We start from the raw sequence: 57,671 nt of genomic DNA on the forward strand, positions 1-57,671 counted from the left end.
GCTGGTGTTCCGCCACGCAGGCCTTGCGGTCGCGGCCGGCGTGATGAACGCGGTGATCCTGACGGCCGTGCTGTCGGCCGGCAACTCGGGCATGTACGCGTCGACGCGAATGCTCTACAACCTCGCGGTCGAAGGCCGCGCGCCGAGGCTGTTCGCGAAGCTGTCGCCGGGCGGCGTGCCGCGCAATGCGCTGTACGCGACCACTGCAGTCGGCGCGCTCTGCTTCCTCACGTCGCTGTATGGTGACAAGACGGTGTACCTGTGGTTGCTGAACACATCGGGCATGGCCGGCTTCATCACGTGGCTCGGCATCGCGATCAGCCACTACCGCTTCCGCAAGGGTCTGCTGAAGCAGGGCTACCGCCTCGACCAGCTGCCGTATCGCGCGAAGTGGTTCCCGTTCGGCCCGATCTTCGCGTTCGTGCTGTGCGCGGTCGTCGCGCTGGGGCAGGACTACCAGGCGTTCATGGGCAGCAAGATCGACTGGGCGAGCGTGGCCGCGACCTATATCGGCGTGCCGTTCTTCCTCGCGATCTGGCTCGGCTATGCGCTGGTGCGCAAATGCCGCCTGGTGCGCTACGAGGACATGGAGATCGCGCCGTGGATCGAGCGCAACGCGACGCCCGACACCCCGGAGAAGGTCGACGCCGGCTATCCGGCCTTTGTCGCCAGCCCGGCCAACCCGACGCCGGGCGCCTGACGTCCGGTAAGCCCGGCGAGCCCGGTCATTCCGGTAACGCAGCGGCCGCCGCCCGCGCGCGACGGCCGCTGCGCTGAAAACCCCATTCGACGCGGCGCGCGCGTTCAGGCAAGATCGACGCGCGCCGCCTGTTTTTCCGCCGTTACGAGTCACCGAAACCGCATGCAGAATTTCTACGAAGCCACCGTTACCCGCCAGCCCTACCCGCAACTGACCGGCCCGATCGATACGCAGGTCTGCATCGTCGGCGGCGGCCTCGCCGGCCTGTGCACCGCGCTCGGTCTCGTCGAGCGCGGCGTGCAGGATGTCGTCGTGCTCGACGGCGAACGGGTCGGCTTCGGCGCGTCGGGCCGCAACGGCGGCTTCGTGTTCGGCGGCTACAGCCTCGACAACGCGGACCTGCTGCGCGCGCTCGGCCGCGACGAAGGCCGTCGCCTGTACCGGCTCACCGTCGATGCGGTCGAGCTGATCCGCGCGCGGATCGCCCGCTACGGCATCGACTGCGACATCGTCGACGAGGGCGTGATGCTCGCGAACTGGTTCGACGATCCGTCGCGGCTCGACAGCGTGCGCACGCTGATGAAGCAGGAATTCAACGTCGACTGGGAACCCGTCGCGACGGACGCGCTGCGCGCGCGGCTGAAGACGCAGCGCTATCACGGCGGCCTGTTCGAGCCGAACGCGTTCCACTTCCATCCGCTCAAGTACGTGCTCGGCGTCGCGGCGGCCGCGTCGCGCGGCGGCGCGCGCGTGTACGAACGCTCGGCTGCGCTCGGCATCGCGCGCGAAGGCGCCGGCTACGTCGTGCGCACGGCGCAGGGCACGGTGCGTGCGAAGGACGTCGTGTTCGCCGGCGGCGGTTATGCGCGCGGCGTGTCGCCGCGCATCGAGCGCGCGGTGCTGCCGATCGCGACCTACGTGATCGCGACCGAGCCGCTCGGCACGCGGCTGCCGGACGCGATCGATGCGCCGTACGCGATCTACGACACGCGTTTCGCGTTCGACTACTACCGTCCGCTGAAGGACACGCGGATTCTGTGGGGCGGCCGCATCTCGGTGCTCGACCGCGGCCCCGACGCGATCGCGCGGCTGCTGCGGCGCGACCTGCTGCGCGTGTATCCGCAACTCGACGGCGTGAAGGTCGAATACGCGTGGGGCGGGCTGATGAGCTACGCGCGGCACAAGATGCCGCAGATCGGGCGCGACGCGGACGGCGTGTGGCACGCGATCGCGTTCGGCGGCCACGGGATGGCGCCGACCACCGTCGCCGGAGAAGCGCTCGCCGCCGCGCTGGCCGGCGAGCGGCCGGTGCCGGAAGGCTTCGCCGCGTTCGGCCTCACGCGCACGTTCGGGCTCGCGGGCCTCGCCGCCGCGCAGCTCACGTACACCGCGTATCAGGCCCGCGACGCACTCGCGTCGTGCCGGCGCTGAACCGCCGCGGCGGCGGCCGAAACCGCGCCGTCGATTAGAGCGGCGAGTCGGCAGGATGGCGATTTCCTGCATGCTAGAATGATTTTTTCATGCCGCCGCGAACGCACAACAAAGTCACATGAAAGCTGCAAGCAAGGCCGTCACGTCCGAAAGCCGCGCGCTTGCGACCGATGCGCGGCGCAAATACGATCCCGAGCAAACCAAGCGCAACATCCTGGACGTCGCCACGCAGGAGTTCTCCGCGATGGGCCTCGCCGGTGCGCGCGTCGACGCGATCGCCGAGCGTACGAACACGACGAAGCGCATGCTCTACTACTACTTCGAAAGCAAGGAAGGCCTGTACGAGGCCGTGCTGGAGAAGGTGTACGGCGACATCCGCGCGCTCGAGCAGGAACTGCACGTCGGCGACATGGAGCCGCGCGAAGGCATGCGCCGGCTCGTCGAATTCACGTTCGACTATCACGACAAGCATCGCGATTTCGTGCGCCTCGTGTCGATCGAGAACATCCACGGCGCGAAGTATCTCGAACAGCTGAAGTCGTTCAAGAACCGCAACGTCAGCATCATCAAGACGCTCGAGGAACTGCTCGAGCGCGGCGCCGCGAGCGGCGCGTTCCGCAAGGACATCGACGCGTTCGACCTGCACCTGCTGATCAGCTCGTTCTGCTTCCACCGCGTGTCGAACCGCTACACGTTCGGCGCCGCGTTCGGCCGCGATCCGTCGGCGCCGCGGTTGCGCGCGCGGCATCGCGAGACTATCGCCGACTCGGTGCTGCGCTACGTCGCCGCGTAGTCGCGCCGCGCGCATCTGCGCGATTCCACCCGAAAGCCGAACGACATCACGACGCGTGCAACCGGCATGAGCCGGAAGCACGTCGCGCTTCCGGCCGAGCGCATGCGTCATGCCCCACGCATCGCGCGTCAGTCCGTCGGCGCAGTCGACGCCAGCGCGATCCGCGCCTTCTCTTCCGGGCTCCCCGCCACGTAATACTTCTTCGCCCAGCTCGAATCCGGCGCGAGCGCGAGTTGCCGATGCGAACCGGCGCCGTGCCGTTTCGTCTCGATCGCCAGCGCCCGCGCGCGATAGTGCTCGTAGAGCCGCAGGAATTCCGCGAGATAGATCGCGGCGATCCGCGTGTCGCGAATCTCGAGCAGGTTCTCGTCGTTGTACTGCTCGGAATTGCGGCTCATGTTCGCCGAGCCCGTATAGACGATCGGGTTCGCGCCTTCCGCATCGATCACGATGAATTTGTGGTGGATCACGACCGGCGGATAGGCGGGCGCCGGTTCGCCCGGAAAGAGGCGCAGCTCCGGCTCGAAACCCTGCGGCACCGTTGCCGGTGAGAAATATGCGGCATCGATCACGTCGCGACGATCGCGCTGGCGATGGTAAAGCTCGAGGTTCGCGAGCGTCGCCGCATCGAGCGACTGGCCGTCGTGCTGCGCGGCATCGGCCTTCGTCGCGCTGCCGGCGCTGATGCGGTTCACCAGGCCGAACATCATCAGGCCGCGGTCGCCGGCCGCGAAGCATGCGTCGCGCAGCGCCGCGTCGGTCGGCATGAACAGGCAGAACGACACCGAATGCTTCGCGGCCGCGATCGCGGCGACGATCGTATCGATCTCGGTGCGCTCCCCCGCCGGCTCCGGCGAAAACGCGACGCGCACCTGCGCGCTGCCCACCGTCAACGGCGCCGACCAGCCCGACGACAGCCGCGCCGTCTCCGCGATCGACGGATTCGCGGCCAGCGCATGCGCGCGCTCGTTGTACAGCGCGGCGAGCGCCGGCGAATCGAATGCGTGCAGCACGTTGGCCTGTTCCGTCAGCCCTTCGGTCGTGAAGTTCGCGGAGCCGGTCAGCACGCGCGCGGGCATCGCATTCCCCGGCGCGTCGGTCACGATGAACTTGTCGTGCATGATGCGCGTGCGGTCGCGCGGCGCCAGCGTCGCGAGGCCCTGCAGCGCGTCGACGGCCGGCTGGTTCGGCGACGGCAGCGCCGGCTTGCCCTTGCGCGCGGTCGTGTGCGCGTCGTAGACGATCGCGAGCGACGCTTCGCCGTGCCGGCGTCCGAACGCCTCGAATGCCGGCAGCGCCCACCGCGGGTCCGTCAGGTGATAGACGGCCGACACCGCGCGCGACGCGGGGTCGAGCATCTCCGCGAACACCTGCTCCATGTCGTTCGCGAGCCACGTGCGCAACTTCAGCGCCTGCGCGTCACTCGGCGCGGCGCCCGGCGCGAGACCCAGCGCCGCGACCTGCTTCGCGAACGCCTGCGAGCTCACCACCGCGCGGTTGAACCAGGTGCCGATCCCGTCGACGCTATGCGCGGGCAGCACGACATCGCACACGCCGGCCTCCGCATCGAGCACCTGCAGGTTCGCCGGCGTGCCGACGACGGGAAAGACGTCATAGCGGAACGACGCATCGCGATCCGGCGGATCGATGCGCGCATCCCACCACATGAATTTCTGGATCGGCGCCTGGTCGGTCGGCGCGTCGCCCTGCGTGTCGGCGGCCGGGCCGTCGAACGTCAGCCGGTTCGGCAGCCAGCTGTTCGGCGCCCGCATCTTGCCGTCGGCCGACCAGAAGCCCGGCGTACGCCGGATTGCGAAGCCGAGGAAATCGGCGCGCGACGCCGCCTCCGGCCAGTCGAAGGCCAGCAGGACCAGGGTGGGGGAAAGATAGCTGCGTACGCTGACGGTCATTCGTGCTCCTGGCGTTTCGGCCGAAAGAGAGGAATGGGTCAGTGTTGACGGCGGTTCTTCCCGGGCGATGACCGTTCGATGAACCTTGTATGTCGGGCCCGCGTCAGTCGGTCAGTCGCACACGAGCAGCTCGATGCCGCGTGCGGCCAGCGCGCGGCGCACGGCCTTGTCGGGCATGCGCTCGGTGACGAGGTAGCGCGCGGCCGCCGTGCCGTTGATCCGCACCGGCGTCACGCGGCCGAACTTCGAATGATCGGCGACGATGATCGCCGTGCCGGCCGCCGCGATCATCCGGCTGCGCACTTCGGCGGCGAGCCGCGAGTAGTCGGTGCAGTCGCCGTCGGCCGTGATGCCGCCCGCACCGACGAACGCGAAATCGACGTGGTATTGCGCGAGCTGCTGGATCGTATCGAGCCCGAACGTCGCGTCCTCGTCGTCGGACAGTTCGCCGCCGAGCAGCGTCACGCGATTGCCGTTGCGGCGCGCGAGCACGAACGCGGTGCGCCAGTCGTTCGTATAGATCGACAGCCGGTGCCGGTCGGCCAGCGCGAGCGCCACCGCATGCGGCGTGCTGCCCGAGTCGATCAGCACCGAGGCATCGTCGGGCACGAATTCGGCCGCGCGTCGGCCGATCGTGCGCTTCGCTTCGGCGTTCGCCGCTTCACGCTCGGACAAGCTCGGCTCGCGGCGGTCCGCCGCCAGCGCGCCGCCGTGCGTCATCACGAGCAGGCCGCGCGCCGCGAGTGCGTTCAGGTCGCGCCGCACGGTCTCGCGCGACACGTCGAGCGAGCGCACGAGTTCGGCAACCGACAGCGCGCCCGAGCGGCCGAGCTCCGACAGAATGTATTGATGACGTTGTTCCGCCAGCATCGCAATGCGCCCGAGGCGACTCGTAATGGGTAAGCCAGCCATTGTATTACGGCCGTTTGACTGTCATTTGACGGCGCCGCGTCCGGCAGCGGCCGCGTTTCACGCCAGCGAAATTCTGTATTGCCGGATGCGCGCGAATCGGCGCGGCAAGCGGTTGCTACACTTTGCGCTTCGCCTAACGACAGACCATCAAGGGGCTTGCGCAATGTATCGCAAAGGCAGTGTGCTCGAAATCCAGTTTTCGCCGGAACGACTCAACGACGGGGCCGGCGATCCGTACTGGATCGACCTGACGCTCGACGAAGCGCGCCGGCTGTACGAACAACTCGCCGCGCGCTTCGCGACCGACGCGCGCGCCAACCAGCCGCTCGACACGTTCTCGCTCGATTGACCTCCGTTTCTTTGCCCGCGCCACGGTTCGCTTTCATGCGGCGGCCCTTTCGCCCGGCCGGGTAATAACCGGACGGCTGGCTCGACGAATCTCCGTTCCTTTGCCCGCGCCACGGCGCGCTTTCATGCGGCGGCCCTTTCAGCCGGCCCGCCGCTGATCGAACGGCCGGCACGCTAGCGCGCGCTTGCGACGCATCGCGTCCGCGGCCGCAGCTTGCACCGCAGCAGCGGCGCGGCCCATGGCCGCTGCATGCATCCCGCACGCGCGACGCCCGAGTGCAGAATCCGACAAGACGGCGGCACCGCTTCATCCGATACTGACCGACTTCACGATTCGTCCGGCCGTATCGCGGCCCGCCACGCATGTTTACCTCGCTCGTCGCCGCGGCTTTCGTCGCGCTGTGGTCCACCGGCTTCATCGTCGCCCGGGCAATCAAGCCCTACGCCGATCCGAACCTGTTCCTGCTTGCGCGTTTCGCCGGCACGGCCGCGCTGTTCGGCGCGGTCGCCCTCGTCGCGCGCGCGCCGTGGCCGGCCCGCCGCGAATGGCCGCGCCACCTGATCGCCGGCGCGCTGCTGCAGGGCGTCTATCTCGGCGCCAGCTACTGGGCCGTCGCGCAAGGGCTGAATGCGGGCGTGATGGCGCTGCTCGGCGCGCTGCAGCCGCTCGCCACCGCCGTGCTCGCCGTGCCGCTGTTCAACGAGCGACTGCCCGCGCGCGGCTGGCTCGGGATGGCGCTCGGGCTTGCCGGCGTGGCGCTTGTGCTCGCGCCGAAGGTCGCGGGCGGCGTCGCGCCGCCGCCGGGCGCCGCGCCCGCGTGGTTCGTCGTGACCGTATCGATCCTGGCGGTCGGCTCGATCACCGCCGGCTCGCTGTACCAGAAGGGCAAGCTCGCGCAGAACGACCTGCGCACGGCCGTCGCCGTGCAGAACCTCGGCGCGGCGATCGTCGCGGCCGTCTTCGTCGTGCTGCTGCATGAAACGCGCTGGATCGGCGCGCCGGCGCTGTGGATCTCGCTCGTGTGGGGCGTCGTGTTCCTGTCCGGCGGCGCGGTCACGATGCTGATGTGGATGCTGCGGCGGGGCAACGCGGCGCGCGCAACGTCGCTGCTGTTCCTCGCGCCGCCGCTCGCCGCGCTGCAGGGCTACCTGCTGTTCGGCGAAACGCTCGCGACCGTCCAACTCGGCGGCTTCGCACTTGCGCTGGTCGGTGTCGTGCTCGCGCGGCGCTAACGCAGGCGGTCAGGCGACAGGAAACGCCGTCCCACCCCGCATCGAAACGAAGCATCCGCCGGCACGCCAGCGTGCACCGCCGCGCACGCTGCACCATGACGATGCACCGCGTCTCGCCGATGCAACGCGAAGCCGCCGGATCGCATGCCCGGCGCGGCGCCGCGCCGCGATTGCGCTTATGATGGGCGCCTCGCATTTCGTTCCGGAACCACCCCTCATGACATCCGCCGATTACGCCAGCCGCCAACGCGCGATCATTGCCGAACTGAACGTCGCCCCGCACTTCGACGTCGACGCCGAGATCGCCCGGCGCGTCGATTTCCTTGCGCAGTACCTTCGTTCCAGCGGCCTGCGGACCTACGTGCTCGGCATCAGCGGCGGCGTCGATTCGTCGACGGCCGGGCGGCTCGCGCAGCTGGCGGTCGAACAGTTGCGCGCCGGCGGCTACGATGCCCGCTTCATCGCGATGCGCTTGCCGAACGGCGTGCAGAACGACGAAGCCGATGCGCAGCGCGCGCTCGCGTTCGTGCGCGCGGACGAGACGTTCACGGTCGACGTGAAGCCCGCCGCCGACGCGATGCTCGCGTCGCTCGTCGCGTCCGGCCATGCGTTCGAAACCCCGGCGCAGCAGGACTTCGTGCACGGCAACATCAAGGCGCGCGAGCGCATGATCGCGCAGTACGCGGTCGCCGGCGCGCGGCGCGGCATCGTGATCGGCACCGACCATGCGGCCGAATCGCTGATGGGCTTCTTCACGAAATTCGGCGACGGCGGCGCGGACGTGCTTCCGCTTGCCGGCCTGAGCAAGCGCCGCGTGCGTGCGGTCGCCCGCGCGCTCGGCGGCGACGAACTGATCGTGATGAAGGTGCCCACCGCCGACCTCGAGGAACTGCGTCCGCTGCGCCCCGACGAGCACGCATACGGCGTCACCTACGACGAGATCGACGATTTCCTCGAAGGCAAGACCGTCGCCGACTCGGTGTACGAAACGGTGCTGCGCTTCTACGACGGTTCGCGCCACAAGCGCGCGCTGCCGTATACGCCGTTCGACTGGCCGACCGCGTAAGTCGACCACGTAAGTCAAACCGCGCCGCGCGAACCATAGCGGTCACGCGCGGCACGTGCACGACGGGCGACGCTACGCGTGCCCGCCCGTCTTCTTCGCCTGCAGCGCGCGAATCCGCAGTCGCGCGCCCGTGTCGCTCACCGTCGCGTCGTACATCGTCGCGAGATCGCGCTTGAGCGCGGTGCGCGACCCGCCATCGAGATACACCATGTGCCCCGACGGATAGAAGCGTGCAGACAAGTTCTGCCGCACCTTCTGATCCTCGAGCGGCATCTGCTGCAGATCGATCACGGTCTGGTAGAACGGCGTGACGAAATCGTACAAGCCGTTCGCCGACAGCACCTTCAGGTCGACGTTCAGCGCCATCACCGCGGCGAGGTCGCCCGCCGTGTAGAGGATCACGTTCCCCTTCGCGTCGATGCCCTGCTGCTCGCCGGTCGGGTCGATATGGCTGAAGTCCCAGTTCTGGAACGCCTGGTCGTTCAGGTCCGTGAACGCGGAGTTCGACGTGAACTTCAGCTGCTCGTTCAGGTAGCTGTTCCACATCGCCGTGTAGACGCCCGTCACGGCCGTCATCGTCGGATCGTTGCCGCCCGAGTTCGGATCGATCTTGCCCGCGATACCGGTCGAGATCGCCGTCACGCGGCCGTCGTACGAACCGAGCGCGAGCCCCTGCGCGTGCAGCAGCGTCGTCAGGAACAGCGAATTGCCGCGCGCGTTGTAACCGGCGATGTCGAGCCCCCACGTCTGCAGCGTCGCCGTGTCGATGCCCGTGTAGTCCGACAGCTTCCGCACGGCGGCCGGGTCGGCATGCGGGACGTTGCGCAACGCCTTCAGGTAATCGGTGCGCGCGAACTGCGCGACTTCCTCGATGAACGCGCCAAGATCGGCCGGCGCCGGCTTGATGCCGAGTTTCTTGTGATACCACGCGTCGGCCGCCGCGGTCGGCAGCGTGCCGACCGGGTTGCCGGCCTGCCGGTAGTCGAGGATCGACGACTGCAGGGTGACGCCGTTCAGGTCGACGCCGTCCTCGTGCAGCTTGTACGCGAGCACGCAGCTGCGCGCGGTGCCATACGACTCGCCGAACAGGTATTTCGGCGAATTCCAGCGATTGTTCTTCGTCAGGTAGCGCTTGATGAACTGCTTCAGCGAATCCGCATCCTGGTCGACGCCCCAGAAATTGCGGTTCTTGTTCGGCGCGACGGCCGCCGAATAGCCGGTGCCGACCGGATTGATGAACACCAGGTCGCTGTGGTCGATCATGCTGTCCGGGTTGTCTTCGATCTGGTACGGCGCCGGCGGCGTGAACCCCGGCATCGACGTCTTGATGCGCTTCGGCGCGAACGAGCCGAGCAGCACGAACACCGACGACGAACCGGGCCCGCCGTTGTAGAAGAACGTGACGGGCCGCGTTTCCTCCTTCGCGCCGTCGGCCGTGAAGGCGACGTAGAAGATCTTCGCGGCCGGCTGCGAACTGCTCGGATCGACCGTCACGAGATGGCCGACCGTCGCCGTGTACGCGATCCGCTTGCCGCCGATCAGGATCGTGTGATGCGTGATCGCGGCCGCTTCGGTCGTGTCGGTCACCGAGTCGTCGGGGCCGTTGCCGTACGCGACCGGATCGAAGAACGGCTGGTCGCGGCCGTGGCTCAGCGCGACGGGATTGATGGTCGGCGGCACGCTATGCGAATTGTGGTCGCCGTGATGCAGCGGATACACGCCGCCGGAAGATGCGGAATCGATGCCCATCGTGCTGCTCCTGGAGGTGAAAAAAGACGCGGGCAGGGAACCCGCGTCACATGGAAACGCCTGTGCCGGCGCGTCAGCGCGATGGCTTGCGCGCGAGGATCGCCGCGAGTTTCGCGCCGTCGGGGCTGCCGAGGCCCGTGCACGCGTCCCAGCCGGACGCGGCCGCATACGTGCCGTTCGAGCCTTTCGTGATGTCGCGCAGCGCGCCCGGATGCTTGTACAGCACGGGATTGATCCAACCGGCCGATGCGCCGGCCGCCGCGTTGATCCGGGCGATCAGCGCGGCCCACAGCGGCGCGACCGCGCTCGTGCCGCCCATCACCGCGGGCGTTCCGGCGATCGACACTTCGTAGCCCGTTTGCGGCGACGCATCGCCGGCGACGTCCGGCACGCCGCGCTTCGCGAGCGGCCTGCTGCTGCCGTCGGCGAGCGCGACGGTCAGCCCCTTCTGCCAGGCCGGCACGTCGAACATCGTGCTGACGCCGCCGCCGCCCGCGCCGCCACCGGCCGCGTCGTCGTTCCACGTGATCTCGCTGCGAATGCCCTGCCCCGGCAGCGCATCGAGCTGCGTGCCGCCGCAGCCGAGCACGTACGGGCTCGACGCCGGGAAGTCGACGTGATCGGCGCCGTCCTGCAGCCCGTCGCCCGAGCCGCTGTCGCCCGACGCCGCGCACACCGTGATCCCCTGCGCGGCCGCCGCCTGCAGCACGCGGTTGAACGCATGGGCCGACTGCGCCTGCCAGATCGCTTCCGGGCCGCCCCAGCTGATCGAGATCACGGACGGCCGGTTGGTCTTGTCGGTGACCGCCGCGTTGACGGCCTGAATGAAGCCCGCGTCGCTGTTCGGCGCGAAGTAGACGGCGATCTTCGCGGCGGGCGCGATCGCACCGGCGATCTCGATGTCGAGCGCGACTTCGCCGTCCGGGCCGTTCGCGTCGCCGTTGGGCGTGTTGCGGCCGGTGCCGACGTTCACGTCGACGACCGTCGGCGGCTTGTCGATCCCGAGCCCGCGGAAATATTGCTGAATATCGGTCGCGCGATAGCCGCCGCCGAGTTCGACGATCGCGATGCATTGCCCGGCGCCGTCGCCGGCCGGAAAGCCGTACAGCGACGCGAGCTGGGGCGGCGTGAACGTGACCGAGGTGGCGCCGCGCGCGGGCTTGAACGGCGGACGCAGCCGGAAGTGCGGCCGCGCCTGCGGCCGGCTGTCGAGGCCGAGCACGGCCGTGACGACGTCGCCGAGCTCGTCCGGCAGCGCGATCGGGCCCGAGCGGCCGCGGTACTGGCCGATCGAGCGATGCTCGAAACGCTCGAGCTTCACACTGAATGCCGCCTCGAACTGCTGGATCGTGCCGGACAGCACGACGACGCTTTCGACCGGATCGACGCGATCGACCGTCAGCTGGTGACGGTGCGCGAAGTCCTCGGTCTTGCGAATGTCGTCGGGATTGGCGGAGAAACGCTGCGCGAAGGCGTCGCGCGACAGCGGTTTTGCGTCGGTATCGCCAGCGGCGAGCTGATTGACCAATGCGTCGAGTTGCCCTTCTTCCTGCCGCCGCAACATCATCGTGACGTGGATGCGTTCTGCCGGATCGCACTGACCGAGGCACTTGGACTCGGCGACGATACGGGGTTCACGGTCGGCTTGAAGATGCCTTGCCATGTTCAGACCCTCCTTGGTACCGCGTTGCATGGGCGTTGCACTCGCGTTGCACACGCGTTGCACGGAACAGCCAGGAAATCGGACAGGGCCGGCGGCGGACGGTTCCGTCCGCTCGTCGGTTCGCGGCAGCGCGAAGTCAAAGGAAGTTTAGAACAGTCAGATGATTTCCGCGCGCCCCTGGGCGTGTCGGCACGTGCGCGAAGGCCGGCATTGCGCGCGGCGTTCGTTGCTGCACTGCACCGCGTGGCTGTCGACCCGCGCGGTGCAGTGCGATGTTGCAGATCAGTCCATCGACAAGCGCAGCGCGAAGCCGATCAGCGCCGCCGAGAAGGTCCAGCGCTGCACCGTCTGCGCGAGCGGATGCGCGCGCATCCACGCCGCGATGCGCGACGCGCCGAACACGCATGCGAGGTCGAAACACACGCCGGCCGCGACGAGCATCGCGCCGAGTTCGAACATCTGCAACACGACAGGCCCGGCCTCGGGCCGCACGAATTGTGGCAGCAGCACCGAGCAGAACAGCAGCGCCTTCGGGTTCAGCAGGTTTGTCAGCAACCCCTTGAAGAACGACTGACGCAGTTCGCCCGCGGCGGCGGCGTCGCCGTCGCCGAGTGCAAACACCGGCGAGCGGAACACCTGGATCGCGACGTACGCGAGATACAGCGCGCCGCCGTAGCGGATCGCTTCATACAGCCACGGCGCGCTGCGGATCAGCGCCGCGACGCCGCACGCGGACAGCGTTACATGCACGGTGCGCGACAGCGACAGGCCGGCCGCCGCCGCCATGCCCGGCCGCACGCCGCGACCGATGCTGGTCTGCAGCACGAGCGCCATGTCGGGGCCGGGCACCGCGTAGATGGCCGCCAGCGCGGCGAGATAAATCAACAGCAAATGCGTGGAAATCATGGTCTGCCCCCGTCCTTCAATGACGATATGTTGCCGCTGAAGGTGGAGGGATTATTGGCCTTCTGTGTCCGAGAATTGGCGATCCATAGCGGAATCCGCCACAATCCTGAAACTACAACACGGATTCCGCCAACATGACCGAACTCGACAAAACCGATCGCGCGATTCTCGCCGCAGTGCAGCGCGACGGCCGCCTGCCGATCGCGCGCCTCGCCGATTCCGTCGGCCTGTCCGAGACGCCGTGCGCACGGCGCCTCAAACGTCTCGAAAACGACGGCTACATCGAGCGCTACCGCGCGCAGCTGTCGCGCCAGGCGCTCGGCTACGGCGTCGTCGCGTTCGTGCTCGTGCGGTTCGCGACGCACGACCGCAAGGTCGCCGACCGGTTCGAACGGGAAGTGCTCGCCATCGAGCGGATCCTCGCGTGCCACAACGTCGCGGGCACGGCCGACTACCTGCTGCAGGTAGTTGCGCGCGATCTCGACGACTACGGCACGTTCATCCGTGATTCGCTGCGGATGCTGCCCGGCGTGACGTCGATCGAATCCGCGCTGTCGCTGCGGGAGGTGAAGCACGACGCGGGGTTGCCGGTGCCGTGATGCGGCGGCCCAGCGGCGGAAAGCGGCACGTTACCGCACGCGCCCCGTCACTTCGACGCCCATCGATGTGGGCGGTTGGCCGCCCGCTTCGTAACACTTGTTCACCTGTTTGACGCCATCGGCCCTCACACGGCGTCAGGCGCCTGGTGCGCGTGCTCGAGATCCTCGAGAAACGCCTCCACGAGCGGATTGCCGCGCCCGTCGCGTGCGACGACCATGTGGAACGTGACGTCGTAGCGCAGTTGTTCCGGATTGAGCGGCGCGAGCAGCCCCTGCGCGACGTACGGCGCCGCGAAGTGCTGCGGCAGGTAACCGAGGTGATGGCCCGACAGGATCAGCAGCGCGACGGCCTCCATGTTGTCGGCGGTCGCGGTCACGCGGTCGGGCGTCGTCGACATCTGCGCCTCCGGCAGCGGATACGAGCGCCACGCCCACTCGAATTCCGCGACATCGGCCGGCGTCAGCGCGCCGGCCGCGTCGAACAGCGGATGGCCGCGCCCGCAATACGCGATCTGCCGCTCGATGAACAGCGGCGTGTAATGCAGCGACGGCACGCGATGCCAGAAATAGCCGACGGCAATCTGGATCTCGTCGCTCAGCAGCTTCTCCTCGAGATCGCCCGGCGCGCGCACCGAGATCGAGAAGCGCACGGCCTGGTCGCGCGTGCGGAACGCGGCGATCGCCTCGGCGATCCGCGCGTTCTGGCTGATCGGCGTATGGCCGATCAGGCCGATGTTCAGCGTGCCGACCAGCTGGCGGTCCATGTGCCGCGCCGCCATCCCGAATTCGTCGAGCGCCGCGAGCAGCTTGCGGCTCATCGCATGGAACCGCTCGCCCTTCGGCGTGAGCCGGAAGCCGCTGCGGCCGCGCTCGCAGAGCCGGTAGCCGAGCCGCGTCTCGAGCGACGACAGCTGCGCACTGATCGTCGACTGGCCGACGTTCAGCATCGCCTGCGCGGCCGACACGCCGCCCGCGTCCGTGACCGCGAGAAACACGCGGATCAACCGCAGATCGAGGGTCGACAGATTCCCCAGCACGCTATTCCCCTTCCATACATCGATGAAGATCGATGTTTACGTCGATATCTTCGCATTCTTCTTTGCGGTCGGACGCGTAAGACTATGCGCCAGACCGCGTCGCATGATACGGCAACCCCACATCGGAAGAGACACCATGAACGACCACACCCATTTCCAGCCGCTCGGCGGCAATGAAATGCCGCGCTGCGGCGGCATCGCGACGATGATGCGCCTGCCGCACGTGGCGAGCGCCGCGGGCCTCGACGCCTGCTTCGTCGGCGTGCCGTTCGATCTCGGCACCTCCAACCGCACCGGCGCACGCTTCGGCCCGCGCCAGATCCGCACCGAATCCGTGCTGCTGCGCCCGTACAACATGGCCACGCGCGCCGCGCCGTTCGATTCGCTGCAGATCGCCGATATCGGCGACGTCGCGATCAACCCGTACAACCTGCACGATTCCATCGCGCGCATCGAGGCTGCATACGACGCGATCCTCGAGCACGACTGCAAGCCGATCACGCTCGGCGGCGACCATACGATCGCGCTGCCGATCCTGCGCGCGATCCACCGCAAGCATGGCAAGGTTGCATTGATCCACGTCGATGCGCACGCCGACGTGAACGATACGATGATGGGCGAAAAGATCGCGCACGGCACGCCGTTCCGCCGCGCGGTCGAGGAAGGCCTGCTGCACGGCGACAAGGTCACGCAGATCGGCCTGCGCGGCACCGGCTACGCGGCGGAGGATTTCGACTGGTGCCGCGAGCAGGGCTTCCGCGTGGTCCAGGCCGAGGAATGCTGGAACAAGTCGCTCGCGCAGCTGATGGGAGAAGTGCGCGCGCGCGTCGGCGACACGCCCGTCTACATCAGCTTCGACATCGACGGCATCGATCCGGCCTACGCGCCCGGCACCGGCACGCCGGAAATCGCCGGCCTCACGGTGCCGCAGGCGCTCGAGATCATCCGCGGCGCGAAGGGGCTGAACATCGTCGGCTGCGATCTCGTCGAAGTCGCGCCGCCGTACGACCCGTTCGGCACCACGGCGCTGCTCGGCGCGAACCTCGCCTACGAGCTGCTGTGCGTGCTGCCCGGCGTCGCATACCGCGACTGATCCGGCCGCACGACCTATTCCAAATCAGAAGATTCCAGAGGAGCACACAACAGATGGGGACTTCCGTCAAACAACCGAAGCGGGCGGCGCTCGCGTCGTTCGTCGGCACCACGATCGAGTGGTACGACTTCTACAGCTACGCGACCGCCGCCGCCATCGTGTTCGGGCCGCTGTTCTTTCCCGGTGAAAACCGCTTCGTCAGCCTGCTCGCGTCATTCGGCTCGTTCGCGGTCGGCTTCTTCGCGCGGCCGCTCGGCGGCGTGATGTTCGGCTATCTCGGCGACCGCTTCGGCCGCAAGCGTTCGCTGCTCGCGACGTTGATGCTGATGGCCGTGTCGACGGTCGCGATCGGCCTGCTGCCGACCCACGCGCAGGCCGGCGTGATCGCACCGATCCTGCTCGTGCTGATGCGCGTGCTGCAAGGCATCGCGGTCGGCGGCGAATGGGGCGGCGCGGTGCTGCTCGCCGGCGAGCATGCGCCCGAAGGCAAGCGCACGTTCTTCGCGTCGTTCGCGCAGCTCGGCAGCGCGAGCGGGCTGATCCTGTCGATGCTCGCGTTCGGCGCGATCAGCACGCTGTCCAAAGAAGACATGATGAGCTGGGGCTGGCGCGTGCCGTTCCTCGCGAGTTCCGTGCTGCTGGTGGTCGGCTTCGTGATCCGCGCGAGCGTGTCGGAATCGCCCGAGTTCGAGGAAGTCAGGAAGAGCGGCAACACCGCGCAGAACCCGGTGCGCGAAGCGCTCACGTACTGGCCGCTGCTGCTGCTCGCGATCGGCGCGAACGTGTACGGGATCGCCGGCGTGTATTTCAGCAACATCTTCATGATCAGCTATGCGACGCAGTTCCTGGCGCTCGACCGGTCGATGGTGCTGCATTGCATGACCATCGTCGCCGTGCTGCAGTTCGTCGTGCAACTCGCCGCCGCGTTCCTCGCGCAGCGCTTCGGCACGACGCGTGTGCTGCTGATCACCGGCGCCTGGGCCGCGATCGTGCCGTTCGTGATGCTGCCGCTCGTGCACATGGGCACGCCGCTGTCGATCACGGTCGGCGTCGGCCTCGCGACGCTCGCGGAATCGGGCTACTACTCGGTGGTCGCCGGTTTCGTCAGCGGCATCTTCATCGCGCGCATCCGCTACACGGCGATCTCGATCGCGTACCAGGTGTGCGGCGCGCTCGCCGGCGGCCTGACGCCGCTCGTCGCCACGCTGATCGCGCAGAACGTCGCGCCGCAATGGTGGCCGCTCGCGATCCAGTACACGAGTGCCGCCGTGCTGTCGTCGCTGTGCGTGTGGCTGATCTCGCGCCGTGTCAGCATCGACGATGCGGGCGCGCCCGGAAAGCAAGGCCAGGCGCTGCCGCGCGGCGCACGCGCCGTGTAACGCACACTGGCAAGCAGGCGTGACGAACGGCGGCCCGCTCTTGCGGGCCGCCTTTTTTTCGCCTGCTGCCCGATCATCGATCGTGACGGCGCGCGCGCAGCGCCCTGCGCGTCACTGCACCTGATTGCGTAGCGTCTTCGCGGCGGCGACCATGTTCGTCAGCGCCGGAATCACTTCCGCCCACTGACGCGTCTTCAGCCCACAGTCCGGGTTCACCCACAGGCGTTCCGCCGGAATCCGCTCGGCCGCCTTCTTCATCAGGCCGACGATGTGATCCTGCGTCGGGATGTTCGGCGAATGGATGTCGTACACGCCCGGGCCGATCTCGTTCGGATACCTGAAGCTGTCGAATGCGTCGAGCAGTTCCATGTCCGAGCGCGACGTCTCGATCGTGATCACGTCCGCGTCCATGTCGGCGATCGACGCGATGATGTCGTTGAACTCCGAATAGCACATGTGCGTGTGGATCTGCGTGTCGTCCTGCACGCCGTTCGCGGTGATGCGGAACGCCTCGACCGCCCACTTCAGGTACTCGCCCCATTGCGCGCGGCGCAGCGGCAGGCCTTCACGCAGCGCGGCCTCGTCGATCTGGATCACGCGCACGCCGGCCTTCTCGAGATCGAGCACTTCGTCGCGAATCGCGAGCGCGAGCTGGTAGCACGACACCGAGCGCGGCTGGTCGTCGCGCACGAACGACCAGTTCAGGATCGTCACCGGGCCGGTCAGCATGCCCTTCATCGGCTTGTTCGTCAGCGACTGCGCGTACGTGATCCATTCGACCGTCATCGCCTTCGGGCGGCTGATGTCGCCGAACAGGATCGGCGGCTTCACGCAGCGCGAACCGTACGACTGCACCCAGCCGAACTGGCTGAATGCATAGCCGTCGAGCTGCTCGCCGAAGTATTCGACCATGTCGTTGCGCTCGGCTTCGCCATGCACGAGCACGTCGAGTCCGAGCGATTCCTGTTCGCGCACGCTGCGCTCGATCTCGGCCTGCATCGCCGCGCGGTAGCCGGCTTCATCCAGCGCGCCGGCCTTGAACTGGCTGCGCGCGTGGCGGATGTCGGCGGTCTGCGGGAACGAGCCGATCGTCGTCGTCGGGAAGGCCGGCAGGTTCAGGCGTGCCGACTGCTTCGGCGCGCGCTGCGTATAGGGGCTCGCGCGGTTGCCGAGCTGCGCGTCGATGCGCGCGAGCGCGGCCTTCACCGCCGGGTTGTTCACGCGCGGCGAACGGCGGCGCGAGTCGATCGCGGCGGCGTTGGCGGCAAGCGCGTCGGCCACCTTGTCGCGGCCTTGATTCAACGCCGTCGCGAGCACCTTTAGTTCGTCGAGCTTCTGCAGCGCGAACGCGAGCCACGAACGGATCTCCGCGTCGAGCTTCTCTTCGCTCGCGAGATCGACCGGCACGTGCAGCAGCGAGCACGAGGGCGCGATCCACAGGCGATCGCCCAGTTGCTTCGCGAGCGGCTCGAGCCAGTCGAGCGTCGCGTTCAGGTCCGTCTTCCAGATGTTGCGGCCGTTGATCGCGCCCACCGACAGCACGCGGTCGGCCGGCAGTTCGCGCACGAGTGCGTCGACTTCGTCGCGGGCGTTGATCGCGTCGACATGCAGGCCGTCGACCGGCAGCGACGCCGCGAGCGTCAGGTTGTCCCCAAGCGTGCCGAAGTACGTGGCGAGCAGCAGCTTGATACGGCGCGTTTCCAGCGCCGCATACGCGGTGCGCAATGCCTGACGCCATTCGGCGTCGAGCTCGGTGACGAGGATCGGCTCGTCGATCTGCACCCATTCGACGCCCTGCGCGGTCAGCGTGTCGAGCAGCGCGCCGTACACCGGCAGCAGCTTTGGCAGCAACGCGAGGCGATCCGAATCGTCCTTCTCCTTGCCGAGCCACAGGTACGTGACGGGGCCGAGGATCACCGGCTTCCCGGCGACGCCCAGTGCCCGAGCTTCGGCCAGTTGCTGGAGCAGGCACGACGGATCGAGCGAGAAGTTCGTGTCCGCGTGAAATTCGGGGACGATGTAGTGATAGTTCGTGTCGAACCACTTCGTCATTTCGCCGGCGGAAACGCCGCCGCAGCACGCTCCATGCTCGTCCACCACTTGCGCCGAACGGCCGCGCGCGACGCGGAAATAGTTGTCGAGCACGTCGCCGTGGAAGCCCTGCACGCGCTTCGGCAGGTTGCCGAGCGTAAAGCTCATGTCGAGCACCTGGTCGTAGAACGAGAAATCGCCGATCGGCGCGAGATCGAGGTCGCGCTGGGCGTTCCAGTGACGCGCGCGCAGCTCGGCGCCGAGTGCCTTCAGCGCGTCGCGCGACGATTCGCCCTTCCAGTAGCGTTCGAGGCCGAACTTGAGTTCGCGCTGCGCGCCGATGCGCGGAAAACCGAGGTTGTGTGTCGTAACCATGAAGCTGCCGTCCAGAGAGAAATTGAAGATCCGGCAGCCATCATAGGGATTTCATCCCATGAAATAAAATGGCATTATTTCATTCATCCATTAAATTTGTTCATGTGTTTGCGGAGTGAGCGATATCCATGCTGGAACGATTCCATCTCGTCGTGATCCGTGAAGTCGAGCGCCAGGGCTCGTTGACCGCGGCCGCCAATGCGCTGCACCTCACGCAATCGGCGCTCAGCCATACCGTCCGGAAAATCGAGCAGCAGCTCGGCACGCCGATCTGGGATCGGGAGGGCCGCGGCCTGCGGCTGACGCAGGGCGGGCAATATCTGCTGAAGCTGGCGAACCGCCTGCTGCCGCAGTTCGAGCTCGCCGAGGAGCGGATGAAGCAGTATGCAAAGGGCGAGCGCGGCACGCTGCGCATCGGGATGGAATGCCATCCGTGCTACCAGTGGCTGCTGAAGGTCGTGTCGCCGTACCTGTCGCGCTGGCCGGACGTCGACGTGGACGTGAAGCAGCGCTTCCAGTTCGGCGGCATCGGCGCGCTGTTCGGCCACGACATCGATGTGCTCGTGACGCCCGACCCGCTGAACAAGCCGGGGCTGCGCTTCGATCCCGTGTTCGATTACGAGCAGGTGCTGGTGGTCGCGGATGCGCACCGGTTCGCGAACGCCGACTACGTGACGCCCGAGCAGCTGACCGACGAGGTCCTGATCACCTACCCGGTCGAGACCGACCGGCTCGACATCTACAACCAGTTCCTGACGCCGGCCGGCATCGTGCCGCGGCGCCACAAGTCGATCGAGACGACCGACATCATGCTGCAGATGGTGGCGAGCGGGCGCGGCGTGGCCGCGCTGCCGAGATGGCTTGCCGATGAATACGCGGACCGGATGCCGGTCGTGCCGGTCAAACTCGGCAAGAAGGGCATCGCGAAACAGATCTTCCTCGGCATCCGCGACGCGGACGCATCGATCGACTATCTCGCCGCATTCGTCGCGCTCGCGCGCGAATCGACGTGGAGCGCGCCGCGCATGCTGCGCTAGGCGCGCCCCGATGCGATGCGCGTCAGGCGGCGCGCATGGTGCGTTCGCCGCGTTCGACCCATGCGCCGAACAGCAGGCCGATCGTCGTCCACATGATCGCCTGCATGCCGATCGCGGCGACGCGGAACTTCCACAGCACCGCGGCCGGGAATTCGGCCGGCACTTCATCGATCGACGGCAGCCCGATCTGCACGGCCGCGATGATCGCGACGAACGCGAGGCCCGCGACGATCGATGCGTTCCACGGGCCGAGCTTCGCCAGCAGATGACGACGCACGCTGACCGAGAACGCCATCGTCGCGACCGAGATCGCGATCATCAGGAAGAACAGGCCCGTGCGATAGCCGATCGTGTCGTGGTCACCCACTGCCGGCGGATTGGCCGGGTATTTGATGCTCGGCACGATCACGAGCGCGACGAACGTCGCCGCCGCGAGCCATGCGGCGAGCGGCCGTGCCGGGAGGCGGCTGCCTCGCCCGTATGCAAACGCGAAGACCAGCGAGAACAGCCCGCCGAATGCCGCGCCGTAGGTCACGACACCCGTCAGCAGGCCGACGCCGGCCTGCGTGCGGCGGCTGACGAGTTCGGGCTCCGGGGCTTCGCCGTTGGCGGCGTCGACTTTTTCTCCGAAGGAGATTGCCTGATCGACTTGCGGTTCGCCGACGATTCTGGCGAAACCGAACGTGAGGAGGCCCGCGACGATGCCTGCGAGCATCCCACGCATGAGCAGCTTTCCGATCATCGTGTGCTCCGCGTCAGTGGCAGGGAAAGCCGAGCAGATGGCGGCCGTCGTGGACGAACTCGTGCACGTACATGCCCGGCACGAGCGACGTCGCTCCCTGTTCCGCACCGACGAAATAGAGCGCGAGCAACAGGATCAGGCCGACGAAGATGGCCCACGGCAACAGCTCGCGGACGGGAATGGGCGCCGGCACGACGACCGGCTTCAGCACTGCTTCGCTCATGGATGCACCTCAGGGGAATCGCGCCCCGACAAATGTTGGATGGAATACGAAGGCAGGTCTGGCTTCCGGGATTGAAGATCCGCGGTTACAGTGGCGCGACCGCGCCGGGCTTGCACCGGCTTCCGCACCTCGTATCGGGCGAATTGTACGCGCGAACGTTCGCGTGTTGAAGGCCCGCGCATCACGGGCGCGGCCGTTCCGAACTTTCCGGCCATCGACATGACCCAACCTGCCTCGCTGCGCCTGATCGCGCATGCGCCGACCCGCGCGATGCGCATCGGCGCGTTTCCCGCCGACGATCCGCTCGATGCACGCGGGCTCGCCGCGGCTGCCGCGCTGCGCGAGCGGTTCGCAGGCGCACCCGGCGCGATCGTGCTGTGCAGCCCCGCACCGTGCGCGCGGCAGACCGCCGACGCGCTCGGGCTGCACGCGGCCATCGACGATGCGCTACGCGATGTCGACTACGGCCACTGGCACGGCAAGCGGCTGCATGACCTCGCGCGCGACCTGCCGGACGAACTCGGCGCGTGGCTCGACGATCCGTCCGCGTCGCCGCACGGCGGTGAATCGTTCGAAGACGTCGCGCGCCGCGTCGGCGCATGGTTGAGCGCGCTGCCATGTAACCGCGACATCGTCGCGATCACGCATGCGGCGATCGTGCGTGCGGCCATCGCGCACGTGCGCCGGATGGACGCGAAGGCGGCGACCCGCATCGACGTCGCGCCGCTGTCGTGCACGATATTCGCCGCGTCGGGCGATGGCTGGACGTCGATCACGGACGACGTTCGACGCGATGCCGATGCGTAAGCCCGCCTGCTCACTATATGGAGAATGACGACGCCATTTCCTTACACCCCTGTAAGAAAATGGTTCGTCCTCCCGACTGTCATCAAACTGACTGGTAGCGAAAGCTAGCATCGGCTGCGGTTACCTACGAGATGCCGCCATGAATCAGCCTGCTTCGTCCGCCGCGAATAACGCCGGCTCCACCGAACGTACCCGACAGGTCGGCTATGCCGTCTTTCTGCTGGTACTCGCGGCCGGCGCCGTCTATATCGCCACCCACCTGATCGCCGATCTGTCGCCCGTGCGCGAAGGGTCGCTGTTCCCGTACCTGATGCTCGGCGCCGCGCTGGTGATCGCGCTCGGCTTCGAATTCGTCAACGGTTTCCACGACACCGCGAATGCGGTCGCGACTGTGATCTACACCCACTCGCTGACGCCGAACGTCGCGGTGATCTGGTCCGGCATGTGGAACTTCCTCGGCGTGATGGTTTCCAGCGGGGCCGTCGCCTTCGGCATCCTGCAGTTGCTGCCGGTCGAGCTGATCCTGCAGGTCGGCAGCGGGTCGGGTTTCGCGATGGTGTTCGCGCTGCTGATCGCCGCGATCGTCTGGAACCTGGCGACCTGGTATTTCGGGTTGCCGTCGTCGAGCTCGCATACGCTGATCGGATCGATCATCGGCGTCGGGCTGATGAACCAGTTGATGCACGGGCCGTCGGGCACGAGCGGCGTCGACTGGGGCCAGGCGCTCGGCGTCGGCAAGTCGCTGCTGTTGTCGCCGATCGTCGGGTTCCTGTGCGCGTCGCTGCTGCTGCTCGTGCTGAAGGCCGTCGTGCGGATTCCGGAGCTGTACAAGGAGCCGCCGAAGGATCAGCCGCCGCCGTTCTGGATCCGCTGCCTGCTGATCCTCACGTGTACCGGCGTGTCGTTCGCGCACGGCTCGAACGACGGGCAGAAGGGGATGGGCCTCATCATGCTGATCCTGATCGGCACGATGCCGACCGCGTATGCGCTGAACAAGGCGGTCACGACGGCCGAATCGCAGACCTTCGTCGCCGTCGCGAACCAGGCGGCCGCGACCTTCGCGAAATACTCGAACGGCGCCGCGCCGTCCGCGAATCCGCGCGCCGACGTCGAGCACTTCGTGCAGCGCCGCGAGATGACGCCTGCCGTACTGCCGGCCGTGCAGCAACTGTCCACGTCGCTCGCGACCGCGGTCGGCTCGTCGGGCTCGATGGCGGCCGTGCCGCAGGGTGACGTCGACAACGTGCGCAACACGATGTATCTGGTATCCGAAGCGATTCGCCTGATCGAGAAGGCGGGTCAGCCCGCGTTCGCCGCCGATGACAAGCTCGCGATCGACAACTACCGCAAGCAGCTCGATCACGCGACCAAGTTCATTCCGACCTGGGTGAAAGTGGCCGTTGCGATCGCGCTGGGTCTCGGCACGATGGTCGGCTGGAAGCGGATCGTCGTGACCGTCGGCGAGAAAATCGGCAAGCAGCATCTGACGTACGGACAGGGTGCGTCGGCCGAACTCGTCGCGATGCTGACGATCGGCGCGGCCGATGTGTACGGGCTGCCCGTGTCGACGACGCACGTGCTGTCGTCGGGCGTCGCGGGCACGATGGCGGCGAACGGGTCCGGGTTGCAGTGGAGCACGGTGCGCAGCCTCGTGCTCGCGTGGGTGCTGACGCTCCCGGCGTCGATCGCACTCGCGGCCGGGCTTTACTGGCTGTTCCGGTCGATCGCCTGAGCGGGACGGGCGGCGAGCGGCTGAGGAATTGGTCGCTCGCCGGGGAGGTATCCGGAATTTCGTGTGTGAGGCGGATTGAGTTTCAGACTCCAATGTTGAATCGTTCCGGGTAAAGCAGTGCGAACTGGGTCATCGCGCTCTTCCAATCGTGCCGGGAACCGGTCCACTTGGCTACGACGTTGCGCAGCGCTAGCCAGATCAGTTTGAGCGCGGCCTCGTCCGACGGGAAGTGGCCGCGCGCCTTGATGATCTTTCGAAGCTGCATGTGCAGCGACTCGATGGCGTTGGTCGTATATACAATTTTCCGGATATCGGGCGCGAAGGCATAGAACGGAATCACCTGATCCCAGGCTCGTCGCCCTGGAGGATTGGGCTCGGTTGCTACGTCTGTTCGCCTCACCCTCTCCTCGTCGCCTCCTCACTTCTTCGCTTCCTCGCCGCCTCGCTTCCTCGCTTCCTCGCTTCCTCGCTTCCTCGCTTCCTCGCTTCCTCGCTTCTGCGCGCTTCGCCTCTTCGTCTCGCAGACCCTCTCGCCGTTCGTGTCGCGCACACTACGCTGAACTTATCCCGGTCAGTCGCGCAACGACGTCGCACTGAATCGCCGTTGCGCCCGACTGCTCGCCCCGCGAACTGTCCCCTCTCTCCCGAATTGAAGCGCAAGATCTGGAGCGCGCCGTCGCATCGGCGACATTAGACTGGGTTCATCGACTTTCATCGGGGTCACGGTCGCGCTCGCAACGCTGCCCCACATCGCGTCGCCGACCATCCCGCTGCGACCGCCCGCGCATATTCCGGCGCGCGCGACATGCCAGCACGACTCCGTATCCCCATCGCTGACGAACGAGGTACACCCGTGAACATTGCCGATCTGCAACCCGCCCTCGCATCTGTCGACCTCGTACAACGCGTGAGCGCAGTCGACTGGACCGCCGTCGGTACCGAACTCGATCGCTATGGGTGCGCTCGCGTACCGGGCCTTCTCTGCACCGACGAATGCACGGCGCTGGCGTCGCTCTATTCGCGCGATGCGCTTTACCGTTCGCGCGTCGTCATGGCGCGGCATGGCTTCGGCCGCGGCGAATATCGGTATTTCGCTTATCCGCTGCCGGCGGTCGTCGACACGTTGCGAACCGCGATCTACCCGCATCTCGCGCCGATCGCGAATCGCTGGAACCAGGCGCTCGGGATCGACGTCCGCTACCCGGCCGACCACGCGGCATTCCTCGAGCGCTGCCACGCGGCGGGACAGACGCGACCGACGCCGCTGATCCTGCAGTACGGTCCGGACGACTACAACTGCCTCCATCAGGACCTGTATGGCGAGCACGTCTTTCCGCTGCAGGTCGCGATCCTGCTGTCGGCGCCGGGCCGCGATTTCACGGGTGGGGAGTTCGTGCTGACGGAACAGCGGCCGCGGATGCAGTCGCGTGCGGAAGTGGTGCCGCTGACACAAGGCGACGCTGTGATCTTTGCCGTGCACGGCAGGCCCGTACAGGGAACGCGCGGCGTCTATCGCGTCAACCTGCGTCACGGCGTGAGCCGTATCCGGACCGGGCACCGCCATACGGTCGGCATCATCTTTCATGATGCTCAGTAGCGGCACGCGGACGTGAGAACGGTGGCGTCGGGTGGCGTCGGGTGGCGTCGGGTGGCGGCGGACGGCGGCGACGGCGGTGGTGCGGGTGCGGGTGCGGGTGCGCGTGCGGGGTGCGGGGTGCGGGGTGCGGGGTGCGGGGTGCGGGGTGCGGGGTGCGGGGTGCGGGGTGCGGGGTGCGGGGTGCGGGGTGCGCGGTGTCAGGTGCCGGGTGCCGGGTGCCGGGTGCCGGGTGCCGGGTGCCGGGTGGCGGCGGGAGGGCGGGAGGGCGGGAGGGCGGGAGGGCGGGAGGGCGGGAGGGCGGGAGGGAGGGAGGGTGGCGGGTGGCGGGTGGCGGGTGGCGGGTGGCGGGTGGCGGGTGGCGGGTGGCGGGTGGCGGGTGGCGCATCAGGCCCGAGGTCGTGCGTGCGCGGCATGGCGGCTGAGCATCGCCGGCAACACGGCAGTGTGTTCATGAAAGGCATGCGCGAAGATTCGTCGCGCCCGTGACGCACCGAACCGTCAGGCGAGCTGAGCAACCGAGCGCGACCATATGCACCGTCGCGATTCAAGCCCGACCGGCCGTTCAACCTATCCTCGAGCGGCACTCGCCCGAAGTCGGTCGCCCGCGTCGGACGCGAGCCGCGCATAGCCCGGCAACGTCAGCAGCGCGAGCACGCCCGCGGCAACGAACGCCCAGCGAAAATCGTCGAGCACGTAGTGAATCCCGGCCGCATCGCCGCGCATCAGCGCGGCGAGCCGCAATGCCAGCGCGCCGAATGCGATCCCCATCCCGATCGTCATCTGCTGCGCCGCGCTCCATAGCGTGCTCGCAGCGCTCGTCTGGTGCGACGGAACATCGGCATAGGCGAGGGTCGCCAACGTCGTGAACTGCATCGAGCGCGTCAGCCCGTAGACGAATACGACCAGCAGCGTGATCGCGAGCGGCGTCGACGCGGTCAGCCAGCCGCATGCGATCGTGAAGAAGCCGACGATCGTCACGTCGACGAGCGCGACGCGGCGAAACCCGAAACGATCGAGGATCCACGACGTGCCCGCCTTCATGCCCAGATTGCCGAGCGCGCTCGCGAGCAACAGCAAGCCGGACTGGAACGGCGACAGCCCGAAACCAATCTGAAACAGCAGTGGTAGCAGATAAGGCACCGCATTGATCGCAATCCGCGTGACCGATCCGGTGAGCACCGTGACCGAAAAGGTCGGCACCTTCAGCGTCGTGAAGTCGAGCAGCGGGTGCGCGCAACGCCGCGCGTGCAGCCACGCGGCGACGCCGAACAACACGCTGGCCCCGACCAGCACGGCCGCGCGCATGAACTGCGCATCCTGCTGACCGGCCGTTTCGGTACCCAGCAGCAGACAGGTCAGCGCACCGCCCGCCAGCACGAACCCGACCCAATCGAGCGGCCGCTGTTCGTCCGCGCGCGTGTTCCGGACGATCAAGCACGTACAGACCAGCGCGGCGAGGCCAAGCGGCACGTTCAACAGGAAGATCCATCGCCATGACGCATAGGTCGTGATGAAGCCGCCGATCGGCGGCCCAACGACCGGCGCAACGATACCCGGCCACGTGATCGTCGCGATCGCGCGCATCAGCCGTGCTTTCTCGGTGCTGCGCACGACGATCATCCGCCCGACCGGCACCATCATCGCCCCGCCGACGCCCTGCAGCACCCGTGCGGCCGTAAACGTCACAACGCCGTTGGACAGCCCACACAGAATCGATGCGCCGGTAAAAATCACAATCGCGCTGCCGAACACCGTGCGGGAACCGTATCGGTCCGCGATCCACCCGCTGATCGGGATGAACACCGCAAGCGCGAGCATGTAGGCCGTCATCCCGAGACTCAGCGCATTCGGCCCGACGCCGAAGGAATGCGCCATCTGCGGCAGCGCGGTCGCGATCACGGTCGTATCGAGATACTCCATGAAGAAGGTCGCGGCGACGAGATACGGCAAGAAGTCGGTCGTCCGACCACTCTGAGCAGAGCTGGAAGTCATGAACGATGCAGTTGCGGAAGGCGGAACACACCGGCAACCACGCGCGGAAGCCGGACGAGTGGCGATATTACCCTGAAGTGTCCGCAAGCCGCGCTGCGGACACTTGGCGCTGAAACCACTTTATGCGCATAGATTCGACGTGGCTCGGCAGCCGAGCCATACATGCCACTGACGTCAGTAAGCACGTATTTGAGCCGATATCGGAGAAGATCGGCGATGTTACTCGCCCAACAGGCCATCCTGTAGTGCTCACCTCGACACGCATCGCTCCAGTCAGCTCGCCCTTGGTCGTCGGTTGTTCCTTGATGGACCACGGCGCCATCCGACACCCGGATCAGGGAAAACTTCATATTGGCGAACGGGCCTACATCGCCGTCTGCATCCTGGAATTTTGCGTGAAACGGTGCATGGATGCAGTCAGCGTGAGACTGCGCAGCCCATCCCAGCAGGGCGGAAGCAATACAAAAAGCGGGACAGCTTTTTCATTTGGATGGCCTGGGGATGTTCGTCAGTGACGGTGAAGCAAGGAAGTGTGATGTGGCCGATCTAGCTGCCCCACCGGCTCTACGGATGCGGCCTGTGTGAGGATCCTGCCCGGCCAGCTCACCTGCCCGCCGGCGCCAAGGGCCCCACCTCGCTGTCATCACTTTCCGCCGCGCCAATGCAAAAACCCCCGCCTTTCGGGCGGGGGTTCTTGGCTTAGGGAGCCTGACGATTACCTACTTTCACACGGGAATCCGCACTATCATCGGCGTAGAGTCGTTTCACGGTCCTGTTCGGGATGGGAAGGGGTGGGACCGACTCGCTATGGTCATCAGGCAAAGAGGGTTGTCACGTTGCTTCGCAACGCGACCAATCTGGGAAGAAGCAGTAATTTAGGTTGTGTGTATCACACACGAGAATCCAACTTGTCTCGTCTTGCTACGCAGGTCGCCGGTACTTCAACCGGCGCGCCGCATCGATCAGCTTTGCTGCTCGATGCTCTGCGTGGGATGCTCGTAAGTGCTGAAGCACTAACGATCATCGACACAAGGCAGACTTGTTATAGGATCAAGCCTTACGGGCAATTAGTATCAGTTAGCTGAACGCATTACTGCGCTTACACACCTGACCTATCAACGTCCTGGTCTCGAACGACCCTTCAAGGGGATCTAGTCCCCAGGGATATCTCATCTTAAGGCGAGTTTCCCGCTTAGATGCTTTCAGCGGTTATCTCTTCCGAACATAGCTACCCGGCGATGCCACTGGCGTGACAACCGGTACACCAGAGGTTCGTCCACTCCGGTCCTCTCGTACTAGGAGCAGCCCCCTTCAAATATCCAACGCCCACGGCAGATAGGGACCAAACTGTCTCACGACGTTTTAAACCCAGCTCACGTACCTCTTTAAATGGCGAACAGCCATACCCTTGGGACCGGCTACAGCCCCAGGATGAGATGAGCCGACATCGAGGTGCCAAACACCGCCGTCGATATGAACTCTTGGGCGGTATCAGCCTGTTATCCCCAGAGTACCTTTTATCCGTTGAGCGATGGCCCTTCCATACAGAACCACCGGATCACTATGACCTGCTTTCGCACCTGCTCGACTTGTCGGTCTCGCAGTTAAGCACGCTTATGCCATTGCACTATCAGCACGATTTCCGACCGTACCTAGCGTACCTTCGTACTCCTCCGTTACGCTTTGGGAGGAGACCGCCCCAGTCAAACTGCCTACCATGCACTGTCCCCGACCCGGATCACGGGCCAAGGTTAGAACCTCAAACAAACCAGGGTGGTATTTCAAGGACGGCTCCACCGAAACTAGCGTTCCGGTTTCATAGCCTCCCACCTATCCTACACAGATCGGTTCAAAGTCCAATGCAAAGCTACAGTAAAGGTTCATGGGGTCTTTCCGTCTAGCCGCGGGTAGATTGCATCATCACAAACACTTCAACTTCGCTGAGTCTCGGGAGGAGACAGTGTGGCCATCGTTACGCCATTCGTGCAGGTCGGAACTTACCCGACAAGGAATTTCGCTACCTTAGGACCGTTATAGTTACGGCCGCCGTTTACCGGGACTTCAATCAAGAGCTTGCACCCCATCATTTAATCTTCCGGCACCGGGCAGGCGTCACACCCTATACGTCCACTTTCGTGTTTGCAGAGTGCTGTGTTTTTATTAAACAGTCGCAGCCACCAGTTTATTGCAACCCCTTCACCCTCTGCGCGCAGGCGCATCAAGCTACAAGGGCGTACCTTATCCCGAAGTTACGGTACCAATTTGCCGAGTTCCTTCTCCCGAGTTCTCTCAAGCGCCTTAGAATACTCATCTCGCCCACCTGTGTCGGTTTGCGGTACGGTCATCGTTAGACTGAAGCTTAGAGGCTTTTCTTGGAACCACTTCCAATTGCTTCGCTCCCGAGGGAGCTCGCGCCACACCCTTGAATTACGCACCCGGATTTGCCTAAGTGCCTTCTCCAATGCAGCGACCGGGACTTCCAACACCCGGACAACCTTCCGCGATCCGTCCCCCCATCGCATCTAACAATGGTGCAGGAATATTGACCTGCTTCCCATCAGCTACGCATTTCTGCCTCGCCTTAGGGGCCGACTCACCCTACGCCGATGAACGTTGCGTAGGAAACCTTGGGCTTACGGCGAGGGGGCCTTTCACCCCCTTTATCGCTACTCATGTCAGCATTCGCACTTCCGATACCTCCAGCACGCTTTTCAACGCACCTTCGCAGGCTTACGGAACGCTCTCCTACCATGCGAGCATAGCTCGCATCCGCAGCTTCGGTATATAGCTTAGCCCCGTTACATCTTCCGCGCAGGACGACTCGATCAGTGAGCTATTACGCTTTCTTTAAAGGGTGGCTGCTTCTAAGCCAACCTCCTGACTGTTTTAGCCTTCCCACTTCGTTTCCCACTTAGCTATATTTGGGGACCTTAGCTGGCGGTCTGGGTTGTTTCCCTCTTGACACCGGACGTTAGCACCCGATGTCTGTCTCCCGTGATTGCACTCTTCGGTATTCGGAGTTTGCTATGGCGGGGTAATCTGCAATAGACCCCCCAACCATGACAGTGCTCTACCCCCGAAGGTGAGACACGAGGCACTACCTAAATAGTTTTCGGAGAGAACCAGCTATTTCCAAGTTTGTTTAGCCTTTCACCCCTATCCACAGCTCATCCCCTAACTTTTCAACGTTAGTGGGTTCGGACCTCCAGTACGTGTTACCGCACCTTCATCCTGGCCATGGATAGATCACTTGGTTTCGGGTCTACGCCCAGCAACTGAACGCCCTATTCGGACTCGCTTTCGCTACGCCTGCCCTATACGGTTAAGCTTGCTACTGAACGTAAGTCGCTGACCCATTATACAAAAGGTACGCCGTCACCCCTTACGAGGCTCCGACTGTTTGTATGCATGCGGTTTCAGGATCTATTTCACTCCCCTCCCGGGGTTCTTTTCGCCTTTCCCTCACGGTACTGGTTCACTATCGGTCGATCACGAGTATTTAGCCTTGGAGGATGGTCCCCCCATCTTCAGACAGGATTTCACGTGTCCCGCCCTACTTGTCGTACACTTAGTTCTTTCATACTGTTTTCGCCTACAGGGCTATCACCTGCTATGGCCGCACTTTCCAGAGCGTTCGGCTAACAATACAAATAAAGAGTACAAGGCTCATCCCATTTCGCTCGCCACTACTTTGGGAATCTCGGTTGATTTCTTTTCCTGCGGTTACTTAGATGTTTCAGTTCACCGCGTTCGCTTCGCATGGCCTATGTATTCAGCCATGGATACTCCAAAAGGAGTGGGTTTCCCCATTCGGACATCTACGGATCAAAGCTCGTTTGCCAGCTCCCCGTAGCTTTTCGCAGGCTACCGCGTCCTTCATCGCCTGTGATCGCCAAGGCATCCACCACATGCACTTGTTCGCTTGACCCTATAACGAGTCTGTCTCATCGACAGTCGCTACAGGTTGAGTTCTCGCGTTGTGCCGTATTCCAATTGAGTCAAACATAGAGTTCGAATCATCTTGAGATACATCGATACAATCACAACCCGGATAGTTTCCACGTCCATCTCAAGACGCTTCCGCTATCCAAATTACTTACTTCTTCCAGATTGTTAAAGAACGACAGCCGATATCTGTTGATATCACTCTGACTGGCTCAATCGCCAATGCAAAATTCTCGGTTCATGTCTGAACCAAGCCCTTAGCGTTGGTGATTGGTGGAGGCAGACGGGATCGAACCGACGACCCCCTGCTTGCAAAGCAGGTGCTCTCCCAGCTGAGCTATGCCCCCATGAGTACAGATTTCCTCAGGTACCTACCGCAGACAAGACAATGGTGGGTCTGGTTGGATTCGAACCAACGACCCCCGCCTTATCAAGACGGTGCTCTAACCGACTGAGCTACAGACCCCTGAGTCTGTCTTTAATTTACAGCCGATAAGCGTGAGCGCTCAATTTTGCGAGAAGCTCTGGAAAGGAGGTGATCCAGCCGCACCTTCCGATACGGCTACCTTGTTACGACTTCACCCCAGTCATGAATCCTACCGTGGTGACCGTCCTCCTTGCGGTTAGACTAGCCACTTCTGGTAAAACCCACTCCCATGGTGTGACGGGCGGTGTGTACAAGACCCGGGAACGTATTCACCGCGGCATGCTGATCCGCGATTACTAGCGATTCCAGCTTCATGCACTCGAGTTGCAGAGTGCAATCCGGACTACGATCGGTTTTCTGGGATTAGCTCCCCCTCGCGGGTTGGCAACCCTCTGTTCCGACCATTGTATGACGTGTGAAGCCCTACCCATAAGGGCCATGAGGACTTGACGTCATCCCCACCTTCCTCCGGTTTGTCACCGGCAGTCTCCTTAGAGTGCTCTTGCGTAGCAACTAAGGACAAGGGTTGCGCTCGTTGCGGGACTTAACCCAACATCTCACGACACGAGCTGACGACAGCCATGCAGCACCTGTGCGCCGGTTCTCTTTCGAGCACTCCCACCTCTCAGCAGGATTCCGACCATGTCAAGGGTAGGTAAGGTTTTTCGCGTTGCATCGAATTAATCCACATCATCCACCGCTTGTGCGGGTCCCCGTCAATTCCTTTGAGTTTTAATCTTGCGACCGTACTCCCCAGGCGGTCAACTTCACGCGTTAGCTACGTTACTAAGGAAATGAATCCCCAACAACTAGTTGACATCGTTTAGGGCGTGGACTACCAGGGTATCTAATCCTGTTTGCTCCCCACGCTTTCGTGCATGAGCGTCAGTATTGGCCCAGGGGGCTGCCTTCGCCATCGGTATTCCTCCACATCTCTACGCATTTCACTGCTACACGTGGAATTCTACCCCCCTCTGCCATACTCTAGCTTGCCAGTCACCAATGCAGTTCCCAGGTTGAGCCCGGGGATTTCACATCGGTCTTAACAAACCGCCTGCGCACGCTTTACGCCCAGTAATTCCGATTAACGCTCGCACCCTACGTATTACCGCGGCTGCTGGCACGTAGTTAGCCGGTGCTTATTCTTCCGGTACCGTCATCCCCCGGCTATATTAGAACCAAGGATTTCTTTCCGGACAAAAGTGCTTTACAACCCGAAGGCCTTCTTCACACACGCGGCATTGCTGGATCAGGCTTTCGCCCATTGTCCAAAATTCCCCACTGCTGCCTCCCGTAGGAGTCTGGGCCGTGTCTCAGTCCCAGTGTGGCTGGTCGTCCTCTCAGACCAGCTACTGATCGTCGCCTTGGTAGGCCTTTACCCCACCAACTAGCTAATCAGCCATCGGCCAACCCTATAGCGCGAGGCCCGAAGGTCCCCCGCTTTCATCCGTAGATCGTATGCGGTATTAATCCGGCTTTCGCCGGGCTATCCCCCACTACAGGACATGTTCCGATGTATTACTCACCCGTTCGCCACTCGCCACCAGGTGCAAGCACCCGTGCTGCCGTTCGACTTGCATGTGTAAGGCATGCCGCCAGCGTTCAATCTGAGCCAGGATCAAACTCTTCAGTTTAAACCTGTTACTGTTTTCGGTTCGGTTAAGAACCGGTCGCTCACTCAAAGCTGACAGGAATATGAATCACTTCATAAACCTGACTTACTTTAGTGTGAGACTCTTGATACTTTCGCTATCTGATCCGAAGATCAGCTCGCTTCCATCAAGCGCCCACACTTATCGGCTGTTAATTTTTAAAGAGCATTTCTGCGAGAAACCTTCTGTTTCCCGGCAGCGCTGCGTTTTCAGCAGCAGAGAAGCGAGATTATGAACCGTCTTTCTTCGCTCGTCAACAACTTTCTGAACTGCTTCATTGCGACGGCGAGGGGTTCAACTTCGCGTGCGCCGAGATCGCTACAGCAACCTTCGTCAGCACCGCTTCCCTTCTTCCCGCGCCGCGTTTCCGTTAGCGCGAAAGAGGCGTGATTGTAGGCACCGTCTTCGAACTGCGCAAGGGGTTTCTCGAAAAAAATATAAGGCCCCGCACGCTGCCTCGTGCGGGGCCTTATATGGACGCAACCGGGCAGTCAGACCACACGCACCTGACGCGCCACTATCTCCATATAGTGATCGAGGTTCGGCGTCACCTTGCGTTCTTCCTTCGCCGTATCGTCCCAGCGGCGCAGACGCAGCGCATCCTCCGCGAACGGGCGCTGCAGGAACGCCGCCGTCTCCTTCTCGCTGAAGACGCCGCCCTGCAGTGCGAGACTGCGCACCGAATCCGGCGACAGGCTCTCGAGGTAGCCCGCGTCCGTCCGGCACAGGCAACGCTTCGCGTCGACGTGCAGCCGGATCGGCTCCAGCACCGCGTCGTCGAACATCGGCCGCAGGAACGGCAGCACGTAATACTGATGAAGATCGTCGATTCCGCGTGCGCTCGGCGTCTCGCCCTGGCGATTCAGCAGATGCCCGAGGTCGTGCAGGAATGCCGCCGCGACCAGCGCGTCGTCGGCGCCCGCCTCCTCCGCCAGCAAGCCGCTTTGTAACGCATGCTCCAGCTGCGTGACCGGCTCGCCGCTATAGGCGACATCGCCGTGCTCGCGATACAGCCCGTGGATCTCTTCCACCGTCAGTGCCATCCGCTTACTCCCAAGGCAGCGAAAACGTCTTCAGGTTCGTGAAGCTCTTCATCGCTTCCTGAACGCCTTCCTTATAGCCAAGCCCCGAATCCTTGACGCCGCCGAACGGCGACAGCTCGATCCGGTATCCGGGCACTTCCCAGACATTCACCGTCCCGACGTTCAGCTCGTTCACGAACCGGACGACCGCGGCCGTACTGTCCGTGCACACCCCCGACGACAACCCGAATGCCGTGCCGTTACTGATCCGGATCGCATCGTCGATCGTGTCGAACGTCATGACGGGCGATACAGGGCCGAAGGTTTCCTCGCGCACGATCGTCATCGACGGATCGACGTTGTCGAGCACGGTCGGCGAATACAGCGCACCGCGCCGCACGTTGCCGGTCAGCAGGCGCGCACCCTGCGCGAGCGCCTCGCCGACCCGCGCCTCGAACAGCCGCGCCGCCGCGTCGTCGATCACCGTGCCCATTTCGTTCGCGGGATCGAACGGATCGCCGTAATTCCATGCGCGCGTCTTCTCGACGAGCAGCTCGGTGAACGCCGGCGCGATCGAGCGCTGCACCAGGATCCGCTTGACGGCCGTGCAGCGCTGCCCCGAATTCCGGTACGAACCGAGCACGGCCAGCGATGCCGCACGTTCCAGATCGGCGTCGTCGAGCACGATCAGCGGATCGTTGCCGCCCAGCTCCAGCACGATGCGCCGGTAGCCGGCCCGCGCGGCGATCGCCTTGCCGATCGACACGCCGCCCGTGAAGGTAATCAGCGATGCATGCGGATGCGTGACGAGTTCGTCCGCGATCTCGCGCGGGTCGCCGGTCAGCACCTGCAGCATCGGCTCGGGCAAGCCGGCCTCGTAGAGCAGGTCCGCCAGATAGAACGCCGACAGCGGCACCTTCTCCGACGGCTTCACGATCACGCGGTTGTTGGTCGCGATTGCCGGCGCGATCTTGTGCGCGACCTGATTCATGGGGTGATTGAACGGCGTGATCGCGACGATCACGCCGTCGAGCGGCTGCCGTTGCGAGAACACGCGTCGCGCCTTGCCGTGGGGTGTCAGGTCACACGAGAAGCTCTGCGCGTCGTCGCGCAACGCCTCGACCGACGCGAACTTCAGCACGTCGGCGACGCGGCCGATCTCGTAGCGGGAATCCCGTTTCGACAATCCCGATTCGAGCGTGATCAGGTCGGATGCCGCCTCGGCACGCTCGCGCAGCAGCGCGGCCGCACGCTCGAGGATCTGCGAACGCTCGTAACGCGTGAGCGCGGGCCGGTATGCCATCGCGTATTCGAACGCGGCACGCACGTCGTCGACGCTCGCCAGCGGCGCCGTACCGACACGCGTGCCGGTGTAGGGATCGGTGACGTCGAACACACGATCGCGCGTCGCACGCGTGCCGCACCAGCGCAGCGCCTCGGCGCGAAACGCGGGGTGGTCCTGGCGGGGATGAGCCATCATGACGCGACCCGGTTCAGCACGAAATCGAACACGTCGAAGTTGCGCGGCCGACGTGCCGGGTCGTCCCGCTCGATCCGACGGTTGAACAGCAACGGCACCTCCTGCTCGGACACGCCGCCATGCGAACGCAGCGGCACGGTCAGGCCGGACAGGTCGTGTTCGCGCTCGCGCGTGCCGAGCGTCATGTCGCGCCGCGCGATCACGACGAGATCGCCGATCCGGTCGGCCGGCAGCTCGAAGCGGGCGGCGGCTTCCGCGTTGTCGAGCACGAGCTCGACGCCGTCGATCCCGCCGACGCGCCACATCGCATCGGTCCGGTCGACACCCGGCGCCAGGTACACGGTCGCGAACGAGCCGAGCGCGCCGTGGTGCACGACGTACGGATCGGTGATCGGCAGGATCACGCGCGCGGCCCGCCCACCGAACCAGCCGTCGAACGCGTCCTGCAGATAGATCACGTTCGGGCGGCCCGTTGCCGGATCATGCTTCGCGTTCATCCCGTGGTCGGCCGTGAGCCCGATCGCCCAGCCGAGCGCATCGAGCTGCGCGAGATAGCCGTCCATCATTGCGTAGAACGCGTTCGCGCCGGCGCTGCCCGGCTCGCACTTGTGCTGCACGTAGTCGGTGGTCGACAGGTACATCAGGTCGACCTGGCGCGTCTGCGCGAGCCGCACGCCGGCCGCGAACACGAATTCGGACAGCGCCGCGCCGTACACGTCGGGCGACGGCAGGCCGACCCAGTCGAGCACGTCGACGATCCCGTTTTCCGCGAGATTCGCCTGCGCGGCCTTCTCCGCGGAAAAACAGATGCCGTTCATCTGCCAGCCGAGCAGCCGGCGCAGCTTGTCCTTCGCCGTGACGACGGCCACTCGCGCGCCGGCGTCGGACGCCGCCGCGAGCAACGTGCCGGCCCGCAGGTAGGCCGGGTCGTTCATCATCACTTCGGCGCCGCGCCCGCCGTCGGCGGCCGGATCCCAGAAGTAGTTGCCGCAGATCCCGTGGACCGACGGCGGCACGCCGCAGACGATCGACAGGTTGTTCGGGTTGGTGAAGGTCGGCACCACGCAGTCGGCGCGCCACGCGGTGCCGGCCGCGATCATTCGGCCGATGAACGGCGCGACGCCCGCCTCCACCGCACGCTCGAGATAGTCGTACTCGCAGCCGTCGACGCAGACCACGACGGTCGGTTCGACCGGCAGCCGGTAGCGCCGGCCGTTCACGTCGACGGAACGACCCGCGAGATCCGTCGATACCTTGCCCGCGGCCGCTTGCTCGCCGGGCAGCCGCAACGCGAACGCGGCGTTCATGATGCGACCCGCGTGCCGCGCGGCACGCGCGCGGCGATCAGCAGCAGCGCCGCGAGCGACGCCCCGAGCATCAACAGCGACAGCGCCGATGCCGGCAGGTAGTAGCCGCGCTCCACCTGGCCGATCACGACGATCGGCACGGTCGCGAAACCCGGCGGGTAGACGGTCAGCGTCGCGCCGAGTTCGCCGAGCGACAGCGCGAAGCCGAGCGCGAGGCTCGCGCGCAGCGCCGGCACGAGCTGCGGCAGCAGCACGCGGCGCAGCACCATCGCGGGCGGTGCGCCGAGGCTCGCCGCCGCTTCGCGCAGCACGGTCAGTTCCGGCCGCAGCGCGGCGGCCGCGCAGCGATAGCAGAACGGCAGAATCAGCGCGAGTTGCACGAGCACGACGATCGCCGCGGAGCTCGACAGGTCGAGCGGCTTCTGGTGATACGCGATCAGCACCGCGAGCCCGAGAACGACGCTCGGCACGCCGTTCGGCACCATCACGAGCGCGTCGACGAGCGCGCCGAGGCCGCGCCGGTCGCGCCCTTCGAGCGCGAGCGCGAGCCACAGCCCGAGGATCGTGCCGAGCGCCGCTACGCCGAAGCCGATTTCGAGGCTCGTCAGCAGCGCGTCGTATTCCGGCGACGCGAGCCGCTCGAACCAGCGCAGGCTGTAGCCGGCCGGCAGAATCGTGCCCGACCACTGCGTCGACACGCTCGACAGCGCGACGACGACGACCGGCAGCACGAACAGCCAGAAGCAGGCGAACGCGGCCAGCGCGAGCGCGACGCGCGACGCATGCTTGAGCAGCGTGTCGCCCCAGCCGATCCGGTGGCGCGGCACGGCTGCCCCGATACGGAATTCAGCGGACATCGTTTCCTCCCGTCGCACGCCGGTTCACCCGGCGATAAACCGCATAGAGCGCCAGCGACAGCGCGAGCATCACGACCGCGCCGGCCGAGGCGGTCGGCAGGTCGAGGTCGACGGTCGCGCTGCTGTAGATCGCGACCGGCAGCGTCACGAGCCGCGCGCTGCCGAGCACGAGCAGGATCCCGAACTCGTTCAGCGTCAGCAGGAAGCACAGCACGGTGCCGGCGGCGATGCCCGGCCACGCGATCGGCAGCACGACGCGACGCGCGAGCATCCAGCCGGATGCGCCGAGACTGCGCGCCGCTTCGATCAGGCGCAGGTCGAGCGTCGCGAACGACGCGAGCGTCGGCCGCACGACGAACGGCGTATAGAACACGGTCTGCGCGAGAATCACGCCGCCGATGCCGAACAGGAAGTCGAGCGGCGGGTTCTCGAGATGGAGCAGGTGCTGCAGCGCGATGCTGATCGAGCCTTGCGAGCCGTACAGGAAGATCAGCGTGAACGCGACGAGGAACGACGGAAACGCGACGTACAGTTCCAGGAAACGCGTGACGAGCGATGCGCCCGGGAACGGCCTGAAGAACAGCAGCGCGGCCAGCAGCACGCCGAGCACCGACGCGGTGCCGGCGCTCGCGAACAGCACGCCGACGCTCGTCAGCAGCACGCCGCGCGTATCGGGGTTGCCGAAGAACGTCCGGTACGCGGCGAAGCTCAGCCCGTGATCGCCGGACACGCTCAGCAGCACGAGCCGCACCAGCGGATAGATGACGAGCGGGCCGAGCACGACGAGCGCGAGCGCGGCGAGATGCAGGTCGCCCATGCGCTTGCGGCGCCGCGCGGCGGCGGCATGCGCGGCGGCCGACGCGAGCGCCCGCGGCGGCAGGCCGGCTTCAGGGCTCGATAAGGACGACATCGTCTGCCTCGCAATGCAGGGAAACGCGCGCACCGCGCTCGGGAGCCGCGCCGCGGCCGCGTTGCATCGTGACGCGCACGGGCTCGTCGGGCGCCGCGTCGATCACGACCGCGATCGACAGGTCCGCGCCCTGCCATTCGACGGACGACACCGTGCCGTGCAGGCCGCCCGCCGCGAGCGGCATCACGGTCAGGCGCTCGGGGCGCACGCAGGCGACCTTGCCGCGCACGTCGTGACGCGGATCGCCGAGCGGGAAGATCACATGCGGGGGCAGCAGGTTGGCGGGGCCGAGATAGCGCGCGACGTAGCCGTCCCGCGGCGTGTCGTACAGCTGCTGCGGCGCGCCGAGCTGCGCGATGTGGCCGTCGCGCATCAGCAGTGCGCGGTCGGACAGCACCAGCGCGTCGTCGCGATCGTGCGTCACGCAGACGACGGTCAGGTTCGGCAGGCGCTCGTGCAGCGCCTTCAGTTCGCTGCGCACCGATGCGCGCAGGTTGGCGTCGAGCGCAGACAGCGGCTCGTCGAGCAGCAGCACGTCCGGTTCGATCACGAGCGCACGCGCCAGTGCGACGCGCTGCTGCATTCCGCCCGACAGTTGCGCGGGCAGATGATGGCCCGCATCGCCGAGCTGCACGAGCTTCAGCGCGTCGGCGACGCGGCGCGTCACGTCCGACGAGGCCATCCCGCGGGCGCGCAGCCCGAACGCGACGTTCTCGAACACCGACAGGTGCGGGAACAGCGCGTAATTCTGGAACAGCAGACCGAGATTGCGCTTGTGCGGCGGCGCATAGGTCAAGTCGCGTCCGGCCACGGTCAGCGTGCCGGTCAGGCCGTCGGCCTTCACGAACCCGGCGATGAAGCGCAGCAGCGTGGTCTTGCCGCAGCCGCTCTTGCCGAGCACGGTCAGAAATTCGCCGGCGCCGATCGACAGCGACAGATCTTCCAGCACCGTGCGTGCGCCGTAGCGCACGCTCAGGTGCTCGATCCGCACGCCGCCCGGCGCGCCGGACCGCAGCGTCGCTTGCGGTTCGGCGGCGCCGAATGCGCCGGGATGGGTCAGGGTGGTTTCCACCGGGTTCATCCTCTTGCTCACTAATACAGGCGGCGTGCGCCGATCACTTCGGCTTGACGACGTCGAGCTGCTTGCCCGAGCTGCCGATCACGTCCTTCTTCCAGCGCTCGATCCACACCGGCTTCTTCGCCATCACCTGGCTCCAGTCGACCGGGATCAGTTTCACGCCCGCGATCGCCTTCTTCACCGCTTCGCCGTTCTTGCCGGCCAGCGGAACGTCGGTGCGGCCCGGGATGCCGTACATGTCCGGCACCTTCGACTGCACTTCCGTCGACATCAGGTAGTCGATCAGCTTCTTGCCGACGTCCTGGTTCGGGCCGCTCTTGATCAGACCGATGCCGTACGGCAGCTGGAACGTGGTCGGCTGGTCGCCGTCCTTGGCGGCCAGGAAGATCGGCTTGACGGACAGCGCGCCGTGCTCGGCGTCGTCGAGGTCCATCTGCAGGTCGCCGTTCGCGACGCTGATCTCGTTGCGCGACAGCAGCACGTTCAGGTAGCCGGTGCCCTTGGTGTGGAACTTCACGCTTTGCGACAGTTTCGCGAGGTAGTCGAACGCCTTGTCCTCGCCCATCAGCGAGGTCGTCAGGATCAGCACGGCCATTCCGTCGCCGGCGGTCGCCGGGTTCGAGTACGCCACCTTGCCGGCATAGCTCGGCGACAGCAGGTCGGCGAACGTCTTCGGCTGGTTCTTCACGACGTCCGGGTTGATCGCGAACGAGAAGTAGTTGTTCACGAACGTCGCCCACGTACCGTCTTCCGCCTTCGCGATCGCCGGCACGTTCTTGTAGTTCACGCTCTGGTACGGCTGCAGCAGGCCCATCTGGCCGGCTTGCTGAATGAACGGCGGCAGCGTGACGATCACGTCCGCCTTCGGCGAGTTCTTCTCGATGTTCGCGCGGTTGACCACCTCGCCGCTGCCCGCCGTCACGATGTTGACCTTGACGCCTTCCTTCTTCTCGAAGGCCGGCAGCACATCGCGATAGAGGTTCTCGAGGCCGTCCGCCGTATACAGCACGACCGCGTTCGCCGCATGCGCGGGCAAGGCGACGCCCATCAGGCCGGCGACGCCGGCAGCCAGCGCGAGCTTGCGGAACGCGCCGGCAGCGGCGCGCGAGGAATTCTGCAGTGTCATCTCACTTCTCCGTAGGCGGAACACCAGCGGCCGGGGCACGATCCGGCTCGTTTCAGTCGGGCAGACCGACAACCGGCCGGCCTCGCTGCCGCGCTGCAGGTGGTTTCGCGCGGCAACCGAAGGATCACAGCGTTCGATGACAAAGCCGTGACGCGTGCCACAATTTCCACAAAATGACACATTTTGCCAATATCATGCAAGTCACTCAGGAATGCCGCCTCCCCGTTTCGTCCGACCTTTGCTGGAGAAAACCATGCCCGATCCGATTCTGCTCACGCCCGGCCCGCTCACCACGTCCGCCACAACACGCCACGCAATGCAACATGACTGGGGCTCTTGGGACGCCGCTTTCAACCAGTTGACGGCCAGCGTCTGCGCGGACCTCGTCGCGATCGCGCGCGGCGGCGACGATTACGTGTGCGTGCCGATGCAAGGCAGCGGCACCTTTTCGGTCGAGGCCGCGCTCGGCACGCTGGTGCCGCGCGACCGCGTCGTGCTGGTGCCCGACAACGGCGCGTATTGCGCGCGCATCCTGAAGATCCTCGGCCGGCTCGGCATCGAAGCGATCGCATTGCCGTTCGGCGAGGACGCAGCGGTCGACCCGGCGGTGGTGGAAGCCGCGTTCGCGCGCGAGCCGCGCATCACGCATGTCGCGCTGGTGCACCTGGAAACGAGTGCCGGCATCCTGAATCCGCTCGACGCGATCGCGGCCGTGTGCCGGCGGCACGGCAAGCGGCTGATCGTCGACGCGATGAGTTCGTTCGGCGCGCTGCCGATCGCGCTGGCGGACAGCGGGATCGACGCACTGGTGTCGGCGAGCGGCAAATGCCTGGAAGGCGTGCCGGGGATGGGGTTCGCGATCGTGCGGCGCGACGCGCTCGACGCATGCGAAGGCAACTCGCCGTCGCTCGCGCTCGACCTTCAGGATCAGCACGCGTACCTGCGCAAGACGGGCCAGTGGCGCTTCACGCCGCCGACCCACGTGATCGCCGCGCTGCGCGCCGCGCTCGACCAGTATCTCGCCGAAGGCGGCCAGCCCGCGCGTGGCGCGCGCTATGCGGAGAACTGCCGGACGCTGGTCGAATCGATGCGCGCGCTCGGCTTCGCGCCGTTCCTCGACGGCAGCGTGCAGGCGCCCGTGATCGTCACGTTCCACGCGCCCGACCATCCGGCGTACGATTTCCGCCGCTTTTACGACGCGGTGCGCGACGCGGGCTTCATCCTGTATCCGGGCAAGCTGACGAAAGTGGAGACGTTCCGTGTCGGCTGCATCGGCGCGATCGATGCCGGCGACATCCGGCGCGCGGTCGCGGCGATCGCGCAGGCGCTCGAATCGCTCGGGATTGCCATGCAGCGCGCGTGAGCGCGGATGCGTGAATCGGCCCGCAATCCGGCGGCAGAAATAAAAACGCCCGGCGACCCAAGGTCGCCGGGCGAATGCACCGAGCGTGCGTGGAGCCGGTACTTACCATTCGATCCGCTTGATGTCGCCGACGACGAAGATGTACGACAGTGCACCGATCAGCGCGATCACGCCGATGAACACCAGCGCGCCGACGAACGAGCCGGTCGACGCGACGATGAAGCCGACGACGAGCGGCGTGACGATCCCCGCGAGGTTCGCCGCGAAGTTGAAGATGCCGCCCGTCACGCCGAGCAGGCCGTCTGGCGCGATGTCGGACACGAGCGTCCAGCCGAGCGCGGCCATCCCCTGCGCGAAGAAGGCGATCGACATGATCGCGATCACGGCTTCGTTGCTCTTCACGTAGTTCGCGAGAATGATCGTCGACGCGAGCAGCAGGCCCGCGATGATCGGCAGCTTGCGTGCGAGGTTCGCCGACTTGCCGCGACGCAGCAGCCAGTCGGAGAAGATCCCGCCGAACATCACGCCGACCGACGCGGCGATGAACGGCATCACCGCGAAGAAGCCGATCTTCAGCCAGCCCATGTGGCGCTCGGTCGCGAGATAGGTGGGGAACCAGGTCAGGAAGAACACGAGCGTCGAGTTGCCGGCGAACTGGCCGAGGCAGATGCCCGCGAGCTGGCGCTTCTTCAGCAGCTGGCCGGCCATCGACCAGCTGAACTTCTTCTGCTCGCCCTTGCCGCCCTTGGCGCCCTTGGCGCCCTTGGCGCCGTTGTCGCCTTTGCGCACAGCGTGCACCAGGCCGCCGCCCGCCTCGATGTAGGCAAGTTCCTCCGAGTTCGCGGCCGGATGATCACGCGGCTCGTGATAGAACTTCCACCAGATCAGGCCGAACGCGATACCGATCGCGCCGACGACCCAGAACAGCGAGCGCCAGCCAAACGCGCCCATCAGCGCGAACAGCACCGGGCTGAAGAACGCGAGGCCGATGTATTCGCCGACCGTATAGGTACCGGTCGCCATCGCGCGCTCGTTCTGCGGGAACCACGTCGCGACGACGCGGCTGTTGGTCGGGAAGCACGGCGCCTCCGTCACGCCGAGCCCGAGCCGGCACGCGAGCAGCGTCGCGATGCCCGGCACGAAGCCCTGCAGGAACGTGCACAGCGACCACAGCGTCATCGACCAGTAATAGGTGACCTTGCTGCCGAAGCGGTCGAGGAACAGGCCGCCGGGCACCTGCATTGCGACGTACGTCCACGAGAACGCGGAGAACATGATGCCCATCACCGCCGCGTTGATGCCGAGCTCCTTGGTGAGCTGCGGCGCAGCCACCCCCAGCACGGTGCGGTCGAGATAGTTGATCATCGTGCCGATCGCGAGCAGCGCGAGAATCTTGTAGCGCGCCGATGTCCGCCGGACCGTGCCGGCCGCCTGCGCTGGCGCGGCGTTCGTGTGGGTGGTGTGCTGCATGGTTGTCTCCTGGGTTCTCTTTTGGATCGAAGGATCAGCGCGCGACGAGCGACTGAAAGTGCTCGAACATTCGCTCGTCGTCCGGCGTACGTCCGGTGAAGATTTCGAACGCGTCGACGGCCTGGTACACGGCCATTCCGCCGCCCGGCAGCGTCGCGCAGCCGGCCGCCCGCGCCGCGCGGATCAGTTCGGTTTCGAGTGGGAAATACACGATGTCGGCCACCCACATTCCCGCGTGGAGCAGTTCGGCCGGCAGCGGCAGGCCCGGATGCTTGGCCATGCCGGTCGGCGTTGCATGGATCAGGCCCGTCGCGGCGCGCATCGCGGCCGCGAGATCGCTGCCCGGCGTGACCCGGGCGGCCGGGAAGCGCTGCTGCAGTTCGCTCGCGAGCGTGTCGGCACGCGTGCCGTCGACGTCGAAAATCGTCAATTCGGCGGCGCCCATCTGCAGTGCCGCATGCGCGACGGCCGCGCCCGCGCCGCCCGCACCGAGCTGGACGACGCGCTCGAGCGACGCGTCGGGAAGCCCGCGGCGGAACGACTTCGCGAAACCCGACCAGTCGGTGTTGTGGCCGATCCGCTTGCCGTCCTTGAACAGCACGGTGTTCACCGCGCCGAGCGCGCGCGCGTCGTCCGACAGCGCGTCGAGGTGCTCGATCACGCGCTGCTTGCACGGGTGCGTGATGTTCAGCCCGTTGAAGCCCATCCGCTGCGCGGCCTCGAGCAGTTGCGGCAGCGCGTCGACGGTCAGGCCGAGCGCGTCGAGATCGATGCGGCGGTACACGTAGCCGAATCCCTGGCGGAATCCTTCTTCCTCATGCATCGCGGGCGACAGCGAACCGGCGATACCCTGGCCGATCAGGCCGATCAGAAAAGACGGGCGGCTCATCGTGCGGCTCCCTGCGCAAAAAGGGTCGACAGGCGCTGCAGCGCGAATACGTAGCCTTCGGTGCCGCAGCCGCAGATCACGGCCTCGGCCACCCCCGACACATACGAGTGGTGACGGAACGCCTCGCGGCGATGCACGTTGGAGATATGCACCTCGATCACCGGCTTCGCGATCGCGGAAAGCGCGTCGGCCAGCGCGACCGACGTGTGCGTATAGGCAGCCGGGTTGATCACGATGCCGTGCGTGTCGTGACGCGCGGCATGCAGCCAGTCAATCAGCTGGTGCTCGGCGTTCGACTGGCGGAAGTCGATCTCCAGCCCCAGCCCGTCGGCCGCCGTGCGGCACCGCTGCTCGAGGTCGGCGAGGGTTTCCGCGCCGTAGATATGGGGCTCGCGGGTGCCCAGCAGATTCAGGTTCGGGCCGTTCAGTACCAGCACCTTGTACTTGCTCATGACGATTTCTGCTCCAAAAACGGGGGCGGAACGTTGCCCGCTGCGCCCTGTGACATCAGGAAGTTGGCGCTAGTGTGCGCCGGCATGCAAGCGCTGTCTTTTCGGGTTTTCGCTAATTTGTACCAACTAGTTAGTTTGTATAATCCCTCTCACTTCCCTAGTAAATTCGGGATATGGCGTCCGTCGTGAATTCAACGACTGGTTCATTCGGGTCCGATCGGCCGACGCCACCCCGCTCATCCGCAGGATTCGCCCCATGCAGCGCTCGATCGCCACCGTGTCACTGTCCGGCACCCTCGCCGAGAAGCTCGCCGCCGTCCAGGCCGCCGGCTTCGACGGTGTCGAAATTTTCGAGAACGACCTCGTCTACTTCGACGGATCGCCCGCCGACGTGCGGCGCATGGCCGCCGATCTCGGCCTCGACATCGTGCTGTTCCAGCCGTTTCGCGACTTCGAGGGCGTGAGCCCGGCCCAGCTCGCCCGCAATCTCGACCGCATCCGGCGCAAGTTCGACGTGATGCACGCGCTCGGCACCGACCGCATCCTGGTGTGCAGCAACGTGTCGCCCGACACGATCGCGGACGACGCGCTGCTGGTCGACCAGCTCGGCGCGCTCGCCGAAGCCGCGCGGGAGGCTGGCGTGGTCGCCGCGTACGAGGCGCTCGCGTGGGGCCGCGTCGTGAATCGGTACGGCCATGCGTGGCAGCTGGTGAACGCGGTGAACAGCCCGCACCTCGGCCTCGCGCTCGACAGCTTCCATACGCTGTCGCTCGACGATTCGCCGGACGCGATCGCCGACATTCCCGGCGACCGGATCGCGTTCGTGCAGATCGCCGATGCGCCGAAGCTCGCGATGGACGTGCTCGAATGGAGCCGCCACTTCCGCTCGTTCCCCGGCCAGGGCGACTTCGACCTCGCCCGCTTCACGGCTCGCGTGATCGAGTCCGGCTATACGGGGCCGCTGTCGCTCGAGATCTTCAACGACGGCTTCCGCGCCGCACCGACCGCGATCACGGCCGCCGACGGCCACCGCTCGCTGCTCTATCTGGAAGAACTGACGCGCGCGCGGCTCGCACAGGACGGCCGCGCGCCGGCCGCCGACCAGCCGCTGTTCGCGCCGCCGGCGCCGCCCGCGCACGTCGGGTTCCAGTTCATCGAATTCGCGGTCGACGCGCAGGCGGCGGCCACTGTCGGCGCATGGCTCGGCAAGATGCGGTTCCGGCTCGCGGGCCGCCATCGGTCGAAGGACGTGACGCTGTTCCAGCACGGCGCCGCATCGATCGTGCTGAACGCCGAGCGCGACTCGTTCGCCGATGCGTTCTTCCAGCAGCATGGGTTGTCGCTCTGTGCGTCGGCGTTTCGCGTCGACGATGCGAAGGTAGCGTTCGAACGCGCGGCCGGCTTCGGCTACGCGCCGTTTTCCGGGCGCGTCGGCCCGAATGAGCGCGTGCTGCCGAGCGTGCAGGCGCCGGACGGCAGCCTCGAATACTTCGTCGACGAGACGCCGAACGCGCCGACGCTGTATGAATCGGATTTCGTGCTGACCGACATCGATGGCCCCACCGAAGTCGGGCCGCTGACGGGCATCGATCACGTGTGCCTCGCGCTGCCGGCGGACGCGCTCGATACGTGGATCCTGTTCTTCAAGACTGCATTCGGCTTCGAAGCCGAGCGCAGCTGGCTCGTCCCCGACCCGTACGGCCTGATGCGCAGCCGGGCGGTGCGCAGCGCGGACGGCTCGGTGCGGATCGCGCTGAATGCGTCGGTCGACCGCCATACGGCCGTCGCCGAATCGCTGGACCGCTATCACGGCACGGGGCTGAACCACGTCGCGTTCCGGACCGACGACATCGTGAAGACGGTCGCCGCGTTTGCAGCCGACGGCGTGCCGTTCCTGCGGATCCCGCCGAACTACTACGACGATCTCGCCGCGCGCTACGCGCTGCCGGATGAGCTGATCGACACGCTGAGCGCCCACCATCTGCTGTACGACCGCGACGAAAACGGCGGCGAATTCCTGCATGCGTATACGGAACTGGTCGACAACCGCTTCTCGCTCGAGATCGTCGAGCGGCGCGGCGGCTACGACGGCTACGGTGCGGCAAACGCGGCCGTGCGGCTCGCCGCGCAGGCCCAGCGCAGGAAATAAGGAAGCAACGGGAAGTTCGTTCCGGGTCGGCGCGGCAGGGGAAACCACGGGCCTCCGTCGCGCCAGCCGCTCGGGCGCACCATCGTGGGGAATGTCGGCGCAGCGCCCCGCCCGGCAAGGTTGACGCTTGCGCATCCGGCACGACCGGCCAGTGCGAGTTACATCCGGTAATGCTTGCCGCGCCGCAACATCCGCGCGATCGCCGCAATTTTAAGAATCGCTTAAGTCTTTCTCGGCACCATCCGCAACCAGTACCCGATGGATATCCCGAAAAAGGAGGACAGCGATGAGCGCCGTAGATGCACCCGCGGGCCGCCAGCCCGCCCCCCCTGCAAAAAAGACGATGCTGCGCCGTTTGCTCAGCCATCACGAAATCGCGACGCTGCTCGTGCTGCTGCACGCGCCGATCGGCGCGAATGCCAAACCCGAATTGCCCGCGCTGCAGGAAGCCGGCCTCGTCGAGATGATCAAGCTCGACGCCGACACCTCGCCGCGCTTCCGGCTGACCGAAGACGGTACTGCCGTCCTGAAAGGGCTCGGCTACCGCTGAGCCGACGCTTTCCCCGCTCACCGTTCCCGCCTCACCCCGATCATCCCGAACCGCCGGCCCGGCCGGCGCGTCGCTTCACCCCGCCCGATCCTGCAGCATCAGCCGGTATTCCGTCGGCGTCACGCCGACCGTCGCCTTGAACTGGCGCGTGAACGCGCTGTGATCCGTATAACCGCATAGCGCCGCCACGTCCGTCACCTTGTCGTGCGTGACGAGCAGCGCCGTGGCCGCGTCGAGTCGCGTTTTCAGCAGCACCTGGCGCGGCGTCAGGTGAAACACCTTGTGGAAGTAGCGCTCCAACTGCGCGACCGACATCCCGGCCATCTGCGCGAGCTGCTTGAGGTTCAGCGGCTGCACGTAGTGATCCTGGATGTGCTGGACCACGTCGGCGAGCTTGCTGTAGGCCGGATGCGAGCCCTCTTGCGCCTTCAGGTCGCGCGAAATGCCCGCGAGGCCGACCACCTTGCCAGCCGCGTCGCGCAGCGGCTCCTTGCAGGTCAGGCACCAGCCCGGCTGACGGCCCGGATACAGATGCAGCTCGAGCTGGTCCATCAGTTGCTGGCCGGCGGTGATCGTCGCCATGTCCTGCTCGAAATAGGTGCGGCCGAAGCGGCGCGGAAACACTTCGTCGGTCGTCTTGCCGAGCAGGTCGCGCTTGTCCTTGTAGCCGCAGCGCATGGCCAGCGTGCGGTTGACGAGCGCGTAGCGGCCGTTCGCGTCCTTCACGAAGAACGCGACGTCGGGCAGCGCGTCGAACACCGGCTCGAGCAGGCGGAAGTGCGCGAGCATCGCGCCGAGATCGGCGTTGTCGGGCTGGTAGCGCAACGTATCGGACAGGCTCATGGGCGGTGCGGCAAGGAAGGTCGTCATCCCGGCATCTGCGAAGGGAGTGGCTGATGGCGTCGATTATAGGAGCGCCCTCTCGAACGCGTGTTGGCGATCGCGGGCTGCTCGGCGAACGGTGGCCCGCGCAATGCGCCGCCGATCGGCGGTGATTCAGCGAGCGCATACGTTGGCGCATCGTGCGCCGTGAGGTTGTGCACACAACCACTGCGCCGCTCGCGTGTCCGGCGGGGACGCGTTTGCGTCGGCCGGCGCCGGCAGCAACATCCAGCGCACTCCGCCGACGTCGCGATCACACACGCCCGACCCGCCATCCTAGAAATGCCGGCGTGTCGCGTCTTGGCGCGTTTGCGCACTCCTCATGACGATTTCGGCATATATCAGGGTTATCGACGATATGCCGAAATCGTCGCCGGCCGCGCACCGAACGCGCAAGACGCGGGCATTTTCGCTACCTAGACTTCGCTCAACGGTTACGAGACGACATCCCGCCGCCGCCGCGCACGCCGATTCCGGCACAACCCGCGCGGCGCACGGCGAGCCGCACCGCCGTCGCATAGGCGTGCAAACCGATACGTCTCGCCCGGTTTACCGCACCGGCCCGCTGGCCGGCGGCGGCCCAACCACGCCATCAAGGGGAAGTGAAAGTGAAGCTGAAGGTATCGCACGTCGCGCTGGCTGCTGCCTGCGCACTGTCGGGCGCACACGCCATCGCCGCCGACGTCGTCAAGATCGGTTTCGCCGCACCGCTGACGGGGCCGCAGTCGAACTACGGCGCGGACATGCAGAAGGGCGTGCAACTCGCGATCGCCGATTTCAACGCAACGCATCCGACGATCGGCGGCAAGCCCGTCACGTTCCAGCTCGACTCGCAGGACGACCAGGCCGACCCGCGCACCGGCACGACCGTCGCGCAGCGGCTGATCGACGACAATGTCCGCGGGGTCATCGGCCACTTCAACTCGGGCACGAGCATTCCGGCGTCCGACCTGTACGATCGCGCGGGGCTGCCGCAGATCTCGATGGCGACGTCGCCGCAATACACGGCGCGCGGCTATAAGACGACCTACCGGCTGCTGACGAGCGACGCGCAGGCCGGCCGCATCGTCGGCACCTATGCGGTGAAGTCGCTGCACTTCAAGCGCATCGCGATCATCGACGACCGCACGGCCTACGGCCAGGGCATCGCCGACGAATTCGCGAAGGCCGTGCAGGCCGCGGGCGGCACGATCGTCAAGCGCGACTTCACGAACGACAAGGCGCTCGACTTCTCCGCGATCCTGACCAATCTGAAGGGCGTCAACCCCGACGCGATCTTCTACGGCGGCGGCGACGCGCAGTCTTCGCCGATGATCCGCAAGATGCGCCAGCTCGGCATGAAGTCGGCATTCGTGACCGGCGAGATGTCGCGCTCGCCGACGTTCCTGAAGGTCGGCGGCGAAGCGGCCGAAGGCGCGATCGTCTACATGGGCGGGCTGCCGAAGGAAAAGATGCCGGGCTTCGCCGGCTACGCATCGCGCTACAAGGCACGCTTCAACGAAGACGTGATCACCTACTCGCCCTACGCGTACGACGGCACGATCGCGCTGCTCACCGCGATGAAGGACGCGAACTCGACCGACCCGAAGGTCTATACGCCGTATCTCGGCAAGGTGTCGGTCAAGGGCGTGTCGGCGCCGAGCATCGCGTACGACGCGAAGGGCGACCTGAAGGATGCGCCGGTGACGATCTACAAGGTCGAGCACGGCGCGTTCAAGCCGGTCGACACGATCGCCGGCAACTGATCGCGGGGCCCATGCCCCGCGCGGCGCGGCAAGCGGTTCACCCCGCCTGCCGCGCCGCTTGCGTTTCGGCTCGACGAAGTCCGAAACATCCCTCGGCGCGCCCCCGCGCCCGCGCATTTCGCGCTCCTGTAGAATCCCCCCACCCGCTTTGACGCCTCGTCCGCGTCGCGCCCCATCCCGGTGCGACGCCGTGTGTTTCGTGCCCCATCCGGCACCCGGCACGCTTCGACGATGCAAGCCGCGCCTTGTCAGTCCATGCCGATAGCGGGCCCTGGAGACGCAGCACCGACAACTACATTCGAAAACCGATCGTCCTGACCATGCAAGCTTCCGAATTGAGCGGCGTGCCTCGCGCCGCCGAACGCGCGCTCACGCGCAGCGACTACAAAACCCTTGGCCTTGCCGCACTCGGCGGCGCCCTCGAGTTCTACGACTTCATCATCTTCGTGTTCTTCGCGCCGGCGATCGGGCAGCTGTTCTTCCCGCACGACATTCCCGACTGGCTGCGCCAGTTGCAGACGTTCGGCATCTTCGCGGCCGGCTATCTCGCGCGCCCGCTCGGCGGCGTGATCATGGCGCACTTCGGCGACCTGTTCGGCCGCAAGCGGATGTTTACGCTGAGCGTGCTGATGATGTCGGTGCCGACGCTGCTGATGGGCCTGCTGCCGACTTACGAATCGGTCGGCATCCTCGCGCCGGTGTTGCTGCTGCTGTTCCGCGTGCTGCAAGGCGCGGCGGTCGGCGGCGAAGTGCCGGGCGCATGGGTGTTCGTGTCGGAGCACGTGCCGTCGCGCCACATCGGCTATGCGTGCGGCACGCTGACCGCGGGCCTCACGGCCGGCATCCTGCTCGGCTCGCTGGTCGCCGCCGGCATCAACAGCCGTTACTCGGGCGCCGAAGTCACCGCGTTCGCGTGGCGCATTCCGTTCCTGCTCGGCGGCGTGTTCGGCCTGTTCTCCGTGTACCTGCGCCGCTGGCTGCACGAGACGCCGGTGTTCGCCGAAATGAAGGCGAAGAAGGCGCTCGCGGCCGAGATTCCGCTGAAGGCCGTGCTGCGCGACCACGGCCGCGCGGTGATCGTGTCGATGCTGCTCACGTGGATGCTGTCGGCGGCGATCGTCGTCGTGATCCTGATGACGCCCGCGCTGCTGCAGAAGCAGTTCCACCTGACGCCCGCGACCACCCTGTTCGCGAACAGCGTCGCGACGCTGTGCCTGACGGCCGGCTGCATCACCGCCGGCTCGCTCGCGGGCTGGATCGGCGCGAAGCGCGTGCTCGGCATCGGCGGCTTGGTGCTGGCCGCGTGCTACTACCTGCTGTTCGTGCAGGTCGCGGCCGACGCGTCGACGCTGCCGCTGTACTACGGGATCGCCGGCTTCGCGGTCGGCACGATCGGCGCGGTGCCGTTCGTGATGGTCCGCAGCTTCCCGGCCGTCGTACGCTTCTCGGGCATCTCGTTCTCGTACAACGTCGCGTATGCGATCTTCGGCGGCCTCACGCCGGTGATCGTGTCGCTGATGATGAAGTCGAATCCGCTCGCGCCGGTCGTGTACGTCGCGGCAATCTGCGTGCTCGGCGCGATCGCCGTGCAGTTCTCGAAGGATGCGCCGGATCTGAACGACGCACGCTGAACGTCGGCGCGCCGGCTCCATGAACGAAGGGCCGAATCCCGCGGCGTGCGGGATTCGGCCCTTCTGTTTTGCTTCAGTGCGACGACGTGCGTGGTGCGTGCGTTGCCCGGTTCAGCTCGGATCAGCTCAAATCAGCGCAGCGCGCCATACGACGAACTCGGCCGGCGCAGCGCGTCGATGCTCGCGCCGCCGGCGCCGGTCACGAACAGCAGCAGGAAGCCACCGGCGATCGCGACGTTCTTCCAGAAGTGGATCACCATATCATGCTGGACCGCGGCGTCGGTCGCGTCCCAGAAGTTGTGTCCCACCATCGCGGTCGCGATCGTATAGAACGCCAGCAGCAACGCGAGCGGCCTGACCTTGTAGCCGACGATCAACAACAGGCCGCCGAGCGCTTCGATCGTCACGACGACCGGGCCCATCACCTGCGGATAGGGCACGTTCAGCGCGTGCAGATAGCCGATGAAATCGCTGTAGCCGAGCAGCTTCATCACGCCGCCCCACAAGAACAACGCCGCCAGCGCCAGGCGCGCGAAAAAAATGACGCCGGAATCGACGGAACGCGTCATGCCTCTCTCCTCGTATGCAATTCGGCCGTCCGCAAGGGGCACACCCATGCGGTTCGGGGCCGCGTGGCCCTGCGGGGCCCGCGGCAAATGGGCCAGCATAGAGGGTCTTTCCGCAGTGTCCAAGAAAAAGGTTGTAGCAAATCTTTACACTGCGGCGACGACGCGGGCCCGGCGGCGCCGCGAAAAACGGCGTTCGCCCGTACCGCAAATATAGGGAACCGGCCCTAAGCCGCGTCGCTCAGCAGCACGCCTTTCTTGAACAGAAAGCAGCCGTAGCCGCGCAGCTCGCCGGTGACGATCACCGCGTAGGCCTGCTGCGCGCGCTCGTAGAACGCGAAACGATCGATGCCCGTGAGCGGCACCGCGCGCCCTTCCGCACGATCGATCTCGGCCTGCACCTCGCGCTGCACCGGCGGCACCGCGGCCGGATCGCCGACGACTTCCATCCGCCATGCGGGCGTGTCGACGAACGTGTCGAGCGGCAGCACGGACAGCACCGCGCGCGCGACGCGCGCCGAATCGGCGCCGTCGATGCGCAGCGCGCGGCCGACCACCGTGTGCTCGGCGACGGATTCCGCCGGGAAATTCGCATCGCAGATCGCCACTTCATCTCCGTGGCCCATCGCGCGCAGCGCGTGCAGGATGTCGGCGTGCAGCAGCGGATCGAGATTCTTCAGCATGTCGGCTAGTCTCCGGGATCAGGAACGAACCGCATAACGTTACCCGATCCCGGGCGCCGCCGGGCATGCGCGGCTCGCGTCACGACCCCGCGGCCGGCATTTCGTCGATGAAACCGGTGACCGACTTCAGGCGGCCCGACGCGTCGACGATGCCGAAATCCGAACCCTTCACGACCGCCGCGCCGTCGGGCGACACGAGCGCCCACGAGAAGCGCAGGTGCTGGCCGAACCCGTCGACGTCGGTCGTGCGGCGGAAACGGAATGCGGGGAAGCGTTCCTGCACCGCCGCGATCATCGTGTCGATGCCCGCGTGGCCGTCGCCGGCCATCAGCGGATCGCGATAGGCCGCGTCGCTCGCGTAGGTCGCATCGATCAGCGCGCGCCGCCGCACGGCGTCGGGTTCGTTCCATGCATCGAAATAACGGTCGATCAGGTCGGCGTGAGCGGACTGGACGGTTTGGGCGGTGTTCATGCGAGGCTCCTGGTCTGGATGAAGGGAGGACAGCGCCGCGAACCTGTCGGGTTCGCGTGCCGCTATCGTCGCCGGCCCCGCGCGGGCGGTCGATTACGTTCGAGGTAAGGAAATCGCGCCGCCGGTGCACACGCTAGAATCGGCGTGCCTGGACCTCCGGACGTCATCCGCCATGCAGCAAGCCCTCCTGATCGTCGACATCCAGCCGACGTTCGCGCCGCCCGAATGGCTCGTCACCCGCGTGCGCGCGCTCGTCGGGCGCCTGCCGAGCGTCGCGACGGTCGAGCGCCACGACGAAGCGCGCGTGCCGTTCGAGCGGCAGCTCGGCTGGCGACCGTCCCGCGACGACGACAGCCTGATCGCCGCCGATCGCGTGTTCGTCAAGCACGGCTACGGGCTGCCCGTCGAAGCCGTCGAGCACTTGCGCGCGCTCGCGCCGGAACGCGTGCTCGTCTGCGGCATCCAGACCGACACGTGCGTGCTCGCGGCCGGCTTCGCGCTGTTCGACGCGGGCCTGCACCCGACGCTGCTCGCGGATCTCACGGCCGGTTCGTCGCTCGATCGCAGCGGCGAACTCGGCGTGCGGCTGTGGAAACATCATTTCGGCCGCGTCGAGTACGCGCATGCGTTGTTCGACCTGCGGAACGACCACGCGTAGCGCACCCGCCGCCGCAATGAAAACGGGCGCCCGAAGGCGCCCGCATCGTCTGCCGTCGCGACCGTGCTTCAGGTCACCGGCGCCGGATTGAACAGCGTCAGCGCATTCGCGAGCTTCCATTGCTCGGCCCACGTGCGGCGCTTGCCGCTCGCGACGTCGAGCATCAGCCGGAACAGCTCCCAGCCCACGTCCTCGATCGACGCCGCGCCGGTCGCGATCTGCCCCGCGTCGAGATCCATCAGGTCGTGCCAGCGGCGCGCGAGATCGCTGCGCGTCGCGACCTTGATCACCGGCACCTGCGCGAGGCCGTACGGCGTGCCGCGGCCCGTCGTGAAAATGTGCAGGTTCATCCCCGCCGCGAGCTGCAGCGTGCCGCAGATGAAGTCGCTCGCGGGCGTCGCCGCGTACAGCAGCCCCTTTTGCCGGGCACGATCGCCGGGACGCACGACGCCGGCGATCGGCGCGCTGCCCGACTTCACGATCGAGCCCATCGCCTTCTCGACGATGTTCGACAGGCCGCCCTTCTTGTTGCCGGGTGTGGTGTTCGCGCTGCGGTCGACGCGGCCGCGCTCCAGGTAACGGTCGTACCAGTCCATCTCGCGGATGATCTCGCGGGCGACGTCCTCGTTCGCGGCGCGCGACGTGAGTTGCGCGACACCGTCGCGCACTTCGGTCACTTCCGAGAACATGATCGTCGCACCGGCGCGCACCAGCAGGTCGGCCGCAAAACCGACCGCCGGGTTCGCGGTCAGCCCCGAGAACGCGTCGCTGCCGCCGCACTGTACGCCGACGACGAGATCCGACGCCGGACAGGTTTCGCGGCGACGGCGGTTCAGCCGCTCGAGGTGCGATTCGGCCATCTTCATGATCGAGTCGATCATCGAGTGGAAGCCGACGTGCGCGGCGTCCTGCAGGCACACCACACCGCCGTTGTCAGTTGCGCCGTCCGCCGTCAGCGGAATCGTGCCGGGCGGCAGCAGGCGCTCGGGCTGCAGCTTCTCGCAGCCGAGGCTCACCGTCATCACCTCGCCGCCGAAGTTCGGGTTCAGGCTGATGTTGCGCAGCGTGCGGATCGGAATGTCGGCGTCGGGCGCATCGATCGCGACGCCGCAGCCGTACGTGTGCTCGAGCCCGACCACGTCGTCGACGTTCGGGTAACGCGGCAGCAGTTCTTCCTTGATCCGCTTCACCGCATGCTCGACGACGCCGGATACGCACTGCACGGTCGTCGTGATCGCGAGGATGTTGCGCGTGCCGACCGAGCCGTCGGCATTGCGGAAGCCCTCGAACGTATAGCCTTCGAGCGGCGCCAGCGGCGGCGCGGCGCGCGTGGCGAGCGGCAGGTTGTCGAGCCCCGGCGGCTCGGGCATGCGCATCGTGCGCTCGTTGACCCAGCTGCCGCGGCGCAGCTCCGTGAGCGCATAGCCGATCACGACGTTGTAGCGGACGATCGGCTCGCCGGCCGCGAGGTCGGCCAGCGCGACCTTGTGCCCTTGCGGCACGCCTTCGCGCAGCGTCAGGCCGTCGGCGAACGTCGCGCCCTCGGGCAGGCCGCCGTCGTTGACGACGATCGCGACGTTGTCGTCCGGGTGCACGCGGATGTAGAGAGGGGAAGCAGTCATCGGAATTCCTGGAGGCTACCGGTCAAATCGTTAGTCATCATACGACATTCAACACGAACCGGGATGCTGAGTAAACCCTTATCCGGAAAGACCCTAACCCTCGCCCGCCAGCAAACCGCTTGCGTCACCTCTTCCCTCGTTGTACGATGACATACAACGACATCGCCAATACGGCTCGGATGCCGTGCCCGACAAACCTGCACTCGCGCTGCGCTCGCGCTAGACGGACGACCCAACCATGACTTCACCGCAAGAACTCAAACAAATCATCTCCCACGGCCTGCTGTCGTTTCCGCTGACGGACTTCGACGCGGACGGCAGCTTCCGCCCGACCACCTATGCGGAGCGCCTGGAATGGCTGGCGCCGTATGGCGCGACCGCGCTGTTCGCGGCCGGCGGCACCGGTGAATTCTTCTCGCTCACGCAGCGCGAGTATTCGGACGTGATTCGCGTCGCGACGGAAACCTGCAAGGGCAAGGTGCCGATCCTGGCCGGCGCCGGCGGCGCGACGCGTGTCGCGATCGAATATGCGCAGGAAGCCGAGCGCCTCGGCGCGAGCGGCGTGCTGCTGATGCCCCACTACCTGACCGAAGCCAGCCAGGAAGGCATCGCCGAACACGTCGAGCAGGTGTGCCGCGCGCTGAAGATCGGCGTCGTGGTGTACAACCGCGCGAATTCGAAGCTGAACGCCGACATGCTCGAGCGCCTCGCCGATCGTTGCCCGAACCTGATCGGCTTCAAGGACGGCGTCGGCGAAATCGAGAGCATGGTCACGATCCGCCGCCGCCTCGGCGACCGCTTCGCGTACCTCGGCGGCCTGCCGACGGCCGAAGTCTACGCAGCCGCGTACAAGGCACTCGGCGTGCCGGTGTACTCGTCGGCCGTGTTCAACTTCATCCCGAAGACGGCGATGGAATTCTACGAAGCGATCGCGAAGGACGACCACGCAACGGTCGGCCGCCTGATCGACGAGTTCTTCCTGCCGTACCTGCAGATCCGCAACCGTCGCGCGGGCTACGCGGTCAGCATCGTGAAGGCGGGCGCGAAGCTCGTCGGCCACGACGCGGGCCCGGTGCGCGCGCCGCTCGTCGACCTGAACGACGCCGAAGTCGCCGAACTGGACGTGCTGATCAAGAAGATGGGCCCGCAGTAAGCGGGGACGGCCGGCGCGGTGCTCTCGGGGGCACCGCGGCCGGCCTGTCGTCAGTTTTGCGTCGCGGCCGGCTCTTGCCGGCCGCGGTCGTTTGCAGCGGCGGCAACGCGCTGCATCCCGCCGCGGTGCGTGCCGTCACATCTGCGCGATGACGCCGATGATCCGGTGACGCACGTTGCCGAGCTTGATCCGGGTCGTCTCGATCTGTTCCTGCGCGCCCGAACGCA

The 57,671-nt window shown here is 66.0% G+C and carries 46 protein-coding genes, 2 tRNA genes, 3 rRNA genes, 1 pseudogene and 1 riboswitch (2 of these 53 cut by a window edge); of the genes and pseudogenes, 20 read left to right on the plus strand and 32 right to left on the minus strand.

Translation table 11 applies throughout. The features are described from left to right. The 3 genes from BAMB_RS23170 to BAMB_RS23180 all read left to right on the plus strand — a co-directional run. Positions 1-700, plus strand: partial view of an amino acid permease gene (locus BAMB_RS23170; protein ID WP_011659593.1) — the 3' end only. 881 nt of this gene lie to the left of the window's left edge; 700 of the gene's 1,581 nt are visible here — the last part of the coding sequence; its start codon lies beyond the left edge, outside the window; the stop codon is at positions 698-700. 162 nt (positions 701-862) lie between these two features. Then, positions 863-2,131 (plus strand): NAD(P)/FAD-dependent oxidoreductase, encoded by a 1,269-nt coding sequence (locus BAMB_RS23175; protein WP_011659594.1) that lies wholly within the window; start codon positions 863-865, stop codon positions 2,129-2,131. A 118-nt stretch (positions 2,132-2,249) separates the two neighbouring features. Next, complete coding sequence (locus tag BAMB_RS23180; RefSeq protein WP_011659595.1) at positions 2,250-2,924, plus strand: TetR/AcrR family transcriptional regulator; 675 nt, start codon at positions 2,250-2,252, stop codon at positions 2,922-2,924. 128 nt (positions 2,925-3,052) lie between these two features. Here the strand turns inward: BAMB_RS23180 and BAMB_RS23185 are convergent, their stop codons facing one another. Beyond that, on the minus strand, positions 3,053-4,834 hold the full coding sequence (locus tag BAMB_RS23185) for a phospholipase D-like domain-containing protein (RefSeq protein WP_011659596.1): 1,782 nt from the start codon (positions 4,832-4,834) through the stop codon (positions 3,053-3,055). A 111-nt stretch (positions 4,835-4,945) separates the two neighbouring features. Beyond that, on the minus strand, positions 4,946-5,704 hold the full coding sequence (locus BAMB_RS23190) for a DeoR/GlpR family DNA-binding transcription regulator (RefSeq protein WP_012366855.1): 759 nt from the start codon (positions 5,702-5,704) through the stop codon (positions 4,946-4,948). A 205-nt stretch (positions 5,705-5,909) separates the two neighbouring features. Here BAMB_RS23190 and BAMB_RS23195 point away from each other — a divergent pair, with 205 nt between their 5' ends. From BAMB_RS23195 to nadE, 3 genes are all read left to right on the plus strand, one after another. Further along, complete coding sequence (locus BAMB_RS23195; protein WP_006752380.1) at positions 5,910-6,095, plus strand: hypothetical protein; 186 nt, start codon at positions 5,910-5,912, stop codon at positions 6,093-6,095. A gap of 362 nt (positions 6,096-6,457) precedes the next feature. Continuing rightward, the gene (locus BAMB_RS23200) at positions 6,458-7,327 is read left to right on the plus strand and encodes a DMT family transporter (RefSeq protein WP_011659598.1); all 870 of its coding nucleotides are present in this window, start codon (positions 6,458-6,460) and stop codon (positions 7,325-7,327) included. Positions 7,328-7,544: 217 nt separating this feature from the next. Continuing rightward, the gene (gene nadE / locus BAMB_RS23205; protein ID WP_041491533.1) at positions 7,545-8,393 is read left to right on the plus strand and encodes an ammonia-dependent NAD(+) synthetase; all 849 of its coding nucleotides are present in this window, start codon (positions 7,545-7,547) and stop codon (positions 8,391-8,393) included. Between the two features lie 72 nt (positions 8,394-8,465). Here the strand turns inward: nadE and BAMB_RS23210 are convergent, their stop codons facing one another. The 3 genes from BAMB_RS23210 to BAMB_RS23220 form a co-directional block, all read right to left on the minus strand. After that, positions 8,466-10,142 carry a S10 family peptidase gene (locus BAMB_RS23210; protein ID WP_011659600.1) on the minus strand — a complete coding sequence of 559 codons (1,677 nt, stop codon included), beginning with the start codon at positions 10,140-10,142 and terminating at the stop codon, positions 8,466-8,468. 73 nt (positions 10,143-10,215) lie between these two features. Further along, a complete protein-coding gene (locus BAMB_RS23215) occupies positions 10,216-11,805 on the minus strand; it encodes a S53 family peptidase (RefSeq protein ID WP_011659601.1) in 1,590 nt (529 codons plus the stop codon). A 282-nt stretch (positions 11,806-12,087) separates the two neighbouring features. Further along, the gene (locus tag BAMB_RS23220) at positions 12,088-12,711 is read right to left on the minus strand and encodes a LysE family translocator (RefSeq protein WP_011659602.1); all 624 of its coding nucleotides are present in this window, start codon (positions 12,709-12,711) and stop codon (positions 12,088-12,090) included. 134 nt (positions 12,712-12,845) lie between these two features. Here BAMB_RS23220 and BAMB_RS23225 point away from each other — a divergent pair, with 134 nt between their 5' ends. Beyond that, the gene (locus BAMB_RS23225) at positions 12,846-13,310 is read left to right on the plus strand and encodes an Lrp/AsnC family transcriptional regulator (protein ID WP_006752374.1); all 465 of its coding nucleotides are present in this window, start codon (positions 12,846-12,848) and stop codon (positions 13,308-13,310) included. A gap of 125 nt (positions 13,311-13,435) precedes the next feature. Here the strand turns inward: BAMB_RS23225 and BAMB_RS23230 are convergent, their stop codons facing one another. Next, positions 13,436-14,347 carry a LysR family transcriptional regulator gene (locus BAMB_RS23230; protein ID WP_011659603.1) on the minus strand — a complete coding sequence of 304 codons (912 nt, stop codon included), beginning with the start codon at positions 14,345-14,347 and terminating at the stop codon, positions 13,436-13,438. 136 nt (positions 14,348-14,483) lie between these two features. Between BAMB_RS23230 and speB the strand changes: the two genes are divergently transcribed. Both speB and BAMB_RS23240 read left to right on the plus strand, forming a co-directional pair. Continuing rightward, positions 14,484-15,440, plus strand: a complete 957-nt coding sequence (speB, locus tag BAMB_RS23235; protein ID WP_041491534.1) for an agmatinase — start codon at positions 14,484-14,486, stop codon at positions 15,438-15,440. A gap of 53 nt (positions 15,441-15,493) precedes the next feature. Continuing rightward, a complete protein-coding gene (locus BAMB_RS23240) occupies positions 15,494-16,819 on the plus strand; it encodes an MFS transporter (protein ID WP_011659605.1) in 1,326 nt (441 codons plus the stop codon). Positions 16,820-16,930: 111 nt separating this feature from the next. Here BAMB_RS23240 and metE read toward each other — a convergent pair whose 3' ends face one another. Then, positions 16,931-19,225, minus strand: a complete 2,295-nt coding sequence (gene metE, locus BAMB_RS23245; protein WP_011659606.1) for a 5-methyltetrahydropteroyltriglutamate--homocysteine S-methyltransferase — start codon at positions 19,223-19,225, stop codon at positions 16,931-16,933. Between the two features lie 128 nt (positions 19,226-19,353). Between metE and BAMB_RS23250 the strand changes: the two genes are divergently transcribed. Next, positions 19,354-20,262 carry a LysR family transcriptional regulator gene (locus tag BAMB_RS23250; protein WP_011659607.1) on the plus strand — a complete coding sequence of 303 codons (909 nt, stop codon included), beginning with the start codon at positions 19,354-19,356 and terminating at the stop codon, positions 20,260-20,262. A 22-nt stretch (positions 20,263-20,284) separates the two neighbouring features. Here the strand turns inward: BAMB_RS23250 and BAMB_RS23255 are convergent, their stop codons facing one another. Together BAMB_RS23255 and BAMB_RS23260 are read right to left on the minus strand one after the other, a co-directional pair. Continuing rightward, positions 20,285-21,004: a CbtA family protein gene (locus tag BAMB_RS23255; RefSeq protein ID WP_011659608.1), complete on the minus strand. Its 720-nt coding sequence runs from the start codon at positions 21,002-21,004 to the stop codon at positions 20,285-20,287. Positions 21,005-21,017: 13 nt separating this feature from the next. Then, positions 21,018-21,227 (minus strand): CbtB domain-containing protein, encoded by a 210-nt coding sequence (locus BAMB_RS23260; protein WP_006752367.1) that lies wholly within the window; start codon positions 21,225-21,227, stop codon positions 21,018-21,020. 34 nt (positions 21,228-21,261) lie between these two features. Next, positions 21,262-21,403, minus strand: a riboswitch (cobalamin riboswitch). 43 nt (positions 21,404-21,446) lie between these two features. On the opposite strand from BAMB_RS23260, the gene BAMB_RS23265 reads away from it, so the two are divergent. Then, complete coding sequence (locus tag BAMB_RS23265) at positions 21,447-22,034, plus strand: histidine phosphatase family protein (protein WP_011659609.1); 588 nt, start codon at positions 21,447-21,449, stop codon at positions 22,032-22,034. Between the two features lie 139 nt (positions 22,035-22,173). After that, positions 22,174-23,766: an inorganic phosphate transporter gene (locus BAMB_RS23270; protein ID WP_011659610.1), complete on the plus strand. Its 1,593-nt coding sequence runs from the start codon at positions 22,174-22,176 to the stop codon at positions 23,764-23,766. Positions 23,767-23,848: 82 nt separating this feature from the next. Here the strand turns inward: BAMB_RS23270 and BAMB_RS23275 are convergent. Beyond that, positions 23,849-24,124 (minus strand): annotated as a pseudogene (locus BAMB_RS23275) (transposase); the annotation flags it as partial. Between the two features lie 495 nt (positions 24,125-24,619). Between BAMB_RS23275 and BAMB_RS23280 the strand changes: the two are divergent. Beyond that, the gene (locus tag BAMB_RS23280) at positions 24,620-25,363 is read left to right on the plus strand and encodes a 2OG-Fe(II) oxygenase (protein WP_041491535.1); all 744 of its coding nucleotides are present in this window, start codon (positions 24,620-24,622) and stop codon (positions 25,361-25,363) included. 567 nt (positions 25,364-25,930) lie between these two features. On the opposite strand, the gene BAMB_RS23285 is transcribed toward BAMB_RS23280, so the two are convergent. The 13 genes from BAMB_RS23285 to phnS form a co-directional block, all read right to left on the minus strand. Continuing rightward, on the minus strand, positions 25,931-27,355 hold the full coding sequence (locus BAMB_RS23285) for a DHA2 family efflux MFS transporter permease subunit (RefSeq protein ID WP_011659613.1): 1,425 nt from the start codon (positions 27,353-27,355) through the stop codon (positions 25,931-25,933). Positions 27,356-28,061: 706 nt separating this feature from the next. Next, positions 28,062-28,174 (minus strand): 5S ribosomal RNA (gene rrf / locus BAMB_RS23290). Positions 28,175-28,401: 227 nt separating this feature from the next. Further along, positions 28,402-31,283: ribosomal RNA gene (locus BAMB_RS23295) — 23S ribosomal RNA — on the minus strand. 288 nt (positions 31,284-31,571) lie between these two features. Beyond that, positions 31,572-31,647: transfer RNA gene (locus tag BAMB_RS23300), tRNA-Ala, on the minus strand. A 42-nt stretch (positions 31,648-31,689) separates the two neighbouring features. Then, a tRNA-Ile gene (locus BAMB_RS23305) sits at positions 31,690-31,766 on the minus strand. A gap of 62 nt (positions 31,767-31,828) precedes the next feature. Beyond that, positions 31,829-33,361: ribosomal RNA gene (locus tag BAMB_RS23310) — 16S ribosomal RNA — on the minus strand. The 16S, 23S and 5S rRNA genes sit together here with 2 tRNA genes alongside, the layout of an rRNA operon. Before the next feature lie 509 nt (positions 33,362-33,870). Beyond that, positions 33,871-34,422, minus strand: coding sequence for a phosphonate degradation HD-domain oxygenase (locus BAMB_RS23315; RefSeq protein WP_011659614.1), 552 nt, complete (start codon positions 34,420-34,422; stop codon positions 33,871-33,873). A 4-nt stretch (positions 34,423-34,426) separates the two neighbouring features. Next, positions 34,427-35,881 carry a phosphonoacetaldehyde dehydrogenase gene (gene phnY / locus BAMB_RS23320; protein WP_011659615.1) on the minus strand — a complete coding sequence of 485 codons (1,455 nt, stop codon included), beginning with the start codon at positions 35,879-35,881 and terminating at the stop codon, positions 34,427-34,429. Beyond that, a complete protein-coding gene (gene phnA, locus BAMB_RS23325) occupies positions 35,878-37,188 on the minus strand; it encodes a phosphonoacetate hydrolase (protein WP_011659616.1) in 1,311 nt (436 codons plus the stop codon). Before phnA ends, phnY begins: the two co-directional genes overlap by 4 nt. Continuing rightward, a complete protein-coding gene (gene phnV, locus BAMB_RS23330) occupies positions 37,185-38,045 on the minus strand; it encodes a 2-aminoethylphosphonate ABC transport system, membrane component PhnV (protein ID WP_011659617.1) in 861 nt (286 codons plus the stop codon). The genes phnA and phnV overlap by 4 nt, the downstream gene beginning before the upstream one ends. After that, entirely contained in the window at positions 38,035-38,955 is a 921-nt protein-coding gene (locus BAMB_RS23335) for a 2-aminoethylphosphonate ABC transporter permease subunit (protein ID WP_011659618.1), read from the minus strand. Before BAMB_RS23335 ends, phnV begins: the two co-directional genes overlap by 11 nt. Next, positions 38,933-40,036 (minus strand): 2-aminoethylphosphonate ABC transport system ATP-binding subunit PhnT, encoded by a 1,104-nt coding sequence (gene phnT / locus BAMB_RS23340; RefSeq protein WP_011659619.1) that lies wholly within the window; start codon positions 40,034-40,036, stop codon positions 38,933-38,935. Before phnT ends, BAMB_RS23335 begins: the two co-directional genes overlap by 23 nt. A 34-nt stretch (positions 40,037-40,070) precedes the next feature. Further along, positions 40,071-41,159, minus strand: a complete 1,089-nt coding sequence (gene phnS, locus BAMB_RS23345) for a 2-aminoethylphosphonate ABC transporter substrate-binding protein (RefSeq protein ID WP_006756348.1) — start codon at positions 41,157-41,159, stop codon at positions 40,071-40,073. Between the two features lie 253 nt (positions 41,160-41,412). Between phnS and BAMB_RS23350 the strand changes: the two genes are divergently transcribed. Beyond that, positions 41,413-42,522: a 2-aminoethylphosphonate--pyruvate transaminase gene (locus BAMB_RS23350; RefSeq protein ID WP_011659620.1), complete on the plus strand. Its 1,110-nt coding sequence runs from the start codon at positions 41,413-41,415 to the stop codon at positions 42,520-42,522. A gap of 102 nt (positions 42,523-42,624) precedes the next feature. On the opposite strand, the gene BAMB_RS23355 is transcribed toward BAMB_RS23350, so the two are convergent. The 3 genes from BAMB_RS23355 to aroQ are packed head-to-tail and all read right to left on the minus strand — an operon-like array spanning position 42,625 to position 45,333. After that, positions 42,625-43,992 carry an MFS transporter gene (locus BAMB_RS23355; RefSeq protein WP_011659621.1) on the minus strand — a complete coding sequence of 456 codons (1,368 nt, stop codon included), beginning with the start codon at positions 43,990-43,992 and terminating at the stop codon, positions 42,625-42,627. 34 nt (positions 43,993-44,026) lie between these two features. After that, positions 44,027-44,881 (minus strand): shikimate dehydrogenase, encoded by an 855-nt coding sequence (locus BAMB_RS23360; RefSeq protein ID WP_011659622.1) that lies wholly within the window; start codon positions 44,879-44,881, stop codon positions 44,027-44,029. Beyond that, a complete protein-coding gene (aroQ, locus tag BAMB_RS23365; protein ID WP_011659623.1) occupies positions 44,878-45,333 on the minus strand; it encodes a type II 3-dehydroquinate dehydratase in 456 nt (151 codons plus the stop codon). The genes BAMB_RS23360 and aroQ overlap by 4 nt, the downstream gene beginning before the upstream one ends. 256 nt (positions 45,334-45,589) lie before the next feature. Here aroQ and BAMB_RS23370 point away from each other — a divergent pair, with 256 nt between their 5' ends. Next, complete coding sequence (locus BAMB_RS23370; protein WP_011659624.1) at positions 45,590-47,482, plus strand: bifunctional sugar phosphate isomerase/epimerase/4-hydroxyphenylpyruvate dioxygenase family protein; 1,893 nt, start codon at positions 45,590-45,592, stop codon at positions 47,480-47,482. A gap of 286 nt (positions 47,483-47,768) precedes the next feature. After that, positions 47,769-48,032 (plus strand): hypothetical protein, encoded by a 264-nt coding sequence (locus BAMB_RS23375; RefSeq protein WP_011659625.1) that lies wholly within the window; start codon positions 47,769-47,771, stop codon positions 48,030-48,032. Positions 48,033-48,107: 75 nt separating this feature from the next. Here BAMB_RS23375 and BAMB_RS23380 read toward each other — a convergent pair whose 3' ends face one another. Next, on the minus strand, positions 48,108-48,902 hold the full coding sequence (locus BAMB_RS23380) for an AraC family transcriptional regulator (RefSeq protein ID WP_011659626.1): 795 nt from the start codon (positions 48,900-48,902) through the stop codon (positions 48,108-48,110). Positions 48,903-49,522: 620 nt separating this feature from the next. On the opposite strand from BAMB_RS23380, the gene BAMB_RS23385 reads away from it, so the two are divergent. Together BAMB_RS23385 and BAMB_RS23390 are read left to right on the plus strand one after the other, a co-directional pair. Then, entirely contained in the window at positions 49,523-50,659 is a 1,137-nt protein-coding gene (locus BAMB_RS23385; protein WP_011659627.1) for a branched-chain amino acid ABC transporter substrate-binding protein, read from the plus strand. A 320-nt stretch (positions 50,660-50,979) separates the two neighbouring features. Beyond that, on the plus strand, positions 50,980-52,290 hold the full coding sequence (locus tag BAMB_RS23390; RefSeq protein ID WP_011659628.1) for an MFS transporter: 1,311 nt from the start codon (positions 50,980-50,982) through the stop codon (positions 52,288-52,290). A 131-nt stretch (positions 52,291-52,421) separates the two neighbouring features. On the opposite strand, the gene BAMB_RS23395 is transcribed toward BAMB_RS23390, so the two are convergent. From BAMB_RS23395 to BAMB_RS23405, 3 genes are all read right to left on the minus strand, one after another. Further along, the gene (locus BAMB_RS23395) at positions 52,422-52,859 is read right to left on the minus strand and encodes a DoxX family protein (RefSeq protein ID WP_011659629.1); all 438 of its coding nucleotides are present in this window, start codon (positions 52,857-52,859) and stop codon (positions 52,422-52,424) included. Between the two features lie 224 nt (positions 52,860-53,083). Continuing rightward, positions 53,084-53,539, minus strand: a complete 456-nt coding sequence (locus BAMB_RS23400) for an RbsD/FucU family protein (RefSeq protein WP_011659630.1) — start codon at positions 53,537-53,539, stop codon at positions 53,084-53,086. Positions 53,540-53,618: 79 nt separating this feature from the next. Further along, on the minus strand, positions 53,619-54,011 hold the full coding sequence (locus BAMB_RS23405; RefSeq protein WP_011659631.1) for a nuclear transport factor 2 family protein: 393 nt from the start codon (positions 54,009-54,011) through the stop codon (positions 53,619-53,621). A 172-nt stretch (positions 54,012-54,183) separates the two neighbouring features. On the opposite strand from BAMB_RS23405, the gene BAMB_RS23410 reads away from it, so the two are divergent. Then, entirely contained in the window at positions 54,184-54,669 is a 486-nt protein-coding gene (locus BAMB_RS23410; RefSeq protein ID WP_011659632.1) for a cysteine hydrolase family protein, read from the plus strand. 68 nt (positions 54,670-54,737) lie between these two features. Here BAMB_RS23410 and garD read toward each other — a convergent pair whose 3' ends face one another. After that, the gene (gene garD / locus BAMB_RS23415) at positions 54,738-56,291 is read right to left on the minus strand and encodes a galactarate dehydratase (RefSeq protein ID WP_011659633.1); all 1,554 of its coding nucleotides are present in this window, start codon (positions 56,289-56,291) and stop codon (positions 54,738-54,740) included. Positions 56,292-56,529: 238 nt separating this feature from the next. On the opposite strand from garD, the gene kdgD reads away from it, so the two are divergent. Then, the gene (gene kdgD / locus BAMB_RS23420; protein ID WP_006752326.1) at positions 56,530-57,444 is read left to right on the plus strand and encodes a 5-dehydro-4-deoxyglucarate dehydratase; all 915 of its coding nucleotides are present in this window, start codon (positions 56,530-56,532) and stop codon (positions 57,442-57,444) included. A 135-nt stretch (positions 57,445-57,579) separates the two neighbouring features. Here the strand turns inward: kdgD and BAMB_RS23425 are convergent, their stop codons facing one another. Then, a protein-coding gene (locus tag BAMB_RS23425; protein ID WP_011659634.1) for a hypothetical protein crosses the window boundary here: on the minus strand, positions 57,580-57,671 show its 3' portion. 460 nt of this gene lie beyond the right edge of the window; 92 of the gene's 552 nt are visible here — the last part of the coding sequence; its start codon lies off the right edge, out of view; its stop codon occupies positions 57,580-57,582.

Origin of the sequence: Burkholderia ambifaria AMMD, assembly GCF_000203915.1 — a bacterium.
GTDB lineage: Bacteria > Pseudomonadota > Gammaproteobacteria > Burkholderiales > Burkholderiaceae > Burkholderia > Burkholderia ambifaria.

Coding starts and splice junctions, on each gene's coding strand:
- BAMB_RS23375 (WP_011659625.1), top strand. CDS start 47,769: ATGAGCGCCGTAGATGCACCCGCGGGCCGCCAGCCCGCCCCCCCTGCA.
- BAMB_RS23370 (WP_011659624.1), top strand. CDS start 45,590: ATGCAGCGCTCGATCGCCACCGTGTCACTGTCCGGCACCCTCGCCGAG.
- BAMB_RS23410 (WP_011659632.1), top strand. CDS start 54,184: ATGCAGCAAGCCCTCCTGATCGTCGACATCCAGCCGACGTTCGCGCCG.
- nadE (WP_041491533.1), top strand. CDS start 7,545: ATGACATCCGCCGATTACGCCAGCCGCCAACGCGCGATCATTGCCGAA.
- BAMB_RS23195 (WP_006752380.1), top strand. CDS start 5,910: ATGTATCGCAAAGGCAGTGTGCTCGAAATCCAGTTTTCGCCGGAACGA.
- BAMB_RS23200 (WP_011659598.1), top strand. CDS start 6,458: ATGTTTACCTCGCTCGTCGCCGCGGCTTTCGTCGCGCTGTGGTCCACC.
- phnA (WP_011659616.1), bottom strand. CDS start 37,188: ATGAACGCCGCGTTCGCGTTGCGGCTGCCCGGCGAGCAAGCGGCCGCG.
- BAMB_RS23405 (WP_011659631.1), bottom strand. CDS start 54,011: ATGAACACCGCCCAAACCGTCCAGTCCGCTCACGCCGACCTGATCGAC.
- phnS (WP_006756348.1), bottom strand. CDS start 41,159: ATGACACTGCAGAATTCCTCGCGCGCCGCTGCCGGCGCGTTCCGCAAG.
- BAMB_RS23350 (WP_011659620.1), top strand. CDS start 41,413: ATGCCCGATCCGATTCTGCTCACGCCCGGCCCGCTCACCACGTCCGCC.
- speB (WP_041491534.1), top strand. CDS start 14,484: ATGAACGACCACACCCATTTCCAGCCGCTCGGCGGCAATGAAATGCCG.
- BAMB_RS23190 (WP_012366855.1), bottom strand. CDS start 5,704: ATGCTGGCGGAACAACGTCATCAATACATTCTGTCGGAGCTCGGCCGC.
- BAMB_RS23315 (WP_011659614.1), bottom strand. CDS start 34,422: ATGGCACTGACGGTGGAAGAGATCCACGGGCTGTATCGCGAGCACGGC.
- metE (WP_011659606.1), bottom strand. CDS start 19,225: ATGGTTACGACACACAACCTCGGTTTTCCGCGCATCGGCGCGCAGCGC.
- kdgD (WP_006752326.1), top strand. CDS start 56,530: ATGACTTCACCGCAAGAACTCAAACAAATCATCTCCCACGGCCTGCTG.
- BAMB_RS23225 (WP_006752374.1), top strand. CDS start 12,846: ATGACCGAACTCGACAAAACCGATCGCGCGATTCTCGCCGCAGTGCAG.
- BAMB_RS23250 (WP_011659607.1), top strand. CDS start 19,354: ATGCTGGAACGATTCCATCTCGTCGTGATCCGTGAAGTCGAGCGCCAG.
- BAMB_RS23395 (WP_011659629.1), bottom strand. CDS start 52,859: ATGACGCGTTCCGTCGATTCCGGCGTCATTTTTTTCGCGCGCCTGGCG.
- BAMB_RS23360 (WP_011659622.1), bottom strand. CDS start 44,881: ATGAGCCGCCCGTCTTTTCTGATCGGCCTGATCGGCCAGGGTATCGCC.
- BAMB_RS23175 (WP_011659594.1), top strand. CDS start 863: ATGCAGAATTTCTACGAAGCCACCGTTACCCGCCAGCCCTACCCGCAA.
- BAMB_RS23335 (WP_011659618.1), bottom strand. CDS start 38,955: ATGTCGTCCTTATCGAGCCCTGAAGCCGGCCTGCCGCCGCGGGCGCTC.
- garD (WP_011659633.1), bottom strand. CDS start 56,291: ATGACTGCTTCCCCTCTCTACATCCGCGTGCACCCGGACGACAACGTC.
- BAMB_RS23270 (WP_011659610.1), top strand. CDS start 22,174: ATGAATCAGCCTGCTTCGTCCGCCGCGAATAACGCCGGCTCCACCGAA.
- BAMB_RS23390 (WP_011659628.1), top strand. CDS start 50,980: ATGCAAGCTTCCGAATTGAGCGGCGTGCCTCGCGCCGCCGAACGCGCG.
- BAMB_RS23215 (WP_011659601.1), bottom strand. CDS start 11,805: ATGGCAAGGCATCTTCAAGCCGACCGTGAACCCCGTATCGTCGCCGAG.
- BAMB_RS23265 (WP_011659609.1), top strand. CDS start 21,447: ATGACCCAACCTGCCTCGCTGCGCCTGATCGCGCATGCGCCGACCCGC.
- BAMB_RS23185 (WP_011659596.1), bottom strand. CDS start 4,834: ATGACCGTCAGCGTACGCAGCTATCTTTCCCCCACCCTGGTCCTGCTG.
- BAMB_RS23220 (WP_011659602.1), bottom strand. CDS start 12,711: ATGATTTCCACGCATTTGCTGTTGATTTATCTCGCCGCGCTGGCGGCC.
- BAMB_RS23210 (WP_011659600.1), bottom strand. CDS start 10,142: ATGGGCATCGATTCCGCATCTTCCGGCGGCGTGTATCCGCTGCATCAC.
- BAMB_RS23400 (WP_011659630.1), bottom strand. CDS start 53,539: ATGCTGAAGAATCTCGATCCGCTGCTGCACGCCGACATCCTGCACGCG.
- phnT (WP_011659619.1), bottom strand. CDS start 40,036: ATGAACCCGGTGGAAACCACCCTGACCCATCCCGGCGCATTCGGCGCC.
- aroQ (WP_011659623.1), bottom strand. CDS start 45,333: ATGAGCAAGTACAAGGTGCTGGTACTGAACGGCCCGAACCTGAATCTG.
- BAMB_RS23285 (WP_011659613.1), bottom strand. CDS start 27,355: ATGACTTCCAGCTCTGCTCAGAGTGGTCGGACGACCGACTTCTTGCCG.
- phnY (WP_011659615.1), bottom strand. CDS start 35,881: ATGATGGCTCATCCCCGCCAGGACCACCCCGCGTTTCGCGCCGAGGCG.
- BAMB_RS23380 (WP_011659626.1), bottom strand. CDS start 48,902: ATGACGACCTTCCTTGCCGCACCGCCCATGAGCCTGTCCGATACGTTG.
- BAMB_RS23240 (WP_011659605.1), top strand. CDS start 15,494: ATGGGGACTTCCGTCAAACAACCGAAGCGGGCGGCGCTCGCGTCGTTC.
- BAMB_RS23260 (WP_006752367.1), bottom strand. CDS start 21,227: ATGAGCGAAGCAGTGCTGAAGCCGGTCGTCGTGCCGGCGCCCATTCCC.
- BAMB_RS23355 (WP_011659621.1), bottom strand. CDS start 43,992: ATGCAGCACACCACCCACACGAACGCCGCGCCAGCGCAGGCGGCCGGC.
- BAMB_RS23255 (WP_011659608.1), bottom strand. CDS start 21,004: ATGATCGGAAAGCTGCTCATGCGTGGGATGCTCGCAGGCATCGTCGCG.
- BAMB_RS23180 (WP_011659595.1), top strand. CDS start 2,250: ATGAAAGCTGCAAGCAAGGCCGTCACGTCCGAAAGCCGCGCGCTTGCG.
- phnV (WP_011659617.1), bottom strand. CDS start 38,045: ATGTCCGCTGAATTCCGTATCGGGGCAGCCGTGCCGCGCCACCGGATC.